Genomic DNA, 53689 nt, shown 5'->3' on the forward strand with positions numbered 1-53689 from the left:
CTTACCCTCGCGGAAATCGTCGCCGATATTCTTGCCCAGGCGGGCCTGCACGGCGGAATAATCCAGCACATCATCCACCAACTGGAAGGCGATGCCCAGATTCATCCCGAAGCTGCGCAGCGCCTCTTCCTCCGCCCCCTTGCGGTCGGCCACCACCGCACCAATGCGGCAGGCGGCGGCGAACAGTTCCGCCGTCTTGGCCTTGATGACCTCCAGATAGGCTTCTTCGCTGGTTTCCGTGTCGTTGGTGGTGGTGAGCTGCAGCACCTCCCCCTCGGCGATCACGGCGGACGCGGTGGACAGGATGCGCAGCACATCCAGCGACCCATCCTCCACCATCACCTGGAAGGCGCGGGCGAACAGGAAATCACCGACCAGGACGGAGGATTTATTGCCGAACACGGCATTGGCGCTGGCCTGACCACGGCGCAGATCGCTTTCATCCACCACATCATCATGCAGCAGGGTGGCCGTGTGCAGGAATTCCACGCAGGCCGCCAGCGCCTTATGCCGGTCGCCCTTGTAACCGCACAGGTTGGCGGCGGCCAGCGTCAGCACGGGGCGCAGGCGCTTGCCGCCGCTGGCGATCAGGTAACCGGCCAGTTGCGGGATCAGCGCCACCGGCGACTGCATCCGGGCGATGATCAGCTCATTCACGGCGGCCAGATCGTCGCTGACCAGCGACACCAGCTTGTCGAGCGCATCCGAGCCCGGCTTGCGCCGCTTGGAATCAAGGGTGGTCACGGTGGCCACGGGTCGGATACTCCATACCAGACAAGCGGAAACAGGCCCGCGATTGACGGACCCCTGATGGCAGGGGAGCATAGCGGGGGAGGCCGCAGGGTCAAGGCCCGCGCGTGCCATGAATGGGCATGACCGCCCTGAAACTGTGGCTGGGGGCTGTCGGGCCGGATCGGATGGAGAGGGAATGGACATCATCTTGCGCAGCAACGACCCGGTGGCCCTGGCTTTTGCCCAGGCTTTGCTGGCTGATTCGGATATCGCCTGTGTCCTGTTGGACCAGCATACCGCCGCCTTGGAGGGTTCCATCGGGGCCATCCCCCGGCGGCTTTGTGTCGCGGATGAGGATGCGTCCGAAGCGCGGGATTTGCTGCGGGCGGCGGGGCTGGTCGGGGTGGAGGGCTGACGCCAACCTGCCTTTGGGCAGATTGGCGGTTGGCGACCGCCAGCCCGCCGCACGTGCGGCGCCAAGCCAAGGGCGCGGACGCGCCCGCCCGGCGATTGAGGGGGATTGTTACAACAGTGAACGGGCGTGACATATATATAGGTGTGGCGGATGCCGCCCCGGTGGCCCTGCTGGGCGGGCGTGTGAAGCTGTATCTGCCGGAAAAGGGCTATCGCGCCGCCATTGATCCGGTGCTGCTGGCGGCGGCTGTGCCGGCCGAACCGGGGCAGCAGGTGCTGGATCTGGGTTGTGGTGCCGGCGCGGCGTTATTGTGTCTGGCGGCGCGCTGTGCCGATGTGGCGCTGACCGGGCTGGACATTCAGGCTGACGCGGTGCGCTGGGCCGGGGCCGGCATTGCGGCCGGCGGCTGGGCCGACCGGGCGCGCGTGGTGCCGGGCGATGTGGCGGATATTGCCGCCTCCGGGCTGGCGCCCAACAGTTTCGATCATGTGATGACCAACCCGCCCTTCTGGGAGCTGGGGCGGCACAGCGCCTCTCCCGTCGCCGGCAAGGCCGCCAGCCATGGGGAGGGGGCGGGCGATCTGACCGGTTTCATCCAGGCCGCTTTGCGCCTGTTGAAAAGCGGCGGCAGCCTGACGGTGATTTTTCCAGCCGTTCGGCTGGCCAGCCTGCTGGCGTTGATGGAAGGAAGGTTCGGCGATATCGCCGTGCTGCCGCTCTGGCCCCGTGCCGGCGTGGCCGCGAAACGGGTGATTGTGCAGGGTCGGCGCGACCGTAAATCGCCATTGCGCCTGCTGCCCGGTCTGGTGCTACATGGGCCGGGCCAGACCTACACGCCAGAGACAGAGGCGATTTTGCGCGACGCCGCCCCGCTGCCGCTGTCGTGAAGGGGGGCGGGCCGCGATCAGCCCACCCCCGAACCCTCAATGCTTTTCGCTGATCACCTGCTGGCGCAGCACATCGATGGGGGCCAGCGAGCCTTCCTTCTGGAAATGCCAGAAGGTCCAGCCATTGCAGGCGGGCAGGCCCTGCATGGCGGCCCCCACCTTATGGATGGAGCCCTTATGTTCCCCCAGATGGTTCTGGGCCACCAGGGTGCCGTCGGCGCGCACCTTGGCGATATGGCGGCGGCGATTGTCGAACAGCATGGTGCCGGGCTTCAGATAGCCGCGTTCGATCAGGTTGCCGAACGGCACGCGCGGCTGTGTGCGCTTGGAGGTGACCTCCAGCAATTCCGGTTCGGCCACTTCCTCCACCGCTGCAATGCGTTGGTTGGCGAGGCGGGCATAATTATGCTCCCGCTCCAGCCCGATCCAGCGGCGGCGCAGGCGCTTGGCCACGGCCCCGGTGGTGCCGGTGCCGAAGAACGGGTCCAGCACCACATCATCCACCTTGGTGGAGGCCATCAGCACGCGGAACAGCAGGGATTCCGGCTTCTGCGTCGGGTGTGCCTTCTGCCCCGTCTCGTCGCGCAGCCGTTCCGACCCGGTGCAGAGCGGCAGCGTCCAGTCGCTGCGCATCTGCAAATCCTCGTTCAGCGCCTTCATCGCCTCATAGGCGAAGTAATATTTGCTGTCCTTGGATTTGGACGCCCAGATCATGGTTTCGTGGGCATTGGCGAAGCGCCGGCCTTTGAAATTGGGCATCGGGTTGGATTTGCGCCAGATAATGTCGTTCAGCACCCAGAACCCCAGATCCTGCAAAATGCTGCCGACGCGGAAAATATTGTGATAACTGCCGATCACCCACAGGGTGCCGTCATCCTTCAACGTATGGCGGGCGGCTGATAACCAGTCGCGGGTGAAGCGGTCATAGGTTTCAAAATCCTGGAACCGGTCCCATTCCTCATCCACCCCATCAACACGGGTGTGGTTGGGGCGAAGGAGATCGCCATTCAGTTGCAGGTTATAGGGCGGATCGGCAAAAACCATATCGACAGAGCCGGCGGGCATGTCCCGCATCAACTGCACACAGTCGCCGACGAGAATCCGGTTGGTTGTCAGGGTTTCACGCATGGTATTTGCCGCCGAATCGGGAGTTCATTTTCGCCGACAATGATTCGGCCCCGAGTCGCCGTCAACTGGAATTTTTCTGAAGAGTCAGAAGAGTCAGAGAGTTAAGGCCAATTGTTGGGAAACAGGTGCAAAAGAACGCCGGTGATGGGGGGTCGCACCCAGTGTTTTAATGGCCGCGCGATGCTGGGCTGTGCCGTACCCCTGGTTCCGTTCCCAACCATATCCGGGGTATTCCAGCGCCAATTGCCCCATCATCTTGTCCCGCGTCACCTTGGCGATGATGGAGGCGGCGGCGATGGACAGTGACAATGCATCGCCATTCACCAATGTTTGCACGGCACAGGGCAGGGGCGGGCGCTGATTGCCATCCACCAGCGCCATTGCCGGCATTTTGCCCGTCATCGCCGCCAAACCGTCCACGGCGCGGCGCATAGCCAGGAAGGTGGCCTGGAGAATATTGATCTCATCAATTTCCGCCACGCTGGCGATGCCGACGCCATAGGGGGCGTTTTGGCAGATCAGCGCGAACAGGGCTTCGCGCTTGGCCTGCTTCACCACCTTGCTGTCATCAATGCCGGCGCACCAGTCCGGGATGCCGCCGCTACAGGGCAGCAGCACGGCGGCGGCAACCACGGGGCCGGCCAGCGGGCCGCGCCCGGCTTCGTCAACGCCGCAGACGGGGAAGGTTTCGGCATGGCCGAGGCGGATTTCATAGGACAGGTCAGGCATGGCGCTGGTGTCGCAGAAGCACGCGGCGGGCGCAAGGGGGCTTGGTTTTGGATGGCGATTGCGCTGGATCAAAGCGCGGATATGTCGGCGGGCGCATGGTACGGCCACAATCGTTCCCTCGCTGTCAGGGCCCATCATGCATCCCGATCTCGTCGCCAAATATCGTCACCAGCGGGTTCCCCGGTACACGTCTTACCCGGCCTCCCCGCATTTCGCCCCCTCGGTGACGTCGGAGACCTATCGCGGTTGGTTGCGACGGCTGGACACGACGTCCACCCTGTCGCTTTACCTGCATGTGCCCTTCTGCCGGACCATGTGCTGGTATTGCGGCTGCCATACCAGCGTCGTCCGCCATGAAGATCCCGTCTGGGCCTATCTGGCGGCAATGACGACGGAGATGCGCACCGTGGCCGCCCTGCTGCCGCAGGGCGAACAGGGCGGGCCTGCGGTGCGGCATGTGCATTTCGGCGGCGGCACCCCGACCTTGATGCCGGCCGACGCCATGCGGTCGCTGATGGCGGAGATGCGCACGCGGTTCAATATCGCGCCCGATGCCGAACTGGCGGTGGAGATCGACCCGCGTACCTTGCTGCCGGAGATGATCCAGGCGCTGGGCGATACCGGTTTCACCCGCGCCTCGCTGGGGGTGCAGAGCTTTGACCCGGCGGTGCAGGCGGCCATTAACCGCATCCAGCCGCCGGGGCTGACCCGCGCGGCGGTCCAGGGGCTGCGGGGGGCCGGCATCCAGGCCATCAATCTGGACCTGATCTATGGTCTGCCGCGCCAGACGGTGGCGAGTTGCGTTGATACGGTGCGCCAGGCGGTGGCGCTGTCGCCTGACCGGCTGTCCATTTTCGGCTACGCCCATATGCCCGGTTTCAAGGCGCATCAGGCCCGCATCAACGAGGCGGATTTGCCCGATGCCGATGCACGGATGGCGCAGAATCTGGCCATTGAGCAGACCTTGCTGGATGAAGGCTATGTGCGGATCGGCCTGGACCATTTCGCTAAGCCGGATGATCCCATCGCGCTGGCCGCCGCCAATGGCACCTTGCGGCGCAATTTCCAGGGCTACACCACCGATGCGGCCGATGCGTTGCTGGGCTTTGGTGCCTCGGCCATCGGGCGGTTGCCGCAGGGTTATGTGGCCAATGTGCTGCCGGTACCGGCCTATATGAAATCGGTGGAGGATACCGGGCTGGCGGTGGCGCGTGGATATCGCATGACCCTGGATGACCGGATGCGGGCGGCCCTGATCGAACGGCTGATGTGCCATTTCAGCGTCGATCTGGCCGAACTGGCGGCTGAACATGGGCTGCACCCGGACAGCATCATGCCGGAGGGGCCGGCCCTATCGGCGCTGCTGGCCGATGGGGTGGCGGAACTGCATGGCCATCGGATCAGCGTGCCGGAAAGCGCCCGCCCCCTGGTGCGCAGCGTGGCCGCCCTGTTCGATGCCCATCTGGACCCGGAGAGCGGGCGGCACAGCAAGGCGATTTGATAAAGAGGGTAAGGCAGAAGGCTTCTGGGCACACCTCCATAAATTCCTTCTTTTTCATATACCTAACCGTCATTCCTGCGAAGGCGGGAATCCATACGACAACGCAGATTTTGGATTCCCGCCTTCGCGGGAATGACGGTGGTGAAATGATGAGGCGTCGTGAAAGCACGACTTTCTGGGGGGTATTTACGGCTGCACGATCCAGATCAGGCCCAGGGCCAGCCCCACCAGGGCCAGCAATGACAGGGATGCGGCGGCCAGCACCCGGCCGCCGCCCTGGGCCAAGCCCCGCAGATTGATGGAAAGCCCCAGCGCCGCCATGGCCCACAGGGTCAGCCCGTGGGCAACTTCACCCACCGGGGCGGCCAGCCCGTCTGGCACCAGACCGGCGGCGCGCAGCCCGGCCAGGGCGGCGAAACCGATGATGAACCAGGGCAGCAGCGGCGGGCGGCCCTGGCTGGGCAGGTTATGGCGGCGGTGCAGCAGCGTCAGGCCCAGGCTCACCGGTCCCAGCATCACCACCCGCGCCAGCTTCACCAACGTCGCCATATGCAGGCTGAGCGCGCCGGTCAGCGCGGTGGCGGCGGCCACCTGCGGCACGGCATAGACGGTCAGGCCCGCCAGCACGCCATACCGCAATTCCCCCATCCCCGGCAGAAACAGCGCCAGCGGCAGCAGCAAGACCGCCCCGATGCCCAGCAGGGCGGTGAAGGTCAAGGCCGTCGCCACTTCCTGTTCAGAGGCGGCAACCACCGGGGCGGCAGCGGCGATGGCGCTGTTGCCGCAGATGGAATTGCCGCAGGCCACCAGCAGGGCCAACCGGTGCCCCAGCCCGCAGCCCCGCCCGATGCCGTAACCGATCAGCAGCGACAGCCCCACCAGCAGGGCAATGCCGCCCAGCAGCAGCGGCCCGGCGGCCAGCATAGCGCGGCTGTCCAGCGTGGCCCCCAGCAGCACCACCGCCAGTTCCAGGGGCCGTTTCGCCGCCAGATGGATGCCGGTTTCCAGCCCCCCCATCTGCGGCTTCACGCTGCGGATGCCGGCCCCGATCAGGATGGCCAGGATCAAGCCATCCAGCGGCAACCAATGATGCAGGCCCAGGGCCGCCAGCGCCACGGCGGCAGCGGCACCCATGCCGGGCAGGCTGGGCAAGGGCAGGGGGCGGGCGGATAGGGTCAGCATGGCACGGGACCGGGGCTCGTTTTCCTGTCTCCACCCTGCGCCCCTGCTTTTAAGCAATCCAACGAATGATATTTCTTGATATGATCGATAAAACCGAATGATTGGCCAATCCATGACCCTGGAACAATTGCGCATCTTCCTGGCGGTGGCGGAACGGGAGCATGTGACCCGTGCGGCCGAGGCGCTGCATCTGACGCAATCCGCCGTCAGTGCCGCCATCCGCGCGCTGGAGGAACGGCACGGTGTGACCTTGCTGCACCGGGTGGGGCGTCGGGTGGAACTGACCCCGGCGGGCCGCGCCTTTCAGGGGGAGGCGGCGGGCGTGCTGGCGCGGGTGCAGGCAGCCGAACAGGTGCTGGCCGATCTGGCCGGCTTGCGAAGTGGCAGCCTCTCCATCGGGGCCAGCCAGACGGTGGCCTCCTATTGGTTGCCGCGATATCTGGTGCGGTTCCGCCAGCTTTATCCCGGCGTAGAGCCGCATCTGGCCGTGGGCAACAGTGATGCCGTCGCCCATTGGGTGCTGGAGGGCAAGGCCGAGCTGGGCGTGGTGGAAGGCGATGTGGATGATGTGGCCTTGCAGGTGACGCCCGTGGCGGATGACCGGCTGACCATCGTGGTTGCCCCCGGTCACCCCTGGGTCGGGCCGCATGTGGCGGGGATCGCGTTCGATCCCGCCAGCACCGCCTGGGTGATGCGCGAACCCGGTTCCGGCACCCGTGCGGCCTTTACCGCCGCCTTGCCCCGGCTGGGGCTGACGCTGGAACGGCTGACGGTGGCGCTGGAACTGCCGTCGAATGAGGCTGTTTGCGCAGCGGTGCAGGCGGGTGCCGGTGCGGCGGCCCTGTCGGTGCATGTGGTGGCCCCGCTGATCGCCGCCGGGCGGCTGGCTGCCGTAGGCCCCAGCTTGCCGGCCCGGCGTTTCAGCCTGATCCAGCATCGGGAACGCTACCGCACCCGTGCGGTGCAGGCATTCAGCGACCTGTTGCAGGCCGGATAGCGGGTGGACAGGGAGGGGAGTGCTGGGCATTGTGCGGGCAGGCAACAATGTCACCAAAGTGTCATAAAATGCGATCCATCACCCTGCTGTCCTTGGCGAGTGCTGCTGTGGCGCTCTCCGCCTGTTCCATCCATGTGAATGACCGTCCGCGCGATGCGGCCCCGCCGCCGCCTGTGGCCCAGGCGGCCCCCGGCCCGCTGGATGATCCGCGCCTGATCGCCACCCTGTTCATGCAGCGGTCGGAAGAATTCAAGCGCCTGTCCGAACAATCCTATGCCCTGGCGAAGATCAAGCTGCCGGCGGCCCTGTCCGCGCCCGGTTCGGCGGCGCTGGAACAGGCCGATGGCGGGGCTGGCAAGCCGCCGGCTGCCATTTTCGATGTGGATGAGACGGTGCTGGACAACAGCCCCCACATGGCCCGCGCCATCCTGAAGGGCGAGCGTGATTTCAATCTGGCCACCTGGGACCAGTGGGTCGGTGAACGCCGCGCTACACCGATGCCGGGTGCCGTGGATTTCGTGGCGGAACTGCGCCGCAACAAGGTGCGGGTCGTCTTCATCACCAACCGGGAATGCAAGCCGCGCCCGGCCAATCCCGGCGATGCCTGCCCGCAGCACGCCGATACGTTGGTCAATTTGAAGGCGGCCGGCTTTGGCGATGTGGCGCCGGCTGACCTGATGTTGAAGGGCCAGAATGGCTGGCCCAGCGATAAAGCCAGCCGCCGCCAGGAAGTGGCGAAGACCAACCGGATCGTCATGTCCTTTGGCGATCAGTTGAGCGATATGCTGACCGTCACCCGCCAGCAGGGCCCCGATGAACGGGCCGCCATCGCCGCCCGCTATAAATCCCTGTGGGAAACCCGTTGGATCGTCATTCCCAACCCCACCTATGGCGCTTGGTATGACAGCATCAAGGAACCGGTGACCAACGCGCTGCGGGTGGAGTGACGGGGGCAGGGGCTTTGCCGAAATTGTCTATGTAGTGCTGGCGGCGCCATTGTTTCTGTGAGCCAATGGCGTTGCGTCTCCTTCCATTTTTGGCTAATTTATATGACAAATTATAAATCAGACAAAATGGAGGAAATATGCATCGGCGGCACTTCCTGATGGGCACGGGGGCGGCTGTCGCCGCAGCACCATTGTCCGGTCTGCTGGGGCACCTGGTGGGCACGGGCAGCGCCTTGGCCAGCAGCCCGAAGGCACCGATGGCCGTGGCCCTGGGGCCCCGGCAAATCCTCTCGCTCAATCGCGGCTGGCGTTTCCATGAAGGCGATATTCCGTTCCCCGAACTGCTGAGCCACGAAGAAACCTATGAGAATGCCAAGGCCGGCATCTCCTTCGGGGCGGCCTCACCGGCCTATGATGATACCGGTTGGGCGGCCGTGGAACTGCCGCATGATTTTGTCAGCTTCCAGCGGCACAGTGAAAAGGCCAATGTCTCCCAGGGCTACCGCCCGCGCGGCTATGCCTGGTACCGCACCACCCTGCGTTTTGATGAGAGCGACCGGGGCCGGCATATTGAGCTGCAACTGGATGGCATCTCCACCTATGCCACCATCTGGTTCAACGGCACCCTGGTGCGGCGCAGCTGGAGCGGCTATAGCGCCGTCAATATTGATCTGACGCCCTTCATCACTTATGGCAATGCTGGCAATTCGCTGGTGGTGCGGGTGGATGCGCAGTCCATGGAGGGCTGGTGGTATGAGGGCGGCGGCATTTACCGCAATGTCCGCATCGTCAAGCGGGCGCCGGTGCATATCGCCACCGATGGCGTTTCCGCCCATCCGGTGAAACAGGGCGATGGCTGGACCATACCGTTGACCGTCCAGGTCAATTCCAGCGCCAAGCGCACTATGCCGGTGCGGTTGACGGCCGAACTGACCGGGCCGGACGGCAAGATCGTCGCCCGGTCGGAGGCGACGGGCAGCATCACCGATTTTGACAGCATCACCCTGTCCGCCCCGATGCAACTGGCCAGCCCCCAGCTCTGGAGCCTGGAGCAGCCGGCCCTTTACACCGTTACCACCCGGCTGTGGGAAAATGGCGCGCTGACGGATGAGGGGACGACGGAAATCGGTTTCCGCACCCAGCGCTTTGACGCGGAGAAGGGTTTCTTCCTCAATGACCGGCCGGTGAAGCTGAAGGGTGTCTGCATCCATCAGGATCATGCCGGCGTCGGCACGGCCATTCCCTATGGGTTGCTGGAATTCCGGCTGCGGCGGTTGAAGGAACTGGGCTGCAACGCCATCCGCTGTTCGCACAATGCGCAAGACCCGGCCTTTTACCGGCTATGCGATCGGCTGGGCCTGCTGGTGATGGATGAAAACCGCTGTTTCAATCCCTCACCCGACCAGATGGCGCAGTTGGAATGGCTGGTGCGGGCCCACCGGAACCATCCCAGCATCATCCTCTGGTCGGTGTTCAATGAAGAACCGATGCAGGGCACGGAAGCGGGCTATGAAATGGTGATGCGCATGGCCGATGTCGTGCGCGAACTGGACCCGACGCGCCCGGTGACGGCGGCCATGAATGGCGGCCTGTTCACCAAGATCAATGTCTCCCAGGCGGTGGATGTGGTGGGCTTCAATTATCAGCCCAAGGATTATGACGCCTTCCACAAGGCCAACCCCAGCAAGCCGATGCTGTCATCGGAGGATACGTCGGCCTTTTCCACGCGCGGTGAGTTCATCACCGACAAGGAACGCCATATCGCCAGTTCCTATGATGATGAGGCGGCCCCCTGGGGCGCCACCCACCGCAAGGCCTGGAAGGAAATCGCCACCCGCGATTTCGTGGCCGGCGGCTTTGTCTGGACCGGGTTTGATTATCATGGGGAGCCGACGCCGCACACTTGGCCGTCCAACAGTTCCTTCTTCGGCATCATGGATCTGTGCGGCTTTGAAAAGACGGCCTTCCATATCCATCAGGCGCAATGGGTGGATGACCGCCCCGTGCTGGCCATTGCCCCGCACTGGAACTGGCCGGGCAAGGAGGGTCAGCCCATCCGTGTGATGGTGATGAGCAATGCGGAAGAGGTGGAACTGCGCCTGAATGGCAAGAGCCTGGGCCGGCAGAAGGGCGACCGGCTGGAGATGAATTGGTTTCAGGTGCCCTATCAGCCGGGCAAGCTGGAGGCGCTGGGCTTTACCGGCGGGATGCCGGTGGCCAAGGCAGTGGTGGAAACCACCGGCCCGGCCAAGGCGCTGCGGCTGGTGGCCGACCGCAAGCAACTGGCCGGGGATGGGATTGACGCCCAGCCGATCCGGGTGGAAGTGGTGGATGGGGCCGGGCGGGTGGTGCCCGATGCCAAGCCGATGATCCGCTTTGCCATTGTGGATGGGCGGATCATCGGCCTGGGTAATGGCGACCCCAATTCCATCGAACCGGAAAAGGGCGACCGCCGGTCGGCCTTCAACGGGTTGGCGCAGGTGATCGTGCAGAGCAATGCGGGCACGTCCGGCACGCTGCGCCTGTCTGCGGAGGCGGATGGGTTGAAGCCGGCCAAGTTGACCATTGAGATCAAACCCGATCTGGGGCCGGCCTATCAGCCGGTGTTTGAGCGCAATATCTTCACGCTGGGCCGCTGGCGGGTTTCACCCTGGTCGGCCACGCCCTTGGACCCGACGGCGGGGCTGGCCGACAATGACATGAATTCCTGGTCGCCCTATCGCAGCGGCAGCCTGCTGCCGGCACCGGATCGGGAGGTCTATGTCATGTGCGCCATCACCATCGAACCCTATGCCGGCATTCAGAAGGCGGGTGGCACGCTGGTGTTTGACAAGGTGACGGGGGCGGTGGAGGTGTTCGCCAATGGCCGCCGGATCGGCGGCCGGACAGAGGCCACCGCCGCCCCGCTGTCGCTGGACCTGCCACCGGCCACGGGCAAACAGAAGATCGCCGTGCTGTTCCGGGTGCAACCGGGCCAGCAATATGGGCTGGAAGGGGCGGTGCGGATTTTGTAAGAGTCCGTCTGAAAACTTTTCCTTCTTTCTCAACATGTTAATGTTTTAATCCCGTCACCCCGGCGAAGGCCGGGGTCCAGTTTCGTAGAGCAAAGCGCCTGTGATTCTGGACCCCGGCCGCAGCATGGGTGACTGCAGCGTTTGAAGAAAAGACGTGTAAGACGTTGAGATAATGTGAAACTTTCCGGACGGACTCTAAGCCGTACCGGGTGGGGGTGCTGCCTTATGCCAGCGGCATGAAATTCTGACCCATGGTCAGGATTTCATGCCCCTCAATCGCCGGCGCCAGCCTCCGCTGGCTTGGCTACGCCGCATGAGCGGCGCGGCGGCAGTCGCCGCCGTATCAACGGTCATTATTCATGACCGTTGATGTTATCGCCACGCCCCCACCAACTCCACCTCTTCCCCGCCCATGCCGCGTTTGAAGGTGGTGAAGCCGGAAGGGCTGTCGGGCAACAGGCCACCCAGGTCGAACCATTCCCGCCCTTGCGTCTTCAATTCCTGCACCGCCCGCCACAGCAACAGGTTATGCGCCCGCGCTGACCGGCCGGCCGCACTGCTCCAGCCGATCTGGTATGTGGCGGCTTTGCCATGGCCCAGCACCAGGATACCAGCCACCGGCACCCCGTCCTGCTTGGCGCGCAGCAGCAGGATGTCGCCATCCTTATGCATCCCGGTGCGCATCCGGATGACCAGTTGCGGGGAGGGGCCGCGATAGCCGCGCGCCGCCTTGTCCGCCTGATATTGTTCCAGCAGCCAGGGCAGTTGTTGCTTACCGTCGCGGTCGATCTCCACCACCAGCCCGGAATTTTCCGCCTGTTTCAGCTTGTTGCGCCAGTTGGCGGCCAAGCCCGCACGCAAGGCCGCCTCATCCTGGCGCAAATCCAGCCAGATGGTGCGATAGCCCGGCCCCTTGTCGCGCCGCCAGCCGGCCCAGCGCATCATGGCTTCCGCCTCCTCCCCCGCGGGCCATTCCGGCACCAAGGCTGTCCAGCAGAAGGGGCTGGGCCGGTATTCCTGGCGCAACAGCTTCATCACCATGGCAAAGACGGCCGGCTTGCGCGCCACCGGCAACAGCAGCGGCCCGCGATGCAGCCGCACCAGCCGGATCAGCTTGGCGATGCGTTTTTCCGTCACCACCACCAGCCCGACGGGATTATCGGCCAGCTCAATGATGCCCAGCCGGGGCCGCCAGCGCTCAGTCGTATAGAATGCCTGGGAATAGCCGAAACCCTGGGTCAGGGTGCTTTGCCCGCATTCGGCCAGCAGCCGCGACCATTCCGACAGGCGGCCGACATCCCAGACAATACGGAGGTTCGGGGTTTCCGGGGGAGGACTCGACATCGGGGCCGGTTGCATGACAGATCAAAGGGAAAGGGAGAGTGCCCCGCTTTTCCCGCCCCGTCGAGACATGGATGATGAGCAAGCAAGCCCCCTGGTGGCATCCCGATCATTTCCAGGCCAAGCGTCCGCATCTGGCGGTGCGCCAGCAGGTGCTGCGCACCGCGCGGCGCTGGTTTGAAGATCAGGGCTTTGATGAGGTGGAGACACCGGCCCTGCAGATCTCCCCCGGTCTGGAGGTGCATCTGATGGCCTTTGCCACCGATCTGGTGGGGCCGCATCCGGAGGATCGAATCCGGCTGTACCTGCATACCAGCCCGGAATTCACCATGAAAAAGCTACTGGCGGCGGGCGTGTCCCGGCTGTTCCAGCTTTCGCATGTCTATCGCAACGGGGAGCGTTCGGGCACGCATCACCCGGAATTTTCCATGCTGGAATGGTACCGCGCTGGGGCGGGCTATCGTGACCTGATGGGCGATTGCGTGGCGCTGACCCGCGCCGCCTGTACCGCCGCCGGGCGCGACAGGCTGCGCTTCCGGGGCACGGAGAGCGATCCGTTCGCCGCGTGGGAAGTGTTGAGCGTGGCCGATGCCTTCCAGACCTATGCCGGGATCGACCTGCTGGCCACCGCCCCCGACCCGCTGCGGCCCGACCGCGACCGGCTGGCGGCGGAGGTGACGCGCATCGGCATCCGCGTGGCGGAAAGCGACACTTGGGAAGACCTGTTCTTCCGCGTCAGCCTGGACCGGATCGAGCCGCATCTGGGCTTCGGCCGGCCCACCTTCCTGACTGATTACCCGGTCTCCATGGCAGCCCTGGCCCGGCCCAAGCCCGACGATCCGCGCGTGGCCGAACGGTTTGAGCTCTATGCCTGCGGCGTGGAACTGGCCAATGCCTTTGGGGAGTTGACCGACCCGGTGCTGCAGCGCCGCCGGTTTGAAGCGGACATGGCGGAAAAGGAACGGCTCTATGGAGAGCGGTATCCGATTGACGAGGATTTCCTGGCCGCCTTGCCGCTGATGCCCGACAGCGCTGGCATCGCCCTGGGTTTTGACCGGCTGGCCATGCTGGTGGCCGGGGCGGATAATATCGATCAGGTGCTGTGGGCGCCGGTGGCATTGCAGTAAGGGAGGCGGGAAAGGGCTTCCCGCCTCCCTTCGCGGTTTACCCACCCACCCGCGTCAAGGCGAAGACCAGGGCCGATTGCGGATGCTGGCGGGGGAGTTGCAGGCCGATGCTCATCAGCATCTCGCCGCTGAACTCCACTCCTTGCCGCAGCGCTGCCACCAGGGGGGAGACGCTTTTCACCTCGCCGGGCCAGGCCAGGCTGACCTTGTAACGGGCAGCGGCTTCCAGCCCGGCAAGGCGTAGCCGGCCGGGGAAATATCCCCCCTGCTCGCTGATCAGCATATAGCTGAACAGGGCCTCGCGCCCATCGGCGGCCACCACGCCATAGGCCACCTCGTTGGCCAGGCGGTCCAGCCGCACCAGGGTGCCGCTATGGATCAGGGCGCGATGCTGCTTGTGCAGGGCGATGCCGGCGGCCAGTTCCCGGCGTTCCTCCGCCGTCAGGCCCAGCAAATCCACCTCCAGCCCCATATGGCCGAACATGGCGGTGGCAACACGCGATGCCATGCTGACGCGCCGGCCGGTGATATGGCAGTCGGTGGGGCCGACATGGGCACCCATCAGTTCAAACGGCAGGAAGGTGGACAGGCCGCGCTGGATGGACTGGCGGTCCAAAGCGTCATTGGTGTCGGAGGTCCAGACCCGGTCGGTCCATTCCAGCACGCCCAGATCGGCGCGACCGCCACCGGATGCACAGCTTTCCACCTCTACCCCCGGATGGGCGGCGCGCACCCGGGCCAGCAGACGGTAAAGCCCGCGCACATGGGCGTGCGCCGCCGCAGCGCCATCGGCCCCGCCGGGATGGCTGAGATCGCGGTTCATGTCCCATTTCAGATAGGAGATGGGATATTCCCGCAGCAGCGCGTCGATGCGTTCGAACAGGTAATCCTGCACATCATCGCGGCTGGCATCCAGCACCAACTGGTTACGGAACACCAGTTGCGGCGCGGGCGGTGTGCCCAGCACCCAATCAGGATGGGCGCGGAACAGGTCGCTGTCCGGGTTCACCATTTCCGGTTCCACCCACAGGCCGAACTCCATGCCGCGTTCCAGCACGCGGGCAGCCAGCGGGTGCAGCCCGTCGGGATAGATGCTGCGATCGACAAACCAGTCGCCCAGCCCCGCCTTGTCATCCCGCCGGCCATTGAACCAGCCATCATCCAGCACATAGCGTTCCACCCCCATATCGGCGGCGGCATCGGCCAGTTGCAGCAGGCGGGCGGGGTCATGCTTGAAATAGACGGCTTCCCAGGTGTTGTAATGCACCGGGCGCGGCTTGGCGCGCAGGCGGCGATGCTGCGGCCGGGCGCGGATATGGGCGTGGAAAGCGCGGCTCAACCCGTTGCGCCCGCTGCCGCTCCAGGCGGCATAAAGCGTGGGGGTGCGATAGGCGGCGCCCGGTGCCAGCCGCATTTCACCCGGCATGAACAATTCGCCCATCTGCACAGAGGCGCGGCCATCGGACAGGGTTTCGGCATGGGTGGCGTGGTTGCCGCTCCACCCCAGATGCCAGCCGAACACCTCCCCCGCCTGCTCCCGCGCGCCGGCTTCCTGGGCCAGCAGGGCCGGGAAGGCATCGTGGGAGGTGCGGCCGCGCCGGTTCTCCCGGTTCAAGGCGCCCAGCGCACGCGGCAGGGTGCGCATCTGGAATTCACCGGACCAGCGCCCCTCAAACGACACCCATTCCGCCATCTCCGGCGGCAGCGGCAGCACCGGGGCGGCGCACCAATCCACCACCAGTTCATCGCTGCCCAGATTGCGCACCTGGGTCCAGCCGGCCAGCACCCCGCTATCGGGACGCAGGGCCAGATGGTGCAGCAGTTCGATGCCATTGGCGGCATCGACGGAACGGATTTCCACGCTGCCATCGCCACCGTTGCGCACATCTTCAATGGCGGTATAGGTCGCCCAGCGGCGCCCGCCCGCCCCATGGGCCTGCAGACCGGGGTGACCGGGGAAGCCCTGGCCGGCCAGCGGGGTCAACGCCAGGGGGGCGGCCACCAGGGGTGAACAGGGGGCATCCTCCCGGGCGGCGGCAAGCGCCAGCATCTCCGGGCTGGTGGCGGCCCCCAGTTTGGCCCCCCAATGCAGCACCGCAGGCGACGGCCCCCGGCAATCGATGACCAGCGAGCAGGTAGCCCCATCCAGGCGGACAAAGGCGGGAATGGCAGACATGGGGTGTTTCCTCGAAATGCGGGCGCCGCCTCCGGGACCAGTCCACGGGCGGCGCCGTTCGGGCGAGTTGGCGATTGACGCCCTTTAATTATAGTATAAATATGGCGTCAAACAAAAGGGGTCTGTGCAACCGATCGCACGGCACGCCCATAGGGGGAAAATACCATGCTCGGCGTTTGTTATTACCCGGAACATTGGCCGGAATCCTGGTGGCGTGACGATGCCCGCCGGATGAAGGATCTGGGCCTGACCTATGTGCGCATCGGCGAATTCGCCTGGTCGCGGTTTGAGCCTGATCCGGGCCGTTATGATTTCGACTGGTTCGACCGGGCGCTGGATGTGCTGGGCGGGGCCGGGCTGAAGGTGGTGGCCTGCACGCCGACGGCCACGCCGCCGAAATGGCTGGTGGACAAGTACCCGGACATCCTGCCCGTCGATCCGCATACCGGCACCGTGCGCGGCTTCGGCTCCCGCCGGCATTATGATTTTTCCTCTGAAACCTATCTGCGTGAATCCAACCGGATCACGCTGGCCCTGGCGGAACGCTATGGCAAGCATGATGCCGTGGCCGGCTGGCAGACGGACAATGAAATCTCCTGCCACAAGACCACGCTGTCGATCTCCGAAAGCGCCAGGCTGGCCTTCCGCCGCTGGTGCCAGGATCGCTATGGCGATATCGCCACGCTGAATGAGGCCTGGGGCAATATCTTCTGGTCGATGGAATATCGCTCCTTCGACGAAATCGATTGCCCCTTCCTGGCAGTGACGGAAACCAGCCCGGCCCACCGCATGGCCTTCTTCCGCTTCTCGTCGGATCAGGTGGCGCGCTTCCATCAGGCCCAGGTCGATATCCTGCGCGCCCACAGCCCCGGCCGCTTCATCACCCATAATTTCATCCCCATGAATGAGACGGGGGTGGATAATTACAAGCTGGCGGAATCGCTGGATTTCGCCAGCTATGACAATTATCCGCTGGGCCGTACCGACCTGTGGATGGCCGACCGTCCGGCAGCGGATTTCCAGCGCTATATGCGCACCGGCCACCCGGATTTCGGCAGTTTCTTCTTCGACCAGACGCGCAGCCTGGCCGGCGGCAAGTTCTGGATCATGGAACAGCAGCCCGGCCCGGTGAACTGGGCCGGGCATAATCCGCGCCCGCTGCCCGGCATGGTCCGCCTGTGGACGCTGGAAGCCTTCGCCCACGGGGCGGAAGTGGTCAGCTATTTCCGCTGGCGGCAGGCCCCGTTTGCCCAGGAACAGATGCACGCCGGCCTGCTGCGCCCCGACTGCACAGAGGCCGAAGCCTTCCCGCAGGTGCAGCAGGTGGTGCGCGAACTGGCCGCTCTGGATCTGGCCCCCGCCCCGGTGGCCAAGGCCCGCGTCGCCATCATCGCCGACCAGGAAGCCCAGTGGCTGGGAGAGATCGAACGTCAGGGCAATTCCTATAACCATACCAAGGTGTCGCTGGCCTGGTACATGGCCGCGCGCGCCCTGGGCCTGGATGTCGATTTCATCCCCCCGCATGGCGACCCCAGCGGTTATGACCTGATCCTGGCCCCCGGCCTGGCCATGCCGACGGCGGCCCAGGTGAAGCGTCTGGCCGACAGCGGTGCCACCCTGGTCTTCGCGCCGCGCTGCGGGGCCAAGAAGCCGGATGTCACCCTGCCGGAAGGCCTGCCGCCCGGTGAGCTGCGCCAGTTGCTGCCCATCCGCGTGGTGAATGTGGAAACCACCCGGCCGGACTGCCCGGATACATTGGTCTGGGGCAACAAGACCTATGAAAGCCGCACCTGGCGCGAGCAGTTGGAGGTGGGCGACGGTGCGGAGGTGCTGGCCCGCTTCGATAATGGCGATGCAGCCCTGGTCCGCAAGGACAAGGCGCTGTATCTGGCCAGCATCGTCGGCGAAGACCTGCTGACCGACCTGTTTGAAAGCCTGTGCGGGGAACGCGGCATCGCCACCGTGCGGGTGCCGCCGGACATGCGTTTGCGGCGGCGCGGTAACATAATGTTTTCATTCAACTATGCTAGTGAGGCGCAGCCCGCCCCAGCACCTGCGGGGGCGGTATTCGTCCTCGGCGGGCCGATGGTCGGCCCGCGTGATGTCTCCGTCTGGAAGGTGTGACATGGCCAAGCGCCAGTTTGCATTCCTGGCGCTGGCTTTGGTGGTTGGGACGGGGGCCGGGTATTTCCTGGTCCCCAAGCCCGCAGCCCCCCTGGCCCCGCCCTTTACCAATGCCGCCGCCCTGTCCGATGCCCCAGCCCTGGCGGCCCGTGGGCCGTATAAGGTGGGCACCACCAATCTGCGCTTCACCCATAAGGACCAGCCGGACCTGATGGGCATCAATCCGGTGACGGGGAACATCCCCGCCAAGGATCGCGCCCTGGACATGATCGCCTGGTACCCCGCCAGCCTGAAGGCGGGGGAGCTGGAAAAGGCCAGCTACAGCTTCACCACCCCGCGCAGCCCGGTGATCCCGGCGGAAAGCCTGCCCGCCACCCTGATGGCGGAAGGGCACGCGGCACGCGATGCCAGCCCTGACCGCACGGGCGGGCCCTATCCGCTGATCGTGTTCAGCCATGGTTTCCGCAATTTCGCGGCGGGCTTCGCCCAGACGATGGAGAATCTCGCCTCCAAGGGCTATGTGGTCGTCGCCATTGAACATCGGGATGCCGAACCGTCCGCCACCAGCCCCATGGCGCTGGTGTTCGGCAATACGGTGGTGACCCGTGCCGCCGATCAGCGTTTCGTCATCGCTGAACTGACGGCGCGGGCCACGGCCAGCGATAACCCGCTGGCCGGGCTCTATGACCCCGCCCGCATCGGCCTGATGGGCTATTCCATGGGCGGGTTCGGCGCGCTGATCACCATGGGCGCCGGCTTTGATGCACAGGGGCCGCTCTATCCGCAGATACCGGGCAACCTGCTGGCCAATGAGGTGGCGGGGGCGGAGCCTTTGCGCAACGGCGTGCCGGCGGGCGTGAAGGCGATGGTCGGCTTTGCCCCCTGGGGGGCCGGCGATGCCCTGCGCGTCTGGTCACCCGAAGGGCTGGCGGCGGTCAAGGTGCCCAGCCTGCTGATCGTGGGCGACCAGGATGATGTGTCGGGCTTTGATGGCGGGGTGCACCGCATCTTTGACCAGATGACGGGCAGTGATCGCCGGATGCTGGTCTATCAGGGCGCCCGCCACAATATCGCCGGCGACGGCACGCCGCCGCAACTGGCGCATTATTTCTCCTTCGTGGAGCGCTATGACGAGCCGGTATGGCGGCGCGATCGCATCCTGTCCATCAATGTGCATTTCGTCACCGCCTTTCTGGACGCCACCCTGAAGGGCAAGGCGGACAGTGCGGCCTATCTGAACGTCCCCACGGTAAAGGCCGCTGACGGGAAATGGCCGGACGACAAGGCCCCCAGCAGTGCCGATTACTGGCCGGGTTTCCAGCGCCGCTGGGCGCTGGGTCTGGAACTGCATCACAAATCCGCCGGGCAATAACCGGCGACGGAACAAAAGGATCGGGAGGATATGGAATTACCCTTGCTGCAAGTCGGCATTGCCGCGGCCCTGACGGCCCTGGTTGCCGGCGGGACCGTATGGAAATGCCGCCGGGCCAAGATCCACAGCAGCGACGGCAACCAGGAATTCTTCCTGGCCGGCCGTGGCCTGAGCTGGTTCTTCATCGCCGGTTCGATCACCATCACCAACCTGTCGGCTGAACAATTGGTCGGCATGAACGGCAACCAGATGGCCCTGCTGGCCTGGTGGGAGCTGGCGGCGGTGGTCGGCCTGTCGATCCTGGCCCTGGTCTTTCTCCCGATCTATTACCGGTATAATTGTACCACCACCACCGAACTGCTGGAAAAGAAGTACAATAACAAGTCGATCCGCAGCACGATCGGCGGCCTGTTCATGCTGGGCAATATTCTGATCTACATGCCCATCATGCTGTACAGCAGCTCGCTGTTCCTGAAATCCATGTTTGGATTGCAGGTGCCGATCCTGTTGATCGCCACGATCCTGGCCATTGCAGGATCGGCCTTCGCCATTCTGGGCGGCCTGCGCGCCGTGGCGGTGGCCGATACCTATTCCGGTGTGCTGCTGCTGTCCATGGGCACGCTGGTGGTGTTTCTGGCGCTGGCCGCCATCGGCTGGGATTTCTCCGGCATTCCGCCGGAACGCCTGTCGATGATCGGCGGCAATGACAGCCCGATCCCGTGGCATACGCTGCTGACCGGCATGGTGTTCATCCAGATCTACTACTGGTCCACCAACCAGACCATCACCCAGCGCGCCATGGCCGCCCCCACGCTGCGCGAAGCGCAAAAGGGCGTGCTGGCGGCGGCTGCCGTGCGGCTGGCGATCATCCCGCCGATGGTGGTGATCCCGGGGATCGTCTCCTACAAGCTTTATGGTCATATCGGTGACCATGCCTATGGCCAGATCGCCGGGGCCTTGCTGCCGGAATATCTGACCGGTATTTTCGCCGCCGCCCTGGTGACGGCCATGCTGGCGCATTTTGCCTCCGTGCTGAACAGCACGGCCGCCCTTTACGTCTGCGACCTGCATGAAAAATACATCAATCCCCGCCCGGCCAATGTCCCGGTATTGAGCGGGGTGGCCAGCGCCATTTTTGTGCTGATCGCCGTGGCCCTGGTGCCGGTCTATACCGACGCGCAGAGCATCATCAATCTGGTGCAGCAGTTGAATGGCCTGTTGTCGATGCCGATCCTGTCGGCCTTCATCGTCGGCCTGCTGTTCCGCAATGTCGATGCCCGTGCCGCCATCCTGGCTGTTGTCTTCGGCGTCTGCCTTTATGCCTATTTCAGCTTCGTCTGGGTGCCGCTGCACTATATCCACATGATGTTCATCACGCTCTGGGTGACGGTGGCCTTCTCCCTCACCGTCAATCGGTTCGTGTTCGGCAGGAAGGCGACGTTCATCCTCTCCGGCCGGGCCAAGGAAGTGGCCGGTGCCGCCGCACAGGCGAACGGGTCATAAGGGGCAGGGGGCCTGGGTGCCCCCAACCACTCCAAAAGCAAAAGGCGGCCCCGACTGGTGGCCGCCTTTTTTATATCGCCCCGGTGACCATGGCTGGTCACCGGGGCTTCGGAACGGGCGATTACTTCCCGTCCACCAGCTTCTGCGTCAGATAGACCACCTGCAGGGCCGTCACTTCCGCGCGCTGCTTCAGGTTGGCCGCCGCCGAATGGCCGCCTTCCATATTCTCGTAATACATCACCGGATGGCCCAGGCTTTCCAGCTTGGCCACGAACTTGCGGGCATGGCCCGGATGCACGCGGTCATCCTTGGTGGAGGTGTAAACCAGCGCTTCCGGGTATTTCACATCCTTCTTGATGTTCTGGTAGGGGCTGAACTTGGCCAGCCATTCCCGCTCTGCCGGGATTTCCGGGTTGCCATATTCCCCCATCCAGGAGGCACCGGCCAGCAGCGTGTGATAGCGCATCATGTCCAGCAGCGGCACAGCCACAATGACGGCCCCAAACAGGTCCGGGCGCTGCGTCATGGTCACGCCGGTCAGCAACCCGCCATTGGAACCACCCTGGATGCCCAGCTTGGCCGGCTTCGTCACCTTGGTCTTGATCAGATCCTCGGCCACAGCCTGGAAATCATCATAGGCGCGCTGGCGGTTCTGCTTCAGGGCCGCCTGGTGCCAGCGCGGGCCGAACTCCCCACCGCCCCGGATATTGGCCACCACATAGGTGCCGCCCTGTTCCAGCCAAGCCTTGCCCAGCACGGACATGTAGGACGGGGTCATCGAAATCTCGAAACCGCCATAGCCGTACAGCAGGGTGGGGTTATTGCCATCCGCTTTCTGGTTCTTCGGCCGCACGATGAAGTACGGCACCTTGGTGCCATCCTTGCTGGTGGCAAAGCGCTGTTCGGTGGTGAAGGGGGCGGCATCAAACCGGGCCGGCAGCGCCTTGATACCCTGCGGCTTGCCGCCCTTTTCCATCAGATACAGCGTGTCAGGCTGCAGGAAGTTGGTGTAGCTGACCAGCACATCGGTACTGAAAGCATCGGTGGAAACAATGTTCAAGCTGCCATTGGCCGGCAGGTCGATGGCGGTCTGCTGCCAACCGCTAGCCCCCTTGCGGGTCGCCAGCAGCTTGCCGGTCACATTATCCAGCAGGTCAATATAGATGGCATCCTGCGCCAGGGCCACACCCTGGATCGCCCCCGTCTCCGGTGGGGAATAGATCACGTCCACATTTGTGACCTTGCCCGCCGCGGCCTGCGCCAACGGCACGGCCACCAGATCGCCCTTCTTCAACGACTTGCCGGCCACGGCCCAATCGTCGCGCAGGGACAGGATCAGGTCGCCATTCATGACGCCCTGCATTTCAATGCCCAGCGGCAGGGCCAGCTTGGTGGTCTTGGCGTCGGCACCAACCAGATGCCATTCCTCGGTGAAGAAATCGGGGCCGCGCTGCACCAGCAGGGTCGTGCCCTCCGGGCGACGCACGGCATAGGGCCGGGCCCAGACATCCTGCTTGCCCACTTCCAGCAGCAGCGGGGCCTTGGCCAGATCGGTGCCGCGCTTCCACAGGCGCACCTGTCGCGCATAGCCGCTGTCGGTCATGCTGTCGGGGCCGAAATCGGTGGCCACCATCAGGGTGTTTTCATCGGCCCAGTCGATGGTCTGCTTGGATTCCGGCAGTTGGAACCCGTCCTTGACGAAGCTCTTGGTCTTAACGTCAAATTCCCGCACGGTGACGGCATCCTTGCCGCCGTCGGACAGATAGACCAGGCAGCGCGTGGCATCGGTGCCAACGCAGGAATGGCCCTTATAGACCCAGTTCTTGCCCTCATCCTTGGCCAGCTTGTCGATATCCAGCACGATATCCCACTGGGTATCCTGGGATTTATAGCTGTCCAGGCTGGTGCGGCGCCACAGGCCGCGCACATTGGTCTGGTCCTGCCAGAAATTATCGACCTTGCCGCCTTCCAGGCTGCCATAGGCGATGCGATCCTTGGCGGTCAGCACCTTTTCCGCCTCGGCACGGATCGGCTCAAACCGGGGGTCATTCTTCAGGCGGGCGAAGGTGGCCTCGTTATGCTTGCGGCCCCAGTCCAACGCCTTGGCGCCTTCCACTTCCTCCAGCCAGACGAAGGGATCCTTGGCTGCCTCAGCAGCGGCGAAAGCCGGTTCCTGCACCTTGTCTTCTCCCTGCGCCGCCGTTGCGGCCAACGCGACGACGGCCACCGCCGTCAGCAATGCCTTGCGAAAAACCATGGGCCTGTTCCACCTGTTCCGGGGATGACCGGGACCGTCCGACGTCACCAGTCTTTGGTTAGGGTGGAATTGGTATCATCCATAGCGCGCCCGGTTAAGCGACCGTAACAAGCCCGAAACAAAATCATACCACCCCGCCGACAAGGCGGGGTGGAGGCCGGCGACTGCCGGCCCGGCGCTTGTGCGCCGTGAAGCCAAGCTGCCGGAGGCAGCGCCCGGCGTCTGAGGGACTTGATATCATGGTGCCAAGCAGAAGCGCCCGCCAGTCAGCGGCTGGGGCACGCCCGTGGTGCCGGGCAGCGACAGCGGCAGGCCCAGCCGCGACCGCACGGCCAGATAGGCAAAGGCCTCTGCCTCCAGCGCATCGCCGTTCCAGCCCAAGCCATCCACCGGCGATACCGGCACGCCCAGCCGCTCGGCCAGCATCCACATCAGCGTTTCATTGCGCCGCCCCCCACCGCAGACCAGCCAGCGGCGCGGTGGGGTGGGCAGATGGTCCAGCGCCCGCACGATGCTTTCTGCCGTGAAGGCCGTCAGCGTGGCCGCCGCATCGGCGGTGTCCAAATTGGTCAACGCCGCCCGGCCCCAGGCATCGCGGTCCAGCGATTTGGGCGGTGGGGCCTGGAAATAACCATGGTCCAGCAGCCGGACCAGCAGGTCCATATCCACCTTGCCTGTCGCCGCGATCTGTCCGCCATCATCATAGGGCTCGCCCGTGCGCGACAGGATCAGATCATCCACCAACGCATTGCCGGGGCCGGTATCAAAGGCCAGCACATCCAGCTCCCCCGGCCCCAGCCAGGTGACATTGGCGACCCCGCCAATATTCAAGATGGCCACGGGTCGTTCCAGATCGCCCACCAGCGCCTGATGGTACAGCGGCACCAGCGGGGCCCCCTGGCCGCCCGCCTTGACATCCGCCGTGCGAAAATCAAACACCACATCAATGCCGGTGGCAGCCGCCAGCCGGGCACCATCGCCGATCTGCCAAGTGTGCCGCCGGTCGGGCGCGTGCAGGATGGTGTGGCCGTGAAAACCGATCAGGTCCACCTGATCGGCGGTCAGGTCATGCACGCGCAGTGCACTGGCCACCGCTTCGGCGTGCAGGTCGGTCAATTCCTGTTCCACCGACGCCACATCGCCCACCCCGCCCAGCACGGCGCGCAGCCGGTCGCGGAAGGTGCGGCGATAGGGGGCGAACAGGAAGCCCAGCGGTTCCACCAGCCCATGCCCGTCGGTACGGATCAGGGCGGCATCGATGCCATCCATCGACGTGCCGCTCATCAGACCCAATGCGGTGAAAACCTGCCCTGCCATCGTGCCCCCGTGCCCATTGCCGACAACTGTGCTACCACGCCCTTGCCCATAGGGGCGATCAACTTCGATCAGAGACCAAGGTTTGAAAGATCATGACCACAACCACCGCACCCGCGAACATCAAATCCGAATTCCTGCGCGTGATGGTGGAGCGTGGTTATTATCATCAGGCGACCGACCTGGAAGCGCTGGACAAGAAATTCCTGGAAGGCCCGGTCACGGCCTATAATGGCTATGATGCCACGGCTGACAGCCTGCATGTCGGCCATCTGCTGCCCACCATGATCCAGCGCTGGCTGGGCAAGACGGGCAACAACCCCATCCTGCTGATGGGCGGCGGCACCACCAAGATCGGCGACCCGTCGGGCCGTGACGAAACGCGCAAGCTGCTGACCACCGACGATATCAACGCCAATATCGACAGCATCAAGGGCGTGTTCGATCGCATGTTCACCTTTGGCGACGGTGCCCCCGGCACCGCCCGGCTGGTGAATAATGCCGACTGGCTGGATCAGTTGGAATATATCCCGTTCCTGCGCGATATCGGCCGCCACTTCACCATCAACCGCATGTTGAGCTTCGATTCGGTGAAGCTGCGCCTGGACCGTGAACAGCCGCTGACCTTCCTGGAATTCAATTACATGATCCTCCAGGCCTATGATTTCGTGGAACTGAGCCGCCGTTACGGCTGTTCGCTGCAAACCGGCGGCAGCGACCAGTGGGGCAATATTGTCAACGGTGTGGAACTGGGCCGCCGCATCGCCCAGGCCGACCTGTACGGCTTCACCTGTCCGCTGCTGACCACCGCGTCCGGTGCCAAGATGGGCAAGACCGCCGCCGGGGCCGTCTGGCTGAACGAGGATCGGCTGTCCAACCTGGATTTCTGGCAATATTGGCGCAACACGGAAGATGCGGATGTCGTCCGCTTCCTGAAGCTGTTCACCGAACTGTCGCTGGATGAAATCGCCCGTCTGGGTGCTCTGCAGGGGGCGGAGATCAACGAGGCCAAGAAGATCCTGGCCACCGAGATCACCGCCCTGGTGCGGGGCCGCGACGCCGCCGAACAGGCCGCCGAAACTGCCCGCCGCACCTTTGAAGAAGGGGCGGCGGCCGAGGGGCTGCCCACGGTGGAAATCCCGCAAGGCAGCTTGACCGACGGTGCCTATCTGGCCGATCTGCTGGTGCAGACCGGCCTGTCCGCCAGCAAGGGGGAGGCGCGCCGCCTGATCAAGGGCAATGGCGTGAAGGTGAATGACGCCGCCGTCTCGGACGAGGCGTACAAGCTCTACGCCTCCCATATCGGCGATGACGGCGTGATCAAACTGTCCGCCGGCAAGAAGCGCCATGCCCTGGTGAAGCCGGTCTGATGGGCGCGGGTGCCGTGATGAACGGTGCCCGTTGGCCGGAACCTGCCGCCGCCATCGGCGCGCTGCATGTTCCGGCCCTGATCGGTTTGCAAGCTGTTGCCGCACTGTGCGAAGGGCTTGCCCCTTTTCCGCTGGAGCGGCCCGGTTTGCGGCTGGGCCATAACCCGCTCCTGTCCCAACTGCTGGGGCCGGATGGGGCGGTGGGCGTTTTGGCGGGCGACTTGCTGGGGCAGGGGGCAAGGCCGGTGCGGGCCTTGCTGTTCGACAAGACGGCACAGACAAATTGGCAGGTTGCCTGGCATCAGGATCGCACCATCGCCGTAAACGCCCGCCACGACGTGCCGGGCTTCGGCCCCTGGTCGGTAAAGACCGGCATACCGCATGTCGCCCCACCGGTGGAAATTCTGGCAGGGATGGTCACCATCCGCCTGCATCTGGATGATGTTGGACCGGATAATGCCCCGCTGCTGATTGCCTCCGGCTCCCACCGTCTTGGCATGGTGGCGGAGGCGGATATTGCGTCGGTGGTTGCCGCTACCGGGCATCATGCCTGTCTCGCCCAGGCTGGAGATGCCTGGGCTTATGCCACCTTGATCCTTCATGCGTCCGAGGTGGCACGGCAGCCGACGCGGCGGCGGGTGCTGCATGTGGATTACGCCGCTACTGCGCTACCGCCACCCCTGGAATGGCAGGGTATTCAGGCCCCATCCTTGCGGAAGATGTAAGAAATCTCGTGGCAAAACAGGTGGGGGCGCAGGCGCTTCAGCCAGACCATCTGCCCCACCGGGTGCATCGTTTCCAGCCGTAACCCATAGAGCCCGGCCAGACGCTTTGTATCGGCCACCGTGAAATAATGCAGGTGGTTGCCGTCCCACTGCCGCTTTTCGTACCAGTCCTTGGTGGAGGTGACGGGCATCCGGCCCAACAGCAAGGAGAAGCGGCATTTCAGGGCCGCGATATTGGGCAGGTTGATGATGACTGTGCCGCCCGGCCGGCAGATGCGGGCAATTTCCGCCATGGCGTGGAACGGATCATAGAGATGTTCCACCACCATCATGGCAATTACACTGTCGAACTGCCCATCCTGAAAGGGGAAGGGATTGTCCAGATTGCCACAATAGGTGCGGACATTGTCCGGCAATATCTTACCGGCGGCACAGTCAACAATATCAATGATGTGATATTCGCGGACGAACGGGCTGAGGATGTTCAGGAGGGAGTGCCCGCCAAACCCCAGCTCGCAAACGGTCTGCTGCGGGCGGGTGCGCAGGCTCTCGACAACGGAGAAGTAACGATGCGCCTTTCCAACCGATGTTATCTGCGGGTGCGCACCACCCAGGGCGTGAACACGCTCGTAAAATCGCTCTGCGGCACCCGTCAAAATCCATTCTCCGCCGGTTGTCTTCTACCTCTCCGCGTTAAGAGGTCTCATACCTGAAAGGCGGGGCGGGTGGAACAGGAATCAACGGCACCCGGCATCCCGCACCTTGGGGGTGCACGGGATGCCGGGTGCCGTCACGGGGCGCGACTGCTTACAGTTCCAGGGCGTTGGTCAGATCGCCCAGCGGCTTTGCGCCATTGGCGGCCAAGGCGGCATCGCGGGTCTTGATGCCCTCCAGCGTCGGCAGGCCATAGCGCTTGGTGATGAAACGCAGGATGGACGTGGTGTCATACTGCGTATGGTCGACAAACCCCTTTTTGGCGTGGGGGGAGATGATGATCGCCGGGATGCGGGTGCCGGGGCCGAAACGGTCGGCCTTGGGCGGGGCCACATGGTCCCAGAAGCCGCCATTTTCATCATAGGTGACAATGACCAGCATGTGGCCCCATTGCGGGCTTTTTTCCAGATGCTTCACAATCTCGGCAATATGCTGGTCACCGCTGATCACATCGGCATAGCCCGCATGTTCGTTCAAATTTCCCTGCGGCTTGTAGAAGCTGACCTGGGGCAGCTTGCCGCCATCGATGGCCTTGATGAATTCCACCCCATCAATCCCGCCATCGCGCAGATGTTCGGCCCGCGCCTGGGTGCCGGGGGCGTAGTTGGCGAAATAATTGAACGGCTGGTGGTGGAACTGGAAATTCGGCGCGGGTGAGGCGTTCTGCCCGGCCAGGGTGGCATTGAAGGCCGACGCGTACCAAGCCCAACTGACGCCCTTGGCTGAGAGCAGATCGCCGATGGTGGTCTGGGTCTGCGGCGGCAGCGTGGTGGGGGCGGCCGGGTCGGCATAGGCCGGATCGCCGCCGGGGGCCGGCTTGTTGCGGCTGGGCTGATAGGGGGGCTGCATCGTATTGACGGCGTAGAAATCCGGCGTCAGGTCGCCATCCTTGGCGAATTTCGGCACCCCCTGCAGGGCCGATGCTGGTGAATTGTCGGCCAGCACCAGGCTGGTGCCATCCGGTCCGACTTGGGAGATCAAATCCTTGGCCGGGCTTTTATCCGCATCGGGATAATAGGGCGCGCAGGCGCAGGCCAGTTGGAAATGGTTGAAGAAGGAACCGCCAAACCCGCCCATGAAGAAATGGTCGGCCAGCGTGTAGCGCTTTGCCACCTGCCACAGTGGCAGCTTGGACCCGTCATAATGGCCCATCACCAGCCCGCCCGTATCGGCCCAGGCGACGAACCGGTCATTGCGCCCGCCATTGATCTGCATCTGGTTCTGATAGAACCGGTGCCACAGGTCGCGGGTGGCGATACCCAGCGACTGATTAAAGCCCTTGGGGTCGTCAATGGCGAATGGCGCATTGGGCAGATGTTCGGTCTGGGCCTGGGTGATGGCAGGTGTCACCCCCTTGGCCGTCAACCCGCCCCAGACGGGTGGCAGTTCGGCCAGTGGTTTGCCGTCGCGGTCGGCCTGCACAATCCCCGTCTTTGCCGCCTGGGCCAACCCGTCGGCACCGGGGAAATGGCCATAAAGATTATCGAAGCTGCGGTTTTCGGCATAGATCACCACCACCGTCTCAATCTTCTCCAGCCCCTTGGGCGCTGCCGCCAGGGCAGGGGAGGTCAGCGCGGTGGCGGCCAGCAGCATTGGCAACAGCAGGGGGCGGGTAAACATCGGCGTTCTCTTACGTGACGGCGAAAGGGTTAGGCTTTCCCTACTCCTAACCCATGTCGGTTTCATGATCATCCACTGCGGCAGGATATCGCAAGATGTCGCAGCGTCGTTGATCGGTCATGATTGGGCGTTAAGAAGGGGCTGTTGCATTTGGGGAGTGTGATGGTGCGTGGGTTGCGGGTGATGGTGGGGCTGGCCGCTCTGGTGCTGCTGGCCGGTACGGCGACGGCAGCCATGACGCGGCAGGAAGTTTACGCACGGGTAGAATTGCTGCGGCAGGCGGGCGGGGCGATCTTCGCCGACCCCAGCCTGTCGGCGTCGGGCAAGCTGGCCTGCGCCTCCTGCCATGTGCCGGGCAACGCCTTTGGCCCGGTCAGCGGGCGGGCGGTGGAACCGGGCGGACCGGACCTGTCGCTGTTCGGCCATCGGGCGGTGCCGTCACTGACCTATACCCAGACGGTACCCGCCTTCAACGAACATATGTTTGATACCGACCCCTATGGCGATGACAGTGTGGATGGCGGCCCGTCTGGCGGCCTGACCTGGGATGGCAGGGTGGACCGCACTGCCGATCAGGCCCGCATCCCGCTTTATTCCCCGGTGGAGATGGCAGCCTCCGGCCCGGCAGCCGTGGCCGGGGCCCTGCGCGCCGCCCCCTATGCCGGGCTGCTGCGCCAGTTGGCGGGGGAGGGGGCGTTCGGCCAGGATGAGGCGCTGGTGACCATCGCCCTGTCGGCGCTGGAGGTCTATCAGCAGACGCCCGCCCTGTTCTATCCCTATAGCAGCAAGTACGACGCCTATCTTCAGGGCAAGGCGACCCTGACGGCGCAGGAGGCGCGAGGGCTGGCCCTGTTCAATGACGAGGCGAAGGGCAATTGCGCGTCGTGCCATAAAAGTGCGGTGGATATGGATGGTACGCCGCCACAATTCACCGATTACGGTTTGATCGCGCTGGGCGTGCCGCGCAACCGCGCCATCCCGGCCAATGCCGATCCGGCCTTTTTCGATCTGGGCCTGTGCGGCCCCGACCGGACGGATTTTAAGGCCCGTGCGGATTATTGCGGCCTGTTCCGCACGCCGTCGCTGCGCAATGTCGCCCTGCGCAAGCGCTTCTTCCATAACGGGGTGTTTACTGACCTGACCCAGGCGGTCAGCTTCTACGCCACCCGCGACACCGACCCCGCCCGCTGGTTCCCGCGCAAACCCGATGGCACGGTGGAGGTGTTCGACGATCTGCCCGCCCCCTATCGCGCCAACCTGAACATGGACCCGCCCTTTGGCGGCAAAGTCGGGGACAAACCAGCGCTGAGCGAGGCGGAGATTGCCGATATTGTTACTTTTCTGGGGACGTTGACGGATGGGTGGCGGGGGACAGATGCAACTCACCCCAGCGGTGGCTGAAAGAGAGTGCGGGCCCTGGCAGCTTCTGCCCGCGTGACACATCCCTCAGCATGGTCGTTGATCAGCCCCATTGCCTGCATGAAGGCAAAAACTGCTGTCGGGCCGACGAACTTCCAGCCGCGTTTCAGTAGATCCTTCGACAGCCTGATGGAGGTGGCGGAGGTCGACGCCGTCTGCGGTAGACCATGTTCCCCCGGCGGGGGCTCATGGCGCCAGAAATAGGCGGCCAGCGACCCCTCCGCCGCGATCAGCTCCTGGGCGCGGCGGGCATTATTGATGCTGGCTTCGATCTTGCCGCGATGGCGAATGATCCCGCTATCGGTCAGAAGCCGCTCCACATCCGCCGTATCAAAGGAGGCAACGGTAGCAATGTCGAAGCCTTGGAAGGCACTACGGAAATTTTCCCGCTTGGCAAGGATCGTGCGCCAGGACAGGCCGGACTGAAACCCCTCCAGACATAGTTTTTCGAACAGCCGTCGGTCATCGGCGACGGGGAAACCCCATTCGGTATCATGATATTGCGGGAATTCCGGGGCTGTGGCGCACCAGCGGCAGCGGGGCAGGCCATCGGGGCCGGGCAGGGTCTTGTCCATCCAGTTTCGCCCTCAGGTGCGCAGAAAGTCCAGCCGGGGATCGGTACGGCCGGGCACGATGGTGCTGATGTCCGCGCTGACGATCCCTTCCGCCACGAATGGATCGGCAGCGACACGCGCTTCAATTGCCGCCAGCGGTTCCCCATGGGCCAGGATGGCACCGCCCTGGCCTGGCCCCAAGCCGCCAGCCAGTAGGAACACGCCGTCGGCGAAACCCCGTTGCAGCCAGTCATTGTGGGCCGCCATGAAGTCGCCGGCACGGGTCTTGTCAGCCGTGAAGTGCAGAAAAATGATATGCATTCGTTCTCTTCCTCTCAGCAATCAACGGGCGTCAGCTCGGCCAGCCATTGTGTCATCAAGGCTACTTCCTGGCGGATAAAGCCTTCATCCCGCAGGGCGGCTGCCAGGGTTGCCACACCCTGGCTGCGGGCAAGCAGGTGCAGCGCCTGTTCCCGTGACTTGTCCCCCTGGCCCAGCAGGATGAACTGCCGTTCCAGCCAATCGGCGAACAAGGTGAACAGGCGGGCGGCGTCGGCCTGCGCTGCATGATCCAGCTTGGCCAACTCGTTTGAGAGCGTGCCGACCGGGCAGCCATGCTGCATGATCCTTGCCCGGTTCATGATCAGGATATGGATGAAACTGAGGATGCGTGCCGCCGGATGATCGCCAGCCTCCTCCCAAGTTGTCAGCATGACTGCCGTATTGGCGAGGCGCCGGTCGATCACGGCGGCCAGAAGCTCGTTCTTGGATTTGAAATGATAGGTGAGATTGCCACGCGCAATGCCGACAGCACCGGCGATGTTGGCCAGCGATGTTGGCTCAAAACCGCGTTGATAGAACAGCATGTCGGCTGTCGTGACGATCTGATCGCGTGTCGATGGTTCGCTCATGTCACTTTCCTAGGTCAATTGACCTAGGGAAAAATTAGGTTGATTGACCTAAAAAGTCAAGCCGCTTGCTGGTGGTATTATGTCCTCCCTTCCGCCCCCGCCCCATTTCCGCCTATAAGCAAGGCTAAACCCGCACCCGCCCGGTGCCCCTTGCCTTTTGAGAGCCCATGATCTTCACGCCGTTTGAACGCATGGTCGCCTTCCGTTACCTGCGGGCGCGGCGGCAGGAAGGCACGGTCTCGGTGATTGCCGGCTTTTCCTTTGTCGGGGTGGCGCTGGGGGTGGCGACGCTGATCATCGTCATGTCGGTGATGAACGGGTTCCGGGCGCAACTGGTGGCCCGCATCCAGGGCATCGGTGCCCATGCCAGCATCACCCGCGATGGCGGGGCGATCCCCCAATATCCGATCCTGGTGGAAAAGCTGGCAGCCACGCCGGGCGTGGTGATGGCCATGCCGGTGGTGGAAGGCCAGGCCATGGCGACCGTCAATGGCCGGGCCACCGGCGTGAAGGTGCGCGGGCTGCTGCCGGATGATTTCAAGCGCCGGCCCATTGTCGGCAGTTCCGTCATAAGGGGCCTGCCCGATCTGGGGGATGATGGGGTGGCGCTGGGCTTTGGCCTGTCGCGCACGTTGGGTATTTCCGTCGGTGGTGAAGTCACCTTGATCAGCCCCAAGGGCACGCCCACCCCGTTCGGCACCATGCTGCGGCGTAAATCCTTCCCCGTTTATGCGGTGGTGGATGTGCGGATGCCCGATCAGGATGCCGCCAGCCTTTATATGCCGCTGGCGGCGGCGCAGCGTTTCTTCCGCCTGCCGGAACAGGTCACCGCCATCGATGTGTTCGTGCAGAACCCGCAGGATGTCGCCGCCCTTCATGCCAGCCTGTCGGCGGCGGTCGGTCCTGGCTATCGCGTCACTGACTGGCGGCAGGCCAATGGTTCCCTGGTCACGGCCTTGGGCGTGGAGCGGGTGGCCATGTTCATTGTGCTGACGTTGATCATCCTGGTGGCCAGTTTCAATATCATCTCCTCCATGGTCATGCTGGTGCGCGGCAAATCGGCGGCGATTGCCATTCTGCGCACCATGGGGGCGGCACAGCGTTCCATCCTGCGGGTGTTTCTGCTGGCCGGTGCCTCCATCGGGGCGTTTGGCACGCTGATCGGCTTTGGCCTGGGGCTGGTGCTGACCCTCAACGTGCAGGCCATCGGGGCGGCGCTGTCATCGCTGCCAGGGGCGGCCAGTATCCCGATGATCGCCTTTCTGACCGGCCTGCCCGCCATCATTGATTGGGGGGAGGTGATGCTGGTGCTGGGGCTGGGCCTGTTCCTGTCCATCGGGGCGACGATCTATCCCGCCCTGCGCGCCGCCCGCCTGGACCCGGTGGAGGCGCTGCGCCATGGCTGAGACCAAACAGAAGGCAGGCGGCATGTTCTCCGCTGTGGAACGCTGGATCGCCGGGCGCTATCTGCGCGCCCGGCGGCAGGAAGGCTTCATCTCCGTCATTGCCGGTTTCTCCTTCCTGGGCATCACGCTGGGGGTGGCGACGCTGCTGGTGTCGCTTGCTGTGTTCAACGGGTTTCAGCGCGATCTGCTGTCCCGCGTGCTGGGCTTCCAGGGCCATTTGATGGTCTATTCCCCCAATGGCCCCTTCGTGCCGCCGGTGGACGACATGCGCCGCCTGTCGGCCTTGCCCGGCATGGCGGGGGTGATGCCGGCCATTGACGGGCAGGGGCTGCTTTCCATCCGTGATTATGCCGGCGGCGTGCTGGTCAAGGCGCTGAACGCGGCGGATATTGCCCGCCGCCCGGCTTTTGCCGGTTCCCTGAAGGCAGGCACCCTGCCGGCAGGCGACGGGGTGGCCATCGGGGCCAAGCTGGCCGAGCGGGGCGGAATCAAGCTGGGCGACCGCATCACCCTGCTCAGCCCCCGCATCGGCACGGAAGGGGCGCCCCGCTCACGCAGTTTCCCGGTGGTTGGCATTCTGGCGCTGGGCGTGTCGGAATTTGATGCCACCCTGGTGCTGATGGACCTACCCGCCGCCCAGAGCTTTTTTGAGCTGGGGGAGACGATCACCACACTGGAATTGATGCTGGATGATCCGGCCAAGGCACCGGGGCTGCACCCGGCGGTCAGCGCCAGCCTGTCGGAACCCTTGCTGGCGCAGGATTGGCAGCAGGTGAATGGCGCTTTCTTCAGCGTCATTGAAACCCAGCGCAATGTGGTGACGCTGATATTGGCCATGATCGTCATCGTGGCCGCCTTCAACATCATTTCCGGCATGATCATGATGGTGCAGGACAAGGGGCGGGAAATCGCCATCCTGCGCACCATGGGGGCCGGGCGCGGTATGATCCTGCGCATCTTCCTGCTGTCCGGTGCCTCCATCGGTATTGCCGGCACGGTGGCCGGGGTGGCGCTGGGCGTGCTGGCTTCCCACCATGTGGAAGATGTGCGCCAACTGGTGCAGGCCCTGACGGGTACCGACCCGTTCAACGCCGATATCTATTACCTGTCCACCCTGCCAAGCTGGACGGACCCGGTGCAGGTGGCGCTGGTGGCGCTGTCCTCCGTCGCCCTGTCCTTTGTGGCCACCCTTTACCCCTCCTGGCGGGCTGCCCGGCTCGACCCTGTGGAGGCGCTGCGTTATGAGTGAGGCGATGAACGGCACCGATATTGTGCTTTCCCTGAACGGTATCCGCCGCTCCTTCGCGCAAGGGGAAAAAAGGCTGGATGTGTTGCGCGGCGTGAATGCCGCCGTGAAGGCGGGCGAACTGGTGGCCCTGGTCGGCCCGTCCGGGGCCGGCAAATCCACCCTGTTGCAGATCGCGGGCCTGCTGGAACGGGCCGATGGCGGGGAAATCCACATCGCCGGGCAAATGGCGTCTTCCCTGGATGATGCCGGGCGCACGGCGTTGCGCCGGGACCGCATCGGCTTTGTCTATCAGTTTCACCATCTGCTGCCGGAATTTTCCGCCCTGGAAAATATCGTGCTGCCGCAGATGATTGCCGGCGTCACCCGCAAACAGGCGGAAATCCGCGCCCGGGAGCTGCTGGAACGGGTGGGGCTGGCGGCGCGGGCCGATCATCGCCCGGCCAAGCTGTCGGGCGGGGAACAGCAGCGCGTGGCCATTGCCCGCGCGCTGGCCAACCGCCCGGCCCTGTTGATCGCCGATGAACCGACCGGCAATCTGGATCTGCATACGGCGGAAGCGGTCTTTGCCATGTTCCAGCAACTGGTGCGTGGGGAGGCGGCGGGCGGTGCCCGGCTGGGGGCCCTGGTTGCCACCCATAATATGGAACTGGCCCAGCGCATGGACCGGGTGGTGGAAATGCGCGACGGCGTGCTGGTGGAACGCTGAGATGGCGGGCGCGCTGCCGGACCTGGATTTGCCGGCGGGATACCGCGCCGATTGGGTGCTGGCCTATCATGGCCGCGACCCGGACGGGCTGTCGGAGCGGGTGGCGGGCAACCGCATCACCAAGCTGCTGGCCCCGGCGGGCCGTGCCATCCGGCTGGAGATCGAGATCGGGGCCGATGTCGCACGGCTTTCCGCCGACCCGGCAGACCTGAGTGCGGGGGAGGCGGCGGCCTTGGCCGATGCCGCCGCCCGGATGCTGGGCCTGGCCCTGGATGGGGCGGGGTTTGAGGCGTTGGCGGCAGAAGATGGGGAGGTGGCGCGCCTGCTGTCCCGTTGTGGCCCCGGCCTGCGCCTGCCCCAGACGGCCAGCGTGTTTGAGGCCTTGTGCTGGGCCATTGTCGGCCAGCAGGTGAATCTGCGCTTTGCCGGGCAATTGCGCCGCACGCTGATTGAACTGGCGGGGCTGGACCATCCGTCGGGCATGAAGGCCCATCCCACGCCGGCCGGGATTGCCGCCCTGGACCCGGACCTGTTGGGCCGGCTGAAATTCTCCCGCGCCAAGGCGGCCTATCTGATCACTGCCGCCAGTGCGGGTGTGGATTATGAAAGCCTGCCGCATCTGGCCCCCGATGCGGCGGAGGCGGCGCTGACCGGTATCAAGGGCATCGGCCCCTGGACGCGAGCCTATGTGCTGTTGCGCGCCTGCGCCATGCCGGATATCGCCCCCCTGGGTGACGCTGGGCTGGCGGCAGCCCTGCAATATTTCACGGGCATGGAAAGACGCCCCACGCCTGTGGAACAGGGGGAACTGATGCACCGTTTCGCGCCCTGGCGGTCGCTGGCAACGGCCCATTTATGGGCGGGTTGGTCGGCGGGGTAACGAAAAGGGGGTAGGGGCCGTGAAACCGCTTCTTCACCCTGATCATGCCCAGATTTTGCCGTGAGCCTGGTTCATCATAAGCATGATCAAGGCCCCCTGTCGGGCCTGTTATGGTGAGGTTACCATGCGTATCCGCCCTTTCACTTCCATCGCCGTGACGGCCGGCCTTGTGCTCAGCCTTGTGGTGCCGCCCTCCTTCGCGCGCCCGGATGATGATGATCGGGGCTGGGGTTGGCACGGCCATCATGATGACGACCATGATTGGCACCGCGATCGGGACTGGCACGATGACCACGACTGGCATGGGCCGGACCGGCGTCGGGATGTCTATGTGCATGAGGATGTGCATATTTACCGTCCCGGTCCCCCGCCCGGCCCGCCGCCGGGCTGGTGGGAACATGAGCGTCGGCCGGTGGTGAATTACTATATCCCGCCGCAGCGTCGCCGGGTTTACCGCGATGTGGTGGTGGTCCGCCCCTATGGTCATTGGTACAATGGTTATGGTCACTATCGCCGCGACGATGACGCCCTGCTGTGGCTAGGCCTGACCGGCATCACGCTCGCCATGCTGAACAATATCAACGAGAACCAGCAGCGCGCCCTGGAAGATGCCCAGATCCGCGCCACCGCCGCCCCCATCGGCCAGCCGATCTATTGGTCGGACAGCGGGGCCAATGGCCAGGTGGTGGCCCTGCGCGAAGGCCGCACGGCCACCGGCTCCTATTGCCGGGAATTCCAGCAGACGGTGATGATCGGCGGTCGTGCGGAAGACGCCTATGGCACCGCCTGCCGGATGCCGGACGGGGCTTGGCAGGTGGTGAACGATCAGCAGTAAGAGCCTGAACCACCGGTCCACTTGCAAGAAGCTGTAAAACAGGCATCATCTTCCCCGTAAGCGGAGGATGTCATGAGTCTGACCCAGCACACCCAGCCCCTCACCGCACCGACCGACGCCCGTCGGCCGGTGCGGGTTTATGCCGTGATTGCGGCATTGGTGGGGGCTGACGCCCTGTTGATGCCGATGCTGGAACCTGCCCTGGTTTTTGCCGATCCGCAGTTCGTGGCCATTCCAGCGATCCACTGGCTGGTGATCGCCTTGGGGCTTTCCTGTTTCGCCCTGAGCGGCACGCTGTGGTGGCTGTCCAGCAGCAAGTTTGTGGGGCTGGCGCCGCTGCTGGGCTTTGCGGCCGGTGCCTGTACCCTGGCGCTGCTGGGCATCGGCTGGAGCCATCTGACCCTGTGGGGGATGTCGTGGCTGATGGTTGCCGCCGCCACGGATATCGGCTGTGGCCTGTGGATGCGTCAGGCGCTGCGGGGCCAGAATTAGCCGACGGGGGAGTCGCATCCGGCCCCTGCTTTGCGGTAGGGTCTGGATCACTCCCGTTCCGTAGCCTGATCGTTGCCGCCTTGTCCGACCCCGGTTTCATCCATCTGCGCGTCCATTCTGCCTATTCTCTGGCGGAAGGCGCGATCAAGCCCAAGGAACTGGTGAAGCTGTGCAAGAAGCACGGCTTCCCGGCGGTGGCCGTCACCGATACCGGCAACCTGTTCGGCTGCCTGGAATTCGCCATGGCGGCATCCGACGATGGTATCCAGCCCATCATCGGCTGCCAGATGTGGATCACCCCCTTCGGCCCGCTCAAGAAGGTGGCGGGACGGGTGCTGGGGCCGGGCGCCGACCAGCTTGTGCTGCTGGTGCAGAGCGAGCAGGGGTACCGCAACCTGATGCGGCTGGTCTCCAAGGCCTTCATGGATACTGATCCCGGCCTGCTGCCCCAGGTGTCGCTGGAGGATATGGAAGGGCTGACCGATGGTTTGATCTGCCTGACCGGCGGGTTCGGCGGCGGGCTGAACCGGCTGCTGCTGGATGGGCAGAAGCCGCACGCCCTGGATCTGCTGCAAAAGCTGAAATCCCTGTTCCCGGGCCGGCTCTATATTGAATTGATGCGCCATGCCGAAGGGCCGATCGGGCAGGCGGAAGCCAAGGTTGAGCCTGATCTGATCGATCTGGCCTACGCCCATGACGTGCCGCTGGTCGCCACCAACGACGCCTATTTCGCCACAGCGGATATGTACGAGGCGCACGATGTGCTGCTCTGCATCGCCGAGGGCGCCTATGTGATGCAGGAGGAACGCCGCCGCGTCACCCCGCAGCATTATTTCAAGACCGCCGCCGAGATGCGGGAACTGTTCGCCGACCTGCCGGAGGCGGTGGATAATACCGTGGTGATCGCCCGGCGCTGCGCCTACATGCCCCGCAAGGTGGCCCCGATCCTGCCGCCGTTTGCCTGTGAGGGCGGGCGGCTGGAAGAAGACGAATTGCGCGTTCAGGCGCATGACGGTTTGACCTACCGCCTGAACAAATATGTGTTCACCAGCGGCATGGCCCAGGATGAGAAGGAGAAGATCGAGAAGGAATATCGGGAGCGGCTGGATTTCGAGCTGAATACCATCATCAAGATGAAGTTCCCCGGCTACTTCCTGATCGTGTCGGACTTCATCAAATGGGCCAAGGATCACGGGATTCCGGTGGGGCCGGGTCGTGGTTCGGGTGCGGGATCGCTGGTTGCCTGGTCATTGTTGATCACCGACCTTGATCCCATCCGCTATGGCCTGCTGTTCGAACGCTTCCTGAACCCGGAACGCGTGTCGATGCCCGACTTCGATATCGATTTCTGCCAGGATCGCCGGGAAGAGGTGATCAAATATGTTCAGCAGAAATACGGCTACGACAAGGTCGGCCAGATCATCACCTTCGGTAAGCTGCAGGCCCGCGCCGTGGTGCGCGATGTGGGGCGCACCTTGCAGATGCCCTATGGTCAGGTGGACCGTATCTGCAAACTGATCCCCAACAACCCGGCCAACCCCGTCACCCTGCAACAGGCGCTGGATGGGGAGCCGCAATTGCAGGAGATGCAGCGCGGGGATGAGACGGTGGCCCGCCTGCTGACCATCGCGCTGCGGCTGGAAGGGCTGTACCGCCACGCCTCCACCCACGCCGCCGGCGTGGTGATTGGTGACCGCCCGCTTTATGAACTGGTGCCGATGTACCGCGACCCGCGGTCCGACATGCCGGTCACCCAGTTCAACATGAAATATGTCGAACTGGCGGGGCTGGTGAAGTTCGACTTCCTGGGCCTGAAGACGCTGACCGTGCTGAAAACGGCAGTGGACCATGTGCGGGACTTGGGCCCGGAACTGGACCTGCTGGATTTGGATATGGAGGACAAGAAGTCCTACGATATCTTAGGCCGGGCAGAGAGTTCCGGCGTGTTCCAGCTGGAAAGTTCCGGGATGCGCGACGTGCTGCGCCGCATGAAGCCGAACCGGATTGAGGATATTATCGCGCTGGTGTCGCTCTATCGTCCCGGCCCGATGGATAATATCCCCAAATATATTAAGGTGAAATTCAAGCAGGAAGCGCCGGATTACATGCACCCGGCCTTACAGCCGATCCTGGAGGAAACCTTCGGGATCATGGTGTATCAGGAACAGGTGATGCAGATCGCCCAGGTGCTGGCGGGCTACAGCCTTGGCGGCGCGGACCTGCTGCGCCGCGCCATGGGTAAGAAGATCAAGGAGGAGATGGAGAAGGAACGGGCGAAGTTCATCGCCGGTTCCGCCGAAAAGCTGGCCGTGCCGGAAGAACAGTCCGGTCTGATCTTCGATCAGGTGAATAAATTCGCCGGTTACGGCTTCAATAAATCCCACGCCGCGGCCTATGCGCTGGTCGCCTATCAGACGGCCTTCATGAAGGCCAATTACCCTGTCGAGTTCATGGCAGCCACCATGACCTATGATATGGGCAATACCGACAAGTTGAACCAGTTCCGCCAGGAACTGATGCGGCTGCGGATCAAGCTGCTGCCGCCGGATGTGAACGCCTCTGCTGCCCGCTTTGCCGTGGAAACCCTGCCCGATGGCAACCGGGCGGTGCGCTATGCCCTGGCCGCCATCAAGGGGGTGGGGGCGCAGGCGATGGAATCGGTGGTGGCCGAACGCCGTGCCAATGGCCCGTTCAAGGATGTGTTCGATTTCGCCCGCCGTGTCGATCACACGGTGATGAACAAGCGGATGATGGAAAAGCTGGTCTGCGCCGGGGCCTTTGACAGCCTGTCCCGCAACCGCCAGCAATTATTCGCCGGGCTGGAAACCGTGCTGCGCTACGCCCAGGCAGAGGCGCAGCAGCGGGAAAGCGGCATGGCCAGCCTGTTCGGGGCCACCGAGGCGCTGAAGGCCCCGGACCTGCCGAAAGTGCCGGATTGGGAACCGCTGGAAAAGCTGCGGCATGAGTTCGAAGCCATCGGCTTCTACCTTTCGGCCCACCCGATGGATACGTTTGCCCCCGCACTCACCCGGATGCGGGTGGTGAAACATGCCGATCTGCCCAAGGCAATGCGCGATGCCAAATCCACCCGCTACAAGATGGCCGGTATCGTGGTGGCCCGCCAGGAACGCACGGCCAAAAGCGGCAACCGCTTCGCCTTCGTTACCCTGTCGGACGCCACCGGTGTTTTCGAAGTAACCCTGTTCCAGGAAACGCTCGCCCAGAGCCGGGAGATGCTGGAGGCCGGTAAGGCCGTGCTGGTGGCGGTAGATGCCCAGCGCAACGGGGAGGAAATCCGCCTGACCTGCCACGGGGTACAGTTGCTGGAGGAGGAGGTCTCAAAGACCGCCGCTGGCTTGCGCATTCTGGTGGATGATGTGCGCGCCGTGGAGGGCATCAAAAACACCCTCTCCCGCCTGCCGCCGGGGCGCGGCAAGGTGATGCTGGCGGTGGAAATGGATGCCCTGCGGGAGGTGGAGATCGCCTTGCCGAAGACCTTCCAGATCGACAGCACCGGGCGCGCCGCCATCAAATCCCTGCACGGGGTGGTGGAGGTGCTGGAGTTGTAGAAAGCTGAACTACCACTTCAGCCCGATTGCGTTTGTTAAGTAACTCACTTACCGTATCCCTGATTGATAAAACCGGTCAATGGGGAAGCGGATTATGGGCATCGTGGTTACCAGCCAGCCTGTCATTGGCGGGAATGGGCTGAAGCTGTCTGGAACAGCCACGGGGGCTGTTATCGTCAGCTATGTTAATGGCTCTCTGCTGGTGACGGAGGGAGGGGTTGCGGTCGATACCTACGGCATCTCCCTGCCCTTGAAGGAGATTGATGCCTCTGCTGTCAGCGGCATGGCGGTTTCCCTGACAGCCAATGTGGCGGGCGGCATCCGGCTGATTGGCACGGGGCTGGATGATACGCTGGTGGGCGGTGCGGGTAATGACACGCTGATCGGCGGTGCCGGGGCAGACAGTCTGACGGGCGGCGGCGGTGCCGATGAATTTGTGGCTTATGATAGCGGCACGCAATATATGCCGCCGGCTGATGTGATCACCGATTTTGCTGTTGGCGATGTGATCCAGTTCGGTGACCCTGTCACCAGCATCTACGACGGTACACGCCGTGTTCCCTTCGATGGGGAGTTGCAGGTGGCGGCCAATGCCGATGGAACCACCTATCTGGGGTTGGGAGCATCTCGCATTGTCGGTTACAGCTACACGCTCTCAAACAGTTACAGCGCCAGTTCATTCACTATCGCCGACGGTACCTCAGGGCGCGTGACCCTGGTGTCGCAGGCGACGGTAACGCCAACGGAGGGGGCCGATCTGCTGACCGGTACCACCGGCAATGACAGCATTGCCGGTTTGGGTGGCAACGACACAATAATCGGCTTGACCGGCAGCGACACGCTGGATGGTGGAGCCGGTGATGATGTGCTGCGACAGAATTTTGGCGGATACAGCATCCTTTATGGCGGCACGGGTTTTGATGCCGCCGACCTTAATTATGATCCCGCCAATGGTGCCCGCACCCACTCCATCGTTGCCCAGTTCAATGAAGAGGAAATGTCGGGTGTCCGCATCAATACCTATTACATAACCTCGCAAGTCGAGGGTGAGGTCTACCTGATTGATGTAGAGAAGGCGACGATCAACGGTGTTGAATACCGGATCAGCAATGGTACCCTTTATAACAATGTGCTGACGGGCGCTACAGAGGCCCGCAATTTGATTTCTGGTAATCGCGGTAACGATTCCATAACCGGTGGCAACCTTCAGGATACGCTTTATGGCGGTTGGGGGGTGGATACGCTGCGCGGGGGTGCTGGCGACGATCTGTTGATCGGCGGTCGGGACAGTGACCTGCTGGATGGCGGTGCCGGTACGGATCAGGCCATTCTGGATTATTCTGAGAATGCCTATGCGGTGGCCATCACCGTGACGGATAACAGCATCACCATCGATAATGGTGACCATGATCAATTGATCTCCATTGAGGAGGTTCAGGTCACCGGCACCCGGTACGCGGACACGATCACCGGGGGTAACCGGAACGAGACGCTGAACGGCGGTGCCGGTGCCGACCTTATTAAGGGTGGCGGCGGGGCGGATGTACTGAAGGGCGGTGCCGGTAATGACACGCTTTGGGGCGGTACCGGCAACGACCTGTTCGTGATGGGCGGCCAGCGGGGCAGCATCGATTCAGATCGCATTGCAGATTTTCATGCGGGCGATCAGCTCTCATTCACGAACCGGCTTGATGACGGGCAACTCGCCATCACCAATTATGGCGCCGGTAGCGGTGACGGGTTGGGGCTGGGCGAAGTCCGCTATGAGAATATTGCTGATGGCACGGTCCGGCTCCATGTCGGCGCAGACACGGTGGCGGGGGCAGACTATATCGTTGAGATTGCCGGGCTTGGTACCGGGGCGCTGCTGAGCATTGCGGACGGTAACCGTCTGGTTCTGGCCCCAACCGCCATTACCAACGGTCAGGGTACGGATAATGCCGATATTATCCAGGGTCCGGCGGGTCATACCCTTCTGAAGGGCGGCAAAGGCAACGACCTGATCATTGGCGGCAGTGGCACCCAGGCAGCGGGCATGAATGCCAATTTTGCCGATGTCACCATTCTGCGGGATGGGAGTGGTGGCGTGCAGGTGATCGATGGCCGACCCGACGGGGAAGGCGCAGATGTGTTTTCCGGTATCGAGCTGTTGCGCCTGAATGACCGCGTGGTCTTGCTGACAACGCCCGATCTGCGTTCGCCCGTGCCTTCCAGCCAGGTGGATGAGACTTGGTATCTGGCCAGGAATCCGGATGTAGCGGATGTGGTGGCGCGGGGGCTGCTGCAAAGCGCGACGCAGCATTTCCAGCTTTATGGTCAGGCGGAAGGGCGGCAGCCCAACGCCGTGTCGGATAATCTGGGCAATGGCTTTAGTGAAAGCGCCTATCTGGACCGCTATGCGGATGTGCGGGTGGCCGTAAACCAGGGCATCTTCAGCAGCGGCTATCACCATTATCAGGTTGCGGGTCGGGCGGAGGGACGGGCCGGCTATGTCGACCAGGGCCTTCTGGCCTATGGGTATGATGAGAAATATTATCTGGCGGCCAATCCTGATGTAGCCGCCTCCGTTCGGGTGGGGGATCTGGCCAACGGGTACGAGCATTTCGTGCGATCCGGCTTCCAGGAAGGGCGTGATCCCAACGCCTTCTTCGACACCCGATGGTATCTGTCAAAGAACCCGGATGTGGCATCGGCCGTACAACAGGGGGTGCTGCCCAGCGCGGCAGCCCATTTCTATACCTATGGCTGGCGGGAAGGACGCGATCCCTCGGCAGCTTTCGATATCAGTGCCTATAACACCGACCATCCGGATGTAGCGTCGGCCGGGCTGAACCCGCTTTTGCATTTCCTGCAATATGGTGCCGCCGAGGGGCGCATCGTGCAGGGGCTGGGGGATGGCGACTGGCTTTAAGAGGGCAAGGCTGGCGCCCACCCCATTCACAGGTACCAAGGGTGCCGCTGGTGAACGGGGTGGGCTAAAATCCTTTGAGAACGAACGAAAAAAGCCGCATGAGCGGCCCGATTTCCTGTCACTATCCGGTGGATGGCGGAAGAGGTGGGATTCGAACCCACGGACAGCTCGCACCGTCGCTGGTTTTCAAGACCAGTGCCTTAAACCACTCGGCCACTCTTCCTACGTATCCGGTCAGACCTTTGTCGGGCAACACGGATGCTGGGCGACACGCGTAACCGAACTGGCGCCGCAGAGCAAGCCCGTTCTGCGTTCCCATGTCACACATCGGCCAAATGCAGGGGCCGAAGGGCGAAGGTTGAGTTGTTGGGCTACTTTGATATGCTTTAATTGTCAGATGACCAAGCGGTGACAATATACCGATAGTATACGGTTTAAGTCCGTTGACGGGAAAGGGAGCGTGATGGAGGGGGAGGACGGCGACGATCTGTTCGCGCCGGAGGAGCCGGATGCCGGTCCCGTCGGCAATGGATCGGATTCCCTTGCCCAATTGCCCCCCTGGCCTGTGCTGGTGGTGGATGATGATGAGGAAGTCCATGTGATGACCCGGCTGGTACTGGGCCGGTTGCGTTACAAGGACAGGACGCTGGAATTGCTGACCGCCCGTTCTGCCGCAGAGGCGGAAGCGATTCTGCGCCAGCGGGACGATATTGCTGTCGCCCTGGTGGATATCGTCATGGAAACCGATGATGCGGGTCTGCGGCTTGCGCGCTGCATCCGCAATGAGATCGCTAACAGCGACATCCGCATCATCCTGCGCACCGGCCAGCCCGGACAGGCGCCGGTGCGGGAGGTGATCGTCAGCTACGACATCAATGATTACAAGTCCAAGACAGAGTTGACCTCGGAAAAGCTGTTCATCACTATCGTTACCGGCCTGCGCGCCTATGACAATATTCGCAGTGCACGGGAGGCGGAGAGCGCCAGCCGTTTGAAATCCGCCTTCCTGGCGGCGATGAGCCATGAAATCCGCACCCCGATGAACGGGGTGCTGGGGATGCTGGAACTGCTGGGCCATAGCAGCCTGACAGCTGAACAGCGGGAAATGTTGGAAACAGCGCGTGATTCGGCCGGCACCCTGCTGCATATCATCGATGACATCCTGGATTTCTCCAAGATCGAAGCCGGTCGTATGGATATTGAACGGCAGCCGCTGGATATCCATGCGCTGATGGAAGGTGTTGCGGAAACTCTGGCCCCGGCTGCCCGCAAGAAGGGCATTGCCCTTCACCTGCATATCTGCCCAACCATTCCCGCATCTTTGCTGGGCGATCCGGTACGCCTGCGGCAGGTTCTGTTCAATCTGGCCGGCAATGCGGTGAAATTCACCGAACAGGGCCATGTTGCCATCCGTCTGGAACGGTTGGCCGGTGCTGCGACCCAGGGTCTGGCCCTGCGTCTGACGGTGACTGACACCGGTATCGGCATTCCCGATGAGCTGAAGGCCAAGCTGTTCCAGCCCTTTACCCAGGCTGACAGTTCCACCAGCCGCCGTTTCGGCGGCACCGGGCTGGGGCTGTCCATCACCCGGCGTCTGGCGGAATTGATGCAGGGGCGCATCGGCCTGGAAAGCCGGATTGGCCGGGGCTCCACCTTCTGGGTGGAACTGGAATTGGAGGAAGGGCCGGGCGATGGCGGGGAGGCCCTGTCCTTCCCCGGCCTTTGTGTTGCCCTGCGGCTGTCTGATCCCTTGCTGCGCCAGACGCTGGAGACCTATCTGACGCATGTTGGCGCGGTGGTGCTGACTGACGATGACCGGGCGCTGCCGGATATCACCATCGCCGATACGGCCTCGGCCCTGTCCGGCCCTGGCAAGGCCATCCTGCTGGTAGATGGCGAAGCCGGGCGGCCGGCGGGGGTGGATTATTTCCTGAACCGGCCGGTGCGGCGTGCGGCACTTTATCGGCTGCTGGCCAGGGCTCAGGGCCTCTATGCCGAGGAGATGGCGGAGCCGGCAAGGCCCGCCCCGACGCCACCGCCGGGGCGGGATGCGGCAGCGGCCAGTGGCCGGCTGGTGCTGGTGGCGGAGGATCACCGTGTCAACCAGATGGTGATCAGCCGGCAGTTGGCGCTGCTGGGCTATGCCTGCGACATGCACTCGGATGGCCGCTCTGCGCTGGCCGCCTGGCGCCAGGGCGGCCACGCCCTGCTGCTGACCGATTGCAACATGCCGGAGATGGATGGGTATGAACTGACCTCTGCCATCCGTGCGGCGGAGGCGGCGGAGGGCCGTCAACGCCTGCCCATCGTGGCGTTGACGGCCAATGCCATGGCGGGGGAGGATCAGCGCTGCATCAATGCCGGTATGGATGGTTTCCTGTCCAAGCCGCTGGACCTGAAACAGCTGCAGGAATGCCTGGAACGCTGGGGCCGGGGGGGTGATGAACCGGCGTCGGCCGATGACCGCCAGCCGGATGCCGATTTCGATCCTGCCATGACGCTGGCCCTGTTCGGCTGCCTGGATGCCGAAGCCCGGGATTTCCTGGCAACCTTTGTGGACAGCCTGCAACCGCTGCGGGACGAGAGCCTGTCGGCCCTGGCGACGGGCGATCTGGAAACGGCGCGCGCGCGCATCCATGCGCTGGCCGGTGTGGCCAAGAATGGCGGGGCCGATCCGCTGGGCCGTTTGGCCGACCGAATCGAACAGGCGCTGCGGGCCGGCGATGGGGCAGAGGCCTCGCGCCTGGCGGCAGCGCTGCCCGATATGGTCGGCCGGGTGATCAACGCGATTGCACAATTATAGCCTTATCAATCTTGTCGCGGTAGTATCCGCGCGATCTATTACGCGCTGCGAGGGGTAGATGGTCGGCTTTGTCAGCTTCTCACGCATGAACGCCCTGATTGTGGAGGATCAGTCCTTCATCCGGACCGTCGTCTCGCGCATCCTGAAGCAGCTTGATTTCAACAATATCTGGGAAGCGGAGGAGGGGACGGCCGGGCTGGATATCGCGCTGGAGCGGCGGCCCGATGTCATCATCTGCGATATTGAGATGGAGCCGATGGACGGGCTGACCTTCCTGCAGCAGCTGCGCCAAAAGGAAGAGCTGGGGCGGCGGACGCCGGTGATTTTCCTGACCAACCATGCCCAGAAGGATATTGTGCTGAAAGCCCGCGATCTGGGCGTCAACGCCTTCATCGCCAAGCCGGTGACCGTTATTGGCCTGCGGGACAAGCTGGCTGTGCTGCTGGGGGTTCGCCGTTGAGCCCGCCCGCCCTGGACGAGTTGCGTTTTGCCTGGCAACCCTTTGCCGCCTTCGATGCAGCCTCCCTCTATCGGGTGCTGCGGTTCCGGCAGGATATTTTCATCGTTGAACAGAATTCCGCCTATGCCGATCTGGATGGGCTGGACCCCGTCTGTGACCATCTGCTGGTGACGGATGGGGCAGGGGGGCTGGCAGCCTATCTGCGGGCCCGTGGTCCCGCTGAGGGGGAGCCGGCCTTCATCGGTCGGATCGTTGTGGCCCCGTCCTGGCGTGGCACCGGGCTGGGGCGGCATCTGGTGGCCGCTGGCCTGGACCATCTGGCCCGGCTTTATCCCGCTGCCCCCATTCGCATCGGCGCGCAGCTTCATCTGGAAGGGTTTTATGCCGGTTTCGGGTTTGTCACCGACGGGCCGCCCTATGATGATGGCGGCATTGCGCACCTGACCATGTGGCTGCGGCGCGCGTGAACGGCTTTTTCACGTCTTCGCCCCTTGGTGAGGCGCTGGTTACCCCCTATCTAGGCCAGCAATCATAATCCAGCCGGAGATGGGACACCCATGTTCATCCGCGCCGCTTTGCTTGGCAGTACCCTCGCCCTTTTCAGCCTGACCGCCTCGGCGGCTCCCCAGAAATTCACCAGCTTTCCTGCTCCCAAGGCCCGGCATGACGTGAAGGTGACGGTGGTTGCAGAAGGGTTGGATACGCCCTGGGCCATCGCCTTCACGCCCGATGGCCGCATTCTGGTGACGGAACGGACGGGCCATGTCCGGGTGATCAAGGATGGCAAGCTGTTGCCGGACCCGGTGAAGGGCCTGCCGGTGATTGAGGAGTTTGGCCAAGGGGGGCTGCTGGATATCGCACTGGACCCCGATTATGCCAGCAATCGCTATGTCTATCTTTCCTTCATGGAAAAGGCGGACAAGGGGCCGGATGCCAAGCCGCGTGACCAGGACAAGGGCAATCGCACATTGGTGGCGCGTTTCACCGATGACGGGACATCCTTCACCGATATGAAGGTGCTGTACCGTGGCAGCTTGGTCAGCAGCCGGCTGCATTTCGGCAGCCGCTTCGCCTTTGACCCGCAAGGGCGGCTTTATTTCGGGATTGGGGAGCGTGGGCAGCAGGATCGCGCGCAGGATCTGCTGGATGCGGCCGGTAAGATCTTCCGCCTGGAGCGTGACGGTACCGTGCCGGCGGATAACCCCTTTGTCGGCCGCGCCGATGCGCTGCCGGAAATCTTCACCTATGGCAACCGCAATCCCCAGGGGCTGGCCACCCAGCCGGGCAGCGGTCTGATCTGGGAAAGCGAGCATGGGCCGCAGGGCGGGGATGAGATCAACATCATCCGCTCCGGCACCAATTATGGCTGGCCGGTCATCACCTATGGCAAGACCTATGGGCTGGGGCTGAAAATCGGCGAAGGCACGGAGAGGGAAGGCATGGCGCAACCCGTGCTGTATTTCGTGCCCTCGCTGGCCCTGTCGGGCATGACATTCTATGATGGGGCGACGCTGCCCTTCTGGCGGGGGGATCTGATTGTCGGTCTGTTGGCGGGTGGCATCGCCCGGCTGGATGTGGAGGGCGACAAGGTGGTGGCCACGGAACGGCTGCTGGAGGCGGAATTGCCGCGCACCCGCGATGTGGCGGTGGGGCCGGATGGCCGGCTTTACGCGCTGATCGAAGCGCCAGGACCGGAAGGCAAGCTGGTGCGTATCGATAGAAAGTAGCATGACATCCGTGTGTAACCCCTATCGGATATATTGGTTCTGGACAAAATGCCCTGCCGGTCGCATGATTTAAGGCACGCGATCGGCAGGGGAGGGCTTTGTCATGGCGCTTTCTGGAAGCGTTTCCACCATTCTGGGTGCCACCCAGAAACTGTTCCAGGCCAAGGCACAGGCGGCGTGGAAGCAGATCGCTGATGCCAACAAGGCGGCAAACCTGCCGGGGGGAGCAAATAAGCAAACCCCTCAGAATGCCGCGACGGCTGCGATCCTGGACAGGATTGATCCCGCCACGCGGAAGAAGCTGCAGGCGATGCAGAAGGACACCGATTCCCTGGTCAAGAAACTCTCTGACAGCGGCGGGGAATCGAAAAAGGAAGTAGCCATGCGCAAGGCCGACGATGCCAAGCGCAAACTGAAGGCATTGAAACTGCAAGCGCAAATGGCAGCTGCCTCTGGTGACAAAAAGGCCGCCGCCCGCATTGCGCGCGAGGTTTCCCAGCTGGCCAAAGAGTTGGGGCAGGCGGCCAAGGATTATGGCGGCGGCGGTACCGATGCGGTAACGGCCGTTACAGGTGCCCATTCGGCTGCCGCAGGACAAGCGTCAGCGACAGCGGGTGCGGCCAAAGGGGAGGCTGCCGCTGCGACTACTGCGGCAACAGCCGTTGCAGCCACTGTTCAGCCGGGCGCCACAGCACCCGCCGCGACGACCGGGGAGGTTGCTCAGGCCCAGGCTGCTGCTGCTTCAACGGCGGCGGTTTCCCCGCCTTCTGCGCAGACAGAGGCCACTGAAAAGGCTACCGCCGAGGCGGAAGGGGCGGAGGCGACGGTCACCGCTGAAGGTGAAAGCTCCGCCGGTACCGACACGGAAGCGAAGGGCGTGGATACAGCTGCCACTGAGGTGACTGATAAAACGGCGACCGATAAAGCGCAGACTGATAAGGCGAAGGCGGGAGCTGCAGCCGCTGCGAGTAATCCCACCACTGCCAATAACGCGGCGACCGATAAAGCGCCGGCTGATGGGGCGAAGGCGGGAGCCACGGCCTCTCCGAATAATCCCACCAGCACCGCGCGGACCGAGCTGGATGCCAAGCGCGAAGCCATCATGAAGGAAGGGGCGGCGCGCAAGGCGGCCGGTGAATTCTATAATGATGTGCGGGGCAGCATGGCCCAGCTGCGTTCCCTGCTGGATCAGATGAAAAGGCTGGCCAAGCGCGATGGGGAGCCGGGGACGGCCACCCAGATGGATCAGGCCTCCCGCGATATGGCGGAGGGGGAGCAGATGCTGAATGATGCCGCCGGCCCCGGCACTTTGGCCCTGCCATCGGGGTCGCTGGTGCAAATATCTGTCTGATCGACATCACAGCAGCGCTGATACAGCCATAAAGCGTGGCAAGCCCCTTGCCCTTTGCGGCGAATCCCGCCAGAAAACAACCTTGTCTATTTCCGTTACTCAGAGCGCAGAGACGATGGCTTACCGCATTCAGGGCGAGACGGGTGAGTGGGAGGTTGTGATCGGGCTGGAGGTTCATGCCCAGGTCATTTCCAAGGCGAAGCTGTTCAGTGGCGCTGCCACGGAATTCGGTGCCGCGCCCAACAGCCAAGTGAGCTTCGTTGATGCCGGCTTCCCCGGCATGTTGCCGGTGATCAATGAAATTTGCGTCGAACAGGCGGTCCGCACGGGCCTGGGCCTGAAGGCGCAGATCAACCTGTACAGCGTCTTCGACCGCAAGAACTATTTCTATGCCGATCTGCCGTCCGGCTATCAGATCAGCCAGTTCAAGCAGCCGATCGTCGGCGAAGGCACCATCATCCTGGATCTGGCCGATGGTGCTACGCGGGAAGTGGCGATTGAGCGGCTGCATCTGGAAATGGATGCCGGCAAGTCCCTGCATGATCAGCACCCGTCCAAGACCTATGTCGACCTGAACCGGGCCGGCGTGGCGCTGATGGAAATCGTCTCCAAGCCGGACATGCGGGCACCGGAAGAGGCGGCGGCTTATTTGCGTAAGCTGCGCACCATCCTGCGCTATCTCGGCACCTGCGACGGCAACATGGAAGAAGGTTCCATGCGCTGCGACATCAATGTGTCGGTGCGCAAGCCGGGTGGTCCGCTGGGCACCCGCACGGAAACCAAGAACGTCAATTCCATCCGCTATGTGCAGCAGGCCATCGAGTATGAGGCACAGCGCCAGGTGGAATTGATTGAGGAAGGCGGCACGGTGGTGCAGGAAACCCGGCTGTGGGATCCGGGCAAGAATATCACCCGCTCCATGCGTTCCAAGGAAGAGGCGCATGATTACCGCTATTTCCCCGATCCGGACCTGCTGCCGTTGGTGCTGGAACAGGGCTTTGTCGACCAGATCAAGGCCACCCTGCCGGAACTGCCGGACGACAAGAAGGCCCGCTTCATCGAACAGTACAAGCTGACGCCCTATGATGCTGGCGTGCTGGTGGCGGAGCGTGTCCGCGCCGATTTCTATGAGGAAGTGGCCAAGGGCCGCGACCCGAAGATGGCGGCCAATTTCGTCATCGGCGATCTGCTGGGCGCTTTGAACAAGACCGGCAAGGATATCAGCGAATCGCCGATCTCCGCCGCTGATCTGGGCGGGCTGATCGACCTGATCACCGACAACACCATCTCCGGCCGTCTGGCCAAGGATGTGTTTGCCCTGATGCTGGAAACCGGCAAGCCGGCGGCCGTGATCGTCGATGAGCAGGGGCTGCGGCAGGTGACCGATACCGGCGCCATTGACGCCGTCATCGCCCAGGTGATGGAGGCCAATCCCGACAAGGTGGCCGAATATCGCTCCGGCAAGGACAAGCTGTTCGGCTTCTTCGTCGGTCAGGTGATGAAGGCCAGCCAGGGCAAGGCCAACCCGGCCATGGTAAACGACCTGCTGGCGCAGAAGCTGAAGGGCTGAGCGGTAGAGTCAGCCGTGTCGGTTCAGTAAAAGAGCCCCGGCGTCACCGCCGGGGCTCTTTCTGCATTCAGGGGATGCTTTACGGCTCAACTGCCCTGGTTGGCTGCCGGTACCAGCAGCTTGGTCAATTGCTTGGCCCAGCGACTGCTGAACCGGTCCGCATCGCCATAGAAGGTGTAGGTATTTACATTGTCGGGGAAGGGCAGGCCCATATCCGCATCGGCGATGGTGGCCAGCACCTGGCCCGACTGGCTGTCGCGGATAATGGCCTGGAAGGCGGCACTGCCCACGGAATAGACCCGATCCACCATGGTGCCGCTGACCTTGCGGGCATTGTAGGCGCGGTTGGGCACATAGTCGGTGAAGGTGATCTCCAGCTTCAACACGCCGGGGCCCGCCTGATCCACCAGGGTCGGCCCCATGGCTTTCTTCAGCTTCTCGGTCAGGTATTCAATGGCGTGGTCGCGGTCGCGGTTAGACAGCAGCACATCATCAAATCGCCGTTCCACGCTCAGCCCAATGGGGGCCAGCATCACCTTGCCATAGCTGGCGAGATTGACACCGGGGCGCACCATCAGCTTGTCCAGCGTATCATGGTCCTGCTCCACCAGCCCTTCATTGGGCAGGGGCGGGGCCTTCTCCGACTTCACCGAATCCCAGGCACTGGCGGCATGTGCCGCCGTGCCGGCCAACAGCATCAGCGACAGCCCCAGCACCCCGGCGAACCGCGCCATGGCACTGCCGGAACGAATCATTGTTGAAGGAATGGGGGTGGCCGGCTGGACCGGACCCGGGGCATGATGTCCGAACATCGTTCGATCTCCATGATTTGGCGGCGGAAACCCCGCCGAACAGCCTTTTTGGGCGGTTTTTTGCCAGGTCGCCCCCGTCCCGACATGGTCCGCAAGCCCGCGCGGATCATCTTTTTACAATGGGGTGAGTTAGAGGCGTTGACAAGCCCGCTTCATACCCTTAAACACGCCTCCACCGACGACGCCGGTGACCGAAAGGAACTGGCGGCACACGGTGCGGAGGGGTGGCCGAGCGGCTGAAGGCAACGGTTTGCTAAACCGTCATACCGGGAAACTGGTATCGTGGGTTCGAATCCCATCCCCTCCGCCATCTACCTGATAGAGACCAAGAACCGGGCCGCTCACGCGGCCTTTTTTCTTTTTGGGTCAAAGGGGTTTAGCGCCTGCGGTGTTACCGTGGAGCAGCGGCGGCATTGCCCCGTGACCCGGATTCGGCGTCTCCGTCTCCAACCGACTTTACCGGTCCCGTTTCAGTACAGATTCGGAAATATGAGCAAAAGCCAATGCTTATGCATTGGCCTTCGTTTTGATTTTGACTGATTCGGCTTGGTGGCGGCAGTCATTCCAACCATCAGTAAATTATGTGCCCACAGCGTGCCGGAGCTGTGTTCAGTGAAGACGTGCGAATTTCGGCGAAGAAGCCCCTGCATCTTTCTGGAACGCAGCCGGCCTGTTAGGTTGGGCCTGCCCTAACCTTCGAAAGAGTTGTCCGCCACCCAGCGACGCAACTCTTCTTCGGATCGTTCCCCGGCGGCAACGGATATAATCATGTCGGCAGCTTCTCGCTCGCTGACATCCAGGTGCAGGCCGTTCATCAGCAACGTCATACCAAGCGCCGCGAAACCCGCCCGCTTGTTTC

General features: G+C 63.5%; 42 protein-coding genes and 2 tRNA genes (1 of these 44 only partly in view). 29 read left to right on the forward strand and 15 right to left on the reverse strand.

What is annotated here, in order from left to right; genetic code table 11:
- Positions 1-753, reverse strand: partial view of a polyprenyl synthetase family protein gene (locus tag GE253_RS17700; RefSeq protein ID WP_089286352.1) — the 5' portion only. The gene continues 270 nt to the left of window position 1, outside the view; the window shows 753 of its 1023 coding nt (coding positions 1-753); its start codon is at positions 751-753; its stop codon lies beyond the left edge, outside the window.
- Between the two features lie 175 nt (positions 754-928).
- Here GE253_RS17700 and GE253_RS17705 point away from each other — a divergent pair, with 175 nt between their 5' ends.
- Together GE253_RS17705 and GE253_RS17710 are read left to right on the forward strand one after the other, a co-directional pair.
- On the forward strand, positions 929-1147 hold the full coding sequence (locus GE253_RS17705) for a DUF2007 domain-containing protein (RefSeq protein WP_153205472.1): 219 nt from the start codon (positions 929-931) through the stop codon (positions 1145-1147).
- Between the two features lie 116 nt (positions 1148-1263).
- Positions 1264-2034: a methyltransferase gene (locus GE253_RS17710; protein WP_348770890.1), complete on the forward strand. Its 771-nt coding sequence runs from the start codon at positions 1264-1266 to the stop codon at positions 2032-2034.
- 36 nt (positions 2035-2070) lie between these two features.
- On the opposite strand, the gene GE253_RS17715 is transcribed toward GE253_RS17710, so the two are convergent.
- Together GE253_RS17715 and GE253_RS17720 are read right to left on the reverse strand one after the other, a co-directional pair.
- Positions 2071-3162: a site-specific DNA-methyltransferase gene (locus GE253_RS17715; protein ID WP_089286354.1), complete on the reverse strand. Its 1092-nt coding sequence runs from the start codon at positions 3160-3162 to the stop codon at positions 2071-2073.
- Between the two features lie 93 nt (positions 3163-3255).
- The gene (locus tag GE253_RS17720; RefSeq protein ID WP_153205473.1) at positions 3256-3891 is read right to left on the reverse strand and encodes a ribonuclease HII; all 636 of its coding nucleotides are present in this window, start codon (positions 3889-3891) and stop codon (positions 3256-3258) included.
- Between the two features lie 136 nt (positions 3892-4027).
- Between GE253_RS17720 and hemN the strand changes: the two genes are divergently transcribed.
- On the forward strand, positions 4028-5392 hold the full coding sequence (gene hemN / locus GE253_RS17725; protein ID WP_153205474.1) for an oxygen-independent coproporphyrinogen III oxidase: 1365 nt from the start codon (positions 4028-4030) through the stop codon (positions 5390-5392).
- A 186-nt stretch (positions 5393-5578) separates the two neighbouring features.
- Here the strand turns inward: hemN and GE253_RS17730 are convergent, their stop codons facing one another.
- Complete coding sequence (locus GE253_RS17730) at positions 5579-6574, reverse strand: putative sulfate exporter family transporter (protein WP_153205475.1); 996 nt, start codon at positions 6572-6574, stop codon at positions 5579-5581.
- Positions 6575-6671: 97 nt separating this feature from the next.
- Between GE253_RS17730 and GE253_RS17735 the strand changes: the two genes are divergently transcribed.
- The 3 genes from GE253_RS17735 (at position 6672) to galA (ending at position 11532) form a co-directional block, all read left to right on the forward strand.
- Positions 6672-7571, forward strand: coding sequence for a LysR substrate-binding domain-containing protein (locus GE253_RS17735; protein ID WP_247878719.1), 900 nt, complete (start codon positions 6672-6674; stop codon positions 7569-7571).
- Positions 7572-7639: 68 nt separating this feature from the next.
- Positions 7640-8518 carry an HAD family acid phosphatase gene (locus tag GE253_RS17740; protein WP_173012702.1) on the forward strand — a complete coding sequence of 293 codons (879 nt, stop codon included), beginning with the start codon at positions 7640-7642 and terminating at the stop codon, positions 8516-8518.
- A gap of 137 nt (positions 8519-8655) precedes the next feature.
- On the forward strand, positions 8656-11532 hold the full coding sequence (galA, locus tag GE253_RS17745; protein WP_211101502.1) for a beta-galactosidase GalA: 2877 nt from the start codon (positions 8656-8658) through the stop codon (positions 11530-11532).
- 372 nt (positions 11533-11904) lie between these two features.
- Here galA and GE253_RS17750 read toward each other — a convergent pair whose 3' ends face one another.
- Entirely contained in the window at positions 11905-12876 is a 972-nt protein-coding gene (locus GE253_RS17750) for a GNAT family N-acetyltransferase (protein ID WP_153205477.1), read from the reverse strand.
- 71 nt (positions 12877-12947) lie between these two features.
- Between GE253_RS17750 and epmA the strand changes: the two genes are divergently transcribed.
- Entirely contained in the window at positions 12948-14000 is a 1053-nt protein-coding gene (epmA, locus tag GE253_RS17755; RefSeq protein WP_153205517.1) for an EF-P lysine aminoacylase EpmA, read from the forward strand.
- Positions 14001-14037: 37 nt separating this feature from the next.
- Here epmA and GE253_RS17760 read toward each other — a convergent pair whose 3' ends face one another.
- Complete coding sequence (locus GE253_RS17760; RefSeq protein WP_153205478.1) at positions 14038-16176, reverse strand: alpha-galactosidase; 2139 nt, start codon at positions 16174-16176, stop codon at positions 14038-14040.
- Positions 16177-16341: 165 nt separating this feature from the next.
- Between GE253_RS17760 and GE253_RS17765 the strand changes: the two genes are divergently transcribed.
- Genes GE253_RS17765 through GE253_RS17775 form a run of 3 tightly spaced genes read left to right on the forward strand, consistent with a single transcriptional unit; the run spans position 16342 to position 21175 of the window.
- On the forward strand, positions 16342-18300 hold the full coding sequence (locus GE253_RS17765; RefSeq protein WP_153205479.1) for a beta-galactosidase: 1959 nt from the start codon (positions 16342-16344) through the stop codon (positions 18298-18300).
- 1 nt (position 18301) lies between these two features.
- On the forward strand, positions 18302-19672 hold the full coding sequence (locus GE253_RS17770) for a dienelactone hydrolase (protein WP_153205480.1): 1371 nt from the start codon (positions 18302-18304) through the stop codon (positions 19670-19672).
- A gap of 30 nt (positions 19673-19702) precedes the next feature.
- Complete coding sequence (locus GE253_RS17775; RefSeq protein ID WP_153205481.1) at positions 19703-21175, forward strand: SLC5 family protein; 1473 nt, start codon at positions 19703-19705, stop codon at positions 21173-21175.
- 121 nt (positions 21176-21296) lie between these two features.
- Here GE253_RS17775 and GE253_RS17780 read toward each other — a convergent pair whose 3' ends face one another.
- Positions 21297-23432: a prolyl oligopeptidase family serine peptidase gene (locus GE253_RS17780; protein ID WP_153205482.1), complete on the reverse strand. Its 2136-nt coding sequence runs from the start codon at positions 23430-23432 to the stop codon at positions 21297-21299.
- A gap of 237 nt (positions 23433-23669) precedes the next feature.
- Positions 23670-24749, reverse strand: coding sequence for an anhydro-N-acetylmuramic acid kinase (locus GE253_RS17785; RefSeq protein ID WP_153205483.1), 1080 nt, complete (start codon positions 24747-24749; stop codon positions 23670-23672).
- 92 nt (positions 24750-24841) lie between these two features.
- On the opposite strand from GE253_RS17785, the gene tyrS reads away from it, so the two are divergent.
- Positions 24842-26116, forward strand: coding sequence for a tyrosine--tRNA ligase (gene tyrS, locus GE253_RS17790; protein ID WP_153205484.1), 1275 nt, complete (start codon positions 24842-24844; stop codon positions 26114-26116).
- A gap of 17 nt (positions 26117-26133) precedes the next feature.
- The gene (locus GE253_RS17795; protein WP_153205485.1) at positions 26134-26841 is read left to right on the forward strand and encodes a phytanoyl-CoA dioxygenase family protein; all 708 of its coding nucleotides are present in this window, start codon (positions 26134-26136) and stop codon (positions 26839-26841) included.
- Here GE253_RS17795 and GE253_RS17800 read toward each other — a convergent pair.
- Both GE253_RS17800 and acpA read right to left on the reverse strand, forming a co-directional pair.
- Entirely contained in the window at positions 26814-27497 is a 684-nt protein-coding gene (locus tag GE253_RS17800; protein ID WP_153205486.1) for a class I SAM-dependent methyltransferase, read from the reverse strand. The two genes, GE253_RS17795 and GE253_RS17800, sit on opposite strands and share 28 nt — an antisense overlap.
- 151 nt (positions 27498-27648) lie before the next feature.
- Complete coding sequence (gene acpA, locus GE253_RS17805; protein WP_247878730.1) at positions 27649-29148, reverse strand: acid phosphatase; 1500 nt, start codon at positions 29146-29148, stop codon at positions 27649-27651.
- 189 nt (positions 29149-29337) lie between these two features.
- On the opposite strand from acpA, the gene GE253_RS17810 reads away from it, so the two are divergent.
- Positions 29338-30576, forward strand: coding sequence for a cytochrome c peroxidase (locus GE253_RS17810; protein WP_153205488.1), 1239 nt, complete (start codon positions 29338-29340; stop codon positions 30574-30576).
- Here GE253_RS17810 and GE253_RS17815 read toward each other — a convergent pair.
- The 3 genes from GE253_RS17815 to GE253_RS17825 are packed head-to-tail and all read right to left on the reverse strand — an operon-like array spanning position 30558 to position 32059.
- Positions 30558-31169: a DNA-3-methyladenine glycosylase I gene (locus GE253_RS17815; RefSeq protein ID WP_153205489.1), complete on the reverse strand. Its 612-nt coding sequence runs from the start codon at positions 31167-31169 to the stop codon at positions 30558-30560. The genes GE253_RS17810 and GE253_RS17815 overlap by 19 nt on opposite strands.
- A 12-nt stretch (positions 31170-31181) precedes the next feature.
- Positions 31182-31469 carry a YciI family protein gene (locus GE253_RS17820; RefSeq protein ID WP_153205490.1) on the reverse strand — a complete coding sequence of 96 codons (288 nt, stop codon included), beginning with the start codon at positions 31467-31469 and terminating at the stop codon, positions 31182-31184.
- Between the two features lie 14 nt (positions 31470-31483).
- Complete coding sequence (locus GE253_RS17825; protein ID WP_153205491.1) at positions 31484-32059, reverse strand: TetR/AcrR family transcriptional regulator; 576 nt, start codon at positions 32057-32059, stop codon at positions 31484-31486.
- Between the two features lie 167 nt (positions 32060-32226).
- On the opposite strand from GE253_RS17825, the gene GE253_RS17830 reads away from it, so the two are divergent.
- The 8 genes from GE253_RS17830 (at position 32227) to GE253_RS17865 (ending at position 44107) form a co-directional block, all read left to right on the forward strand.
- Positions 32227-33465 (forward strand): lipoprotein-releasing ABC transporter permease subunit, encoded by a 1239-nt coding sequence (locus GE253_RS17830; RefSeq protein ID WP_153205492.1) that lies wholly within the window; start codon positions 32227-32229, stop codon positions 33463-33465.
- Positions 33458-34714 (forward strand): lipoprotein-releasing ABC transporter permease subunit, encoded by a 1257-nt coding sequence (locus GE253_RS17835; protein WP_247878720.1) that lies wholly within the window; start codon positions 33458-33460, stop codon positions 34712-34714. Before GE253_RS17830 ends, GE253_RS17835 begins: the two co-directional genes overlap by 8 nt.
- Positions 34707-35420 carry an ABC transporter ATP-binding protein gene (locus GE253_RS17840; protein WP_153205493.1) on the forward strand — a complete coding sequence of 238 codons (714 nt, stop codon included), beginning with the start codon at positions 34707-34709 and terminating at the stop codon, positions 35418-35420. Before GE253_RS17835 ends, GE253_RS17840 begins: the two co-directional genes overlap by 8 nt.
- A gap of 1 nt (position 35421) precedes the next feature.
- Positions 35422-36300: a DNA-3-methyladenine glycosylase gene (locus GE253_RS17845; protein ID WP_153205494.1), complete on the forward strand. Its 879-nt coding sequence runs from the start codon at positions 35422-35424 to the stop codon at positions 36298-36300.
- A gap of 124 nt (positions 36301-36424) precedes the next feature.
- Positions 36425-37135: an RT0821/Lpp0805 family surface protein gene (locus GE253_RS26570; protein WP_153205495.1), complete on the forward strand. Its 711-nt coding sequence runs from the start codon at positions 36425-36427 to the stop codon at positions 37133-37135.
- 72 nt (positions 37136-37207) lie between these two features.
- The gene (locus tag GE253_RS17855; RefSeq protein WP_153205496.1) at positions 37208-37627 is read left to right on the forward strand and encodes a hypothetical protein; all 420 of its coding nucleotides are present in this window, start codon (positions 37208-37210) and stop codon (positions 37625-37627) included.
- An 80-nt stretch (positions 37628-37707) separates the two neighbouring features.
- Positions 37708-41196, forward strand: a complete 3489-nt coding sequence (gene dnaE, locus GE253_RS17860) for a DNA polymerase III subunit alpha (protein ID WP_153205497.1) — start codon at positions 37708-37710, stop codon at positions 41194-41196.
- Positions 41197-41290: 94 nt separating this feature from the next.
- Positions 41291-44107, forward strand: a complete 2817-nt coding sequence (locus GE253_RS17865; RefSeq protein WP_173012703.1) for a calcium-binding protein — start codon at positions 41291-41293, stop codon at positions 44105-44107.
- Between the two features lie 133 nt (positions 44108-44240).
- Here GE253_RS17865 and GE253_RS17870 read toward each other — a convergent pair.
- Positions 44241-44330, reverse strand: a tRNA-Ser gene (locus tag GE253_RS17870).
- Positions 44331-44570: 240 nt separating this feature from the next.
- Here GE253_RS17870 and GE253_RS17875 point away from each other — a divergent pair.
- From GE253_RS17875 to gatB, 6 genes are all read left to right on the forward strand, one after another.
- On the forward strand, positions 44571-46910 hold the full coding sequence (locus GE253_RS17875; RefSeq protein WP_153205499.1) for a response regulator: 2340 nt from the start codon (positions 44571-44573) through the stop codon (positions 46908-46910).
- 58 nt (positions 46911-46968) lie between these two features.
- Positions 46969-47370, forward strand: a complete 402-nt coding sequence (locus tag GE253_RS17880) for a response regulator (RefSeq protein ID WP_089287785.1) — start codon at positions 46969-46971, stop codon at positions 47368-47370.
- Entirely contained in the window at positions 47367-47837 is a 471-nt protein-coding gene (locus GE253_RS17885; protein ID WP_247878721.1) for a GNAT family N-acetyltransferase, read from the forward strand. The genes GE253_RS17880 and GE253_RS17885 overlap by 4 nt, the downstream gene beginning before the upstream one ends.
- A gap of 90 nt (positions 47838-47927) precedes the next feature.
- Complete coding sequence (locus GE253_RS17890) at positions 47928-49097, forward strand: PQQ-dependent sugar dehydrogenase (RefSeq protein WP_153205500.1); 1170 nt, start codon at positions 47928-47930, stop codon at positions 49095-49097.
- Positions 49098-49200: 103 nt separating this feature from the next.
- Positions 49201-50448 carry a hypothetical protein gene (locus GE253_RS17895; protein WP_153205501.1) on the forward strand — a complete coding sequence of 416 codons (1248 nt, stop codon included), beginning with the start codon at positions 49201-49203 and terminating at the stop codon, positions 50446-50448.
- Positions 50449-50563: 115 nt separating this feature from the next.
- The gene (gatB, locus tag GE253_RS17900) at positions 50564-52018 is read left to right on the forward strand and encodes an Asp-tRNA(Asn)/Glu-tRNA(Gln) amidotransferase subunit GatB (RefSeq protein ID WP_153205502.1); all 1455 of its coding nucleotides are present in this window, start codon (positions 50564-50566) and stop codon (positions 52016-52018) included.
- Between the two features lie 86 nt (positions 52019-52104).
- Here the strand turns inward: gatB and GE253_RS17905 are convergent, their stop codons facing one another.
- Complete coding sequence (locus GE253_RS17905; protein ID WP_173012704.1) at positions 52105-52752, reverse strand: DUF3313 family protein; 648 nt, start codon at positions 52750-52752, stop codon at positions 52105-52107.
- A gap of 63 nt (positions 52753-52815) precedes the next feature.
- Here GE253_RS17905 and GE253_RS25910 point away from each other — a divergent pair, with 63 nt between their 5' ends.
- Positions 52816-53070, forward strand: a complete 255-nt coding sequence (locus GE253_RS25910) for a hypothetical protein (RefSeq protein ID WP_173012705.1) — start codon at positions 52816-52818, stop codon at positions 53068-53070.
- Positions 53049-53140: transfer RNA gene (locus tag GE253_RS17910), tRNA-Ser, on the forward strand. Before GE253_RS25910 ends, GE253_RS17910 begins: the two co-directional genes overlap by 22 nt.
- The last annotated feature ends 549 nt before the right edge of the window (positions 53141-53689 follow it).

Source organism: Niveispirillum sp. SYP-B3756 (genome assembly GCF_009495745.1).
In the GTDB taxonomy this organism is placed as follows: Bacteria; Pseudomonadota; Alphaproteobacteria; order Azospirillales; family Azospirillaceae; genus Niveispirillum.

Coding starts and splice junctions, on each gene's coding strand:
- GE253_RS17705 (WP_153205472.1), top strand. CDS start 929: ATGGACATCATCTTGCGCAGCAACGACCCGGTGGCCCTGGCTTTTGCC.
- GE253_RS17715 (WP_089286354.1), bottom strand. CDS start 3,162: ATGCGTGAAACCCTGACAACCAACCGGATTCTCGTCGGCGACTGTGTG.
- GE253_RS17720 (WP_153205473.1), bottom strand. CDS start 3,891: ATGCCTGACCTGTCCTATGAAATCCGCCTCGGCCATGCCGAAACCTTC.
- hemN (WP_153205474.1), top strand. CDS start 4,028: ATGCATCCCGATCTCGTCGCCAAATATCGTCACCAGCGGGTTCCCCGG.
- GE253_RS17730 (WP_153205475.1), bottom strand. CDS start 6,574: ATGCTGACCCTATCCGCCCGCCCCCTGCCCTTGCCCAGCCTGCCCGGC.
- GE253_RS17735 (WP_247878719.1), top strand. CDS start 6,672: ATGATTGGCCAATCCATGACCCTGGAACAATTGCGCATCTTCCTGGCG.
- GE253_RS17740 (WP_173012702.1), top strand. CDS start 7,640: ATGCGATCCATCACCCTGCTGTCCTTGGCGAGTGCTGCTGTGGCGCTC.
- galA (WP_211101502.1), top strand. CDS start 8,656: ATGCATCGGCGGCACTTCCTGATGGGCACGGGGGCGGCTGTCGCCGCA.
- GE253_RS17750 (WP_153205477.1), bottom strand. CDS start 12,876: ATGTCGAGTCCTCCCCCGGAAACCCCGAACCTCCGTATTGTCTGGGAT.
- epmA (WP_153205517.1), top strand. CDS start 12,948: ATGATGAGCAAGCAAGCCCCCTGGTGGCATCCCGATCATTTCCAGGCC.
- GE253_RS17760 (WP_153205478.1), bottom strand. CDS start 16,176: ATGTCTGCCATTCCCGCCTTTGTCCGCCTGGATGGGGCTACCTGCTCG.
- GE253_RS17765 (WP_153205479.1), top strand. CDS start 16,342: ATGCTCGGCGTTTGTTATTACCCGGAACATTGGCCGGAATCCTGGTGG.
- GE253_RS17770 (WP_153205480.1), top strand. CDS start 18,302: ATGGCCAAGCGCCAGTTTGCATTCCTGGCGCTGGCTTTGGTGGTTGGG.
- GE253_RS17775 (WP_153205481.1), top strand. CDS start 19,703: ATGGAATTACCCTTGCTGCAAGTCGGCATTGCCGCGGCCCTGACGGCC.
- GE253_RS17780 (WP_153205482.1), bottom strand. CDS start 23,432: ATGGTTTTTCGCAAGGCATTGCTGACGGCGGTGGCCGTCGTCGCGTTG.
- GE253_RS17785 (WP_153205483.1), bottom strand. CDS start 24,749: ATGGCAGGGCAGGTTTTCACCGCATTGGGTCTGATGAGCGGCACGTCG.
- tyrS (WP_153205484.1), top strand. CDS start 24,842: ATGACCACAACCACCGCACCCGCGAACATCAAATCCGAATTCCTGCGC.
- GE253_RS17795 (WP_153205485.1), top strand. CDS start 26,134: ATGAACGGTGCCCGTTGGCCGGAACCTGCCGCCGCCATCGGCGCGCTG.
- acpA (WP_247878730.1), bottom strand. CDS start 29,148: ATGCTGCTGGCCGCCACCGCGCTGACCTCCCCTGCCCTGGCGGCAGCG.
- GE253_RS17810 (WP_153205488.1), top strand. CDS start 29,338: ATGGTGCGTGGGTTGCGGGTGATGGTGGGGCTGGCCGCTCTGGTGCTG.
- GE253_RS17815 (WP_153205489.1), bottom strand. CDS start 31,169: ATGGACAAGACCCTGCCCGGCCCCGATGGCCTGCCCCGCTGCCGCTGG.
- GE253_RS17820 (WP_153205490.1), bottom strand. CDS start 31,469: ATGCATATCATTTTTCTGCACTTCACGGCTGACAAGACCCGTGCCGGC.
- GE253_RS17825 (WP_153205491.1), bottom strand. CDS start 32,059: ATGAGCGAACCATCGACACGCGATCAGATCGTCACGACAGCCGACATG.
- GE253_RS17830 (WP_153205492.1), top strand. CDS start 32,227: ATGATCTTCACGCCGTTTGAACGCATGGTCGCCTTCCGTTACCTGCGG.
- GE253_RS17835 (WP_247878720.1), top strand. CDS start 33,458: ATGGCTGAGACCAAACAGAAGGCAGGCGGCATGTTCTCCGCTGTGGAA.
- GE253_RS17840 (WP_153205493.1), top strand. CDS start 34,707: ATGAGTGAGGCGATGAACGGCACCGATATTGTGCTTTCCCTGAACGGT.
- GE253_RS17845 (WP_153205494.1), top strand. CDS start 35,422: ATGGCGGGCGCGCTGCCGGACCTGGATTTGCCGGCGGGATACCGCGCC.
- GE253_RS26570 (WP_153205495.1), top strand. CDS start 36,425: ATGCGTATCCGCCCTTTCACTTCCATCGCCGTGACGGCCGGCCTTGTG.
- GE253_RS17855 (WP_153205496.1), top strand. CDS start 37,208: ATGAGTCTGACCCAGCACACCCAGCCCCTCACCGCACCGACCGACGCC.
- GE253_RS17865 (WP_173012703.1), top strand. CDS start 41,291: ATGGGCATCGTGGTTACCAGCCAGCCTGTCATTGGCGGGAATGGGCTG.
- GE253_RS17875 (WP_153205499.1), top strand. CDS start 44,571: ATGGAGGGGGAGGACGGCGACGATCTGTTCGCGCCGGAGGAGCCGGAT.
- GE253_RS17880 (WP_089287785.1), top strand. CDS start 46,969: ATGGTCGGCTTTGTCAGCTTCTCACGCATGAACGCCCTGATTGTGGAG.
- GE253_RS17890 (WP_153205500.1), top strand. CDS start 47,928: ATGTTCATCCGCGCCGCTTTGCTTGGCAGTACCCTCGCCCTTTTCAGC.
- GE253_RS17895 (WP_153205501.1), top strand. CDS start 49,201: ATGGCGCTTTCTGGAAGCGTTTCCACCATTCTGGGTGCCACCCAGAAA.
- gatB (WP_153205502.1), top strand. CDS start 50,564: ATGGCTTACCGCATTCAGGGCGAGACGGGTGAGTGGGAGGTTGTGATC.
- GE253_RS17905 (WP_173012704.1), bottom strand. CDS start 52,752: ATGGCGCGGTTCGCCGGGGTGCTGGGGCTGTCGCTGATGCTGTTGGCC.
- GE253_RS25910 (WP_173012705.1), top strand. CDS start 52,816: ATGATGTCCGAACATCGTTCGATCTCCATGATTTGGCGGCGGAAACCC.